The organism is Anabaena sp. FACHB-1237 (genome assembly GCF_014696225.1).
Lineage (GTDB): Bacteria > Cyanobacteriota > Cyanobacteriia > Cyanobacteriales > Nostocaceae > FACHB-1237.
Window position 1 is genome coordinate 1 of record NZ_JACJPV010000015.1, and the last position, 57,671, is coordinate 57,671.

At 35.0% G+C, this 57,671-nt stretch carries 45 protein-coding genes (1 of these 45 running past the window's edge); 18 read left to right on the top strand and 27 right to left on the bottom strand.

The window, feature by feature from the left end:
• Positions 1-335 precede the first annotated feature (335 nt).
• Positions 336-596 (top strand): chlororespiratory reduction protein 7, encoded by a 261-nt coding sequence (locus tag H6F32_RS09750; RefSeq protein ID WP_190369139.1) that lies wholly within the window; start codon positions 336-338, stop codon positions 594-596.
• A 228-nt stretch (positions 597-824) separates the two neighbouring features.
• The gene (lipA, locus tag H6F32_RS09755) at positions 825-1,724 is read left to right on the top strand and encodes a lipoyl synthase (RefSeq protein WP_242031097.1); all 900 of its coding nucleotides are present in this window, start codon (positions 825-827) and stop codon (positions 1,722-1,724) included.
• A 195-nt stretch (positions 1,725-1,919) separates the two neighbouring features.
• Here lipA and truB read toward each other — a convergent pair whose 3' ends face one another.
• The 4 genes from truB to H6F32_RS09775 all read right to left on the bottom strand — a co-directional run bounded on the left by truB (position 1,920) and on the right by H6F32_RS09775 (position 8,282).
• Positions 1,920-2,807: a tRNA pseudouridine(55) synthase TruB gene (gene truB / locus H6F32_RS09760; RefSeq protein ID WP_190369140.1), complete on the bottom strand. Its 888-nt coding sequence runs from the start codon at positions 2,805-2,807 to the stop codon at positions 1,920-1,922.
• A gap of 84 nt (positions 2,808-2,891) precedes the next feature.
• Positions 2,892-6,305 carry a helicase-related protein gene (locus H6F32_RS09765; RefSeq protein ID WP_190369141.1) on the bottom strand — a complete coding sequence of 1,138 codons (3,414 nt, stop codon included), beginning with the start codon at positions 6,303-6,305 and terminating at the stop codon, positions 2,892-2,894.
• A 305-nt stretch (positions 6,306-6,610) separates the two neighbouring features.
• Positions 6,611-7,513: an Rpn family recombination-promoting nuclease/putative transposase gene (locus H6F32_RS09770; RefSeq protein ID WP_190369142.1), complete on the bottom strand. Its 903-nt coding sequence runs from the start codon at positions 7,511-7,513 to the stop codon at positions 6,611-6,613.
• A gap of 274 nt (positions 7,514-7,787) precedes the next feature.
• Entirely contained in the window at positions 7,788-8,282 is a 495-nt protein-coding gene (locus tag H6F32_RS09775; protein WP_190369143.1) for a hypothetical protein, read from the bottom strand.
• 234 nt (positions 8,283-8,516) lie between these two features.
• Between H6F32_RS09775 and H6F32_RS09780 the strand changes: the two genes are divergently transcribed.
• The 3 genes from H6F32_RS09780 to H6F32_RS09790 all read left to right on the top strand — a co-directional run bounded on the left by H6F32_RS09780 (position 8,517) and on the right by H6F32_RS09790 (position 10,130).
• Positions 8,517-9,290, top strand: a complete 774-nt coding sequence (locus tag H6F32_RS09780; protein WP_190369144.1) for a Uma2 family endonuclease — start codon at positions 8,517-8,519, stop codon at positions 9,288-9,290.
• 136 nt (positions 9,291-9,426) lie between these two features.
• Positions 9,427-9,738, top strand: coding sequence for a hypothetical protein (locus H6F32_RS09785; protein WP_190369217.1), 312 nt, complete (start codon positions 9,427-9,429; stop codon positions 9,736-9,738).
• The gene (locus tag H6F32_RS09790; RefSeq protein WP_190369145.1) at positions 9,735-10,130 is read left to right on the top strand and encodes a type II toxin-antitoxin system VapC family toxin; all 396 of its coding nucleotides are present in this window, start codon (positions 9,735-9,737) and stop codon (positions 10,128-10,130) included. The genes H6F32_RS09785 and H6F32_RS09790 overlap by 4 nt, the downstream gene beginning before the upstream one ends.
• A 136-nt stretch (positions 10,131-10,266) precedes the next feature.
• On the opposite strand, the gene H6F32_RS09800 is transcribed toward H6F32_RS09790, so the two are convergent.
• From H6F32_RS09800 to H6F32_RS09815, 4 genes are all read right to left on the bottom strand, one after another.
• On the bottom strand, positions 10,267-10,494 hold the full coding sequence (locus tag H6F32_RS09800) for an AbrB/MazE/SpoVT family DNA-binding domain-containing protein (protein ID WP_190369146.1): 228 nt from the start codon (positions 10,492-10,494) through the stop codon (positions 10,267-10,269).
• A gap of 69 nt (positions 10,495-10,563) precedes the next feature.
• On the bottom strand, positions 10,564-14,031 hold the full coding sequence (locus H6F32_RS09805; protein WP_190369147.1) for an Eco57I restriction-modification methylase domain-containing protein: 3,468 nt from the start codon (positions 14,029-14,031) through the stop codon (positions 10,564-10,566).
• A gap of 82 nt (positions 14,032-14,113) precedes the next feature.
• Positions 14,114-14,584, bottom strand: coding sequence for a DUF29 domain-containing protein (locus H6F32_RS09810; protein WP_190369148.1), 471 nt, complete (start codon positions 14,582-14,584; stop codon positions 14,114-14,116).
• Positions 14,585-14,880: 296 nt separating this feature from the next.
• The gene (locus tag H6F32_RS09815) at positions 14,881-16,047 is read right to left on the bottom strand and encodes an acyl-CoA dehydrogenase family protein (protein WP_190369149.1); all 1,167 of its coding nucleotides are present in this window, start codon (positions 16,045-16,047) and stop codon (positions 14,881-14,883) included.
• A 60-nt stretch (positions 16,048-16,107) separates the two neighbouring features.
• Here H6F32_RS09815 and msrB point away from each other — a divergent pair, with 60 nt between their 5' ends.
• Together msrB and H6F32_RS09825 are read left to right on the top strand one after the other, a co-directional pair.
• A complete protein-coding gene (gene msrB, locus H6F32_RS09820) occupies positions 16,108-16,602 on the top strand; it encodes a peptide-methionine (R)-S-oxide reductase MsrB (protein WP_190369150.1) in 495 nt (164 codons plus the stop codon).
• Positions 16,603-17,059: 457 nt separating this feature from the next.
• A complete protein-coding gene (locus tag H6F32_RS09825) occupies positions 17,060-17,710 on the top strand; it encodes a Uma2 family endonuclease (RefSeq protein ID WP_190369151.1) in 651 nt (216 codons plus the stop codon).
• Positions 17,711-17,772: 62 nt separating this feature from the next.
• Here the strand turns inward: H6F32_RS09825 and H6F32_RS09830 are convergent, their stop codons facing one another.
• Positions 17,773-19,482 (bottom strand): diflavin flavoprotein, encoded by a 1,710-nt coding sequence (locus tag H6F32_RS09830; protein ID WP_190369152.1) that lies wholly within the window; start codon positions 19,480-19,482, stop codon positions 17,773-17,775.
• 341 nt (positions 19,483-19,823) lie between these two features.
• Complete coding sequence (locus H6F32_RS09835) at positions 19,824-21,548, bottom strand: diflavin flavoprotein (RefSeq protein WP_190369153.1); 1,725 nt, start codon at positions 21,546-21,548, stop codon at positions 19,824-19,826.
• A 117-nt stretch (positions 21,549-21,665) separates the two neighbouring features.
• On the opposite strand from H6F32_RS09835, the gene H6F32_RS09840 reads away from it, so the two are divergent.
• Complete coding sequence (locus tag H6F32_RS09840; protein WP_190369154.1) at positions 21,666-22,490, top strand: pantothenate kinase; 825 nt, start codon at positions 21,666-21,668, stop codon at positions 22,488-22,490.
• An 88-nt stretch (positions 22,491-22,578) separates the two neighbouring features.
• Entirely contained in the window at positions 22,579-23,265 is a 687-nt protein-coding gene (gene bchM / locus H6F32_RS09845; protein WP_190369155.1) for a magnesium protoporphyrin IX methyltransferase, read from the top strand.
• Positions 23,266-23,446: 181 nt separating this feature from the next.
• Here bchM and H6F32_RS09850 read toward each other — a convergent pair whose 3' ends face one another.
• The 3 genes from H6F32_RS09850 to H6F32_RS09860 all read right to left on the bottom strand — a co-directional run bounded on the left by H6F32_RS09850 (position 23,447) and on the right by H6F32_RS09860 (position 26,651).
• The gene (locus tag H6F32_RS09850) at positions 23,447-24,346 is read right to left on the bottom strand and encodes an ABC transporter permease (protein WP_190369156.1); all 900 of its coding nucleotides are present in this window, start codon (positions 24,344-24,346) and stop codon (positions 23,447-23,449) included.
• A 63-nt stretch (positions 24,347-24,409) separates the two neighbouring features.
• Complete coding sequence (locus H6F32_RS09855; protein WP_190369157.1) at positions 24,410-25,492, bottom strand: PotD/PotF family extracellular solute-binding protein; 1,083 nt, start codon at positions 25,490-25,492, stop codon at positions 24,410-24,412.
• A 40-nt stretch (positions 25,493-25,532) separates the two neighbouring features.
• Positions 25,533-26,651, bottom strand: a complete 1,119-nt coding sequence (locus H6F32_RS09860) for an ABC transporter ATP-binding protein (protein WP_190369158.1) — start codon at positions 26,649-26,651, stop codon at positions 25,533-25,535.
• Between the two features lie 533 nt (positions 26,652-27,184).
• On the opposite strand from H6F32_RS09860, the gene mrdA reads away from it, so the two are divergent.
• Entirely contained in the window at positions 27,185-28,978 is a 1,794-nt protein-coding gene (mrdA, locus tag H6F32_RS09865) for a penicillin-binding protein 2 (protein ID WP_190369159.1), read from the top strand.
• Between the two features lie 29 nt (positions 28,979-29,007).
• Here mrdA and cysS read toward each other — a convergent pair whose 3' ends face one another.
• From cysS to gyrB, 3 genes are all read right to left on the bottom strand, one after another.
• Positions 29,008-30,462: a cysteine--tRNA ligase gene (cysS, locus tag H6F32_RS09870; RefSeq protein ID WP_190369160.1), complete on the bottom strand. Its 1,455-nt coding sequence runs from the start codon at positions 30,460-30,462 to the stop codon at positions 29,008-29,010.
• Between the two features lie 427 nt (positions 30,463-30,889).
• The gene (gene rpoD, locus H6F32_RS09875) at positions 30,890-32,056 is read right to left on the bottom strand and encodes an RNA polymerase sigma factor RpoD (RefSeq protein ID WP_190369161.1); all 1,167 of its coding nucleotides are present in this window, start codon (positions 32,054-32,056) and stop codon (positions 30,890-30,892) included.
• 952 nt (positions 32,057-33,008) lie between these two features.
• Positions 33,009-36,251, bottom strand: a complete 3,243-nt coding sequence (gene gyrB, locus H6F32_RS09880; protein WP_190369162.1) for a DNA topoisomerase (ATP-hydrolyzing) subunit B — start codon at positions 36,249-36,251, stop codon at positions 33,009-33,011.
• A gap of 322 nt (positions 36,252-36,573) precedes the next feature.
• Here gyrB and miaA point away from each other — a divergent pair, with 322 nt between their 5' ends.
• Positions 36,574-37,479 (top strand): tRNA (adenosine(37)-N6)-dimethylallyltransferase MiaA, encoded by a 906-nt coding sequence (miaA, locus tag H6F32_RS09885; protein WP_190369163.1) that lies wholly within the window; start codon positions 36,574-36,576, stop codon positions 37,477-37,479.
• A gap of 212 nt (positions 37,480-37,691) precedes the next feature.
• On the opposite strand, the gene H6F32_RS09890 is transcribed toward miaA, so the two are convergent.
• From H6F32_RS09890 to ald, 3 genes are all read right to left on the bottom strand, one after another.
• Entirely contained in the window at positions 37,692-39,191 is a 1,500-nt protein-coding gene (locus H6F32_RS09890; protein ID WP_190369164.1) for an ABC transporter permease subunit, read from the bottom strand.
• A gap of 206 nt (positions 39,192-39,397) precedes the next feature.
• Complete coding sequence (gene lipB / locus H6F32_RS09895; RefSeq protein ID WP_190369165.1) at positions 39,398-40,063, bottom strand: lipoyl(octanoyl) transferase LipB; 666 nt, start codon at positions 40,061-40,063, stop codon at positions 39,398-39,400.
• 315 nt (positions 40,064-40,378) lie between these two features.
• The gene (gene ald / locus H6F32_RS09900; protein ID WP_190369166.1) at positions 40,379-41,467 is read right to left on the bottom strand and encodes an alanine dehydrogenase; all 1,089 of its coding nucleotides are present in this window, start codon (positions 41,465-41,467) and stop codon (positions 40,379-40,381) included.
• A 285-nt stretch (positions 41,468-41,752) separates the two neighbouring features.
• Between ald and H6F32_RS09905 the strand changes: the two genes are divergently transcribed.
• From H6F32_RS09905 to H6F32_RS09915, 4 genes are all read left to right on the top strand, one after another.
• Positions 41,753-41,923 carry a chlorophyll a/b-binding protein gene (locus H6F32_RS09905; protein WP_190369167.1) on the top strand — a complete coding sequence of 57 codons (171 nt, stop codon included), beginning with the start codon at positions 41,753-41,755 and terminating at the stop codon, positions 41,921-41,923.
• A 464-nt stretch (positions 41,924-42,387) separates the two neighbouring features.
• Positions 42,388-42,681, top strand: coding sequence for a hypothetical protein (locus tag H6F32_RS09910; protein ID WP_190369168.1), 294 nt, complete (start codon positions 42,388-42,390; stop codon positions 42,679-42,681).
• Positions 42,682-42,962: 281 nt separating this feature from the next.
• On the top strand, positions 42,963-43,040 hold the full coding sequence (locus tag H6F32_RS21180) for a hypothetical protein (RefSeq protein WP_395939592.1): 78 nt from the start codon (positions 42,963-42,965) through the stop codon (positions 43,038-43,040).
• A 53-nt stretch (positions 43,041-43,093) separates the two neighbouring features.
• Positions 43,094-47,017 carry an Eco57I restriction-modification methylase domain-containing protein gene (locus H6F32_RS09915; protein ID WP_190369169.1) on the top strand — a complete coding sequence of 1,308 codons (3,924 nt, stop codon included), beginning with the start codon at positions 43,094-43,096 and terminating at the stop codon, positions 47,015-47,017.
• A gap of 104 nt (positions 47,018-47,121) precedes the next feature.
• Here H6F32_RS09915 and H6F32_RS09920 read toward each other — a convergent pair whose 3' ends face one another.
• The 3 genes from H6F32_RS09920 to H6F32_RS09930 form a co-directional block, all read right to left on the bottom strand.
• Positions 47,122-47,739, bottom strand: coding sequence for a heme-copper oxidase subunit III (locus H6F32_RS09920; RefSeq protein ID WP_190369170.1), 618 nt, complete (start codon positions 47,737-47,739; stop codon positions 47,122-47,124).
• Between the two features lie 181 nt (positions 47,740-47,920).
• A complete protein-coding gene (ctaD, locus tag H6F32_RS09925) occupies positions 47,921-49,579 on the bottom strand; it encodes a cytochrome c oxidase subunit I (protein ID WP_190369171.1) in 1,659 nt (552 codons plus the stop codon).
• A 10-nt stretch (positions 49,580-49,589) separates the two neighbouring features.
• A complete protein-coding gene (locus tag H6F32_RS09930; RefSeq protein WP_190369172.1) occupies positions 49,590-50,576 on the bottom strand; it encodes a cytochrome c oxidase subunit II in 987 nt (328 codons plus the stop codon).
• A gap of 874 nt (positions 50,577-51,450) precedes the next feature.
• Here H6F32_RS09930 and H6F32_RS09935 point away from each other — a divergent pair.
• Together H6F32_RS09935 and H6F32_RS09940 are read left to right on the top strand one after the other, a co-directional pair.
• Positions 51,451-52,416, top strand: coding sequence for a heme A synthase (locus tag H6F32_RS09935; RefSeq protein ID WP_190369173.1), 966 nt, complete (start codon positions 51,451-51,453; stop codon positions 52,414-52,416).
• Between the two features lie 152 nt (positions 52,417-52,568).
• Positions 52,569-53,525 (top strand): heme o synthase, encoded by a 957-nt coding sequence (locus H6F32_RS09940; protein WP_190369174.1) that lies wholly within the window; start codon positions 52,569-52,571, stop codon positions 53,523-53,525.
• A gap of 436 nt (positions 53,526-53,961) precedes the next feature.
• Here the strand turns inward: H6F32_RS09940 and H6F32_RS09945 are convergent, their stop codons facing one another.
• The 5 genes from H6F32_RS09945 to petB all read right to left on the bottom strand — a co-directional run bounded on the left by H6F32_RS09945 (position 53,962) and on the right by petB (position 56,591).
• Positions 53,962-54,333 (bottom strand): DUF2614 family zinc ribbon-containing protein, encoded by a 372-nt coding sequence (locus tag H6F32_RS09945; RefSeq protein ID WP_190369175.1) that lies wholly within the window; start codon positions 54,331-54,333, stop codon positions 53,962-53,964.
• A gap of 147 nt (positions 54,334-54,480) precedes the next feature.
• The gene (locus tag H6F32_RS09950) at positions 54,481-54,666 is read right to left on the bottom strand and encodes a hypothetical protein (protein ID WP_190369176.1); all 186 of its coding nucleotides are present in this window, start codon (positions 54,664-54,666) and stop codon (positions 54,481-54,483) included.
• Between the two features lie 52 nt (positions 54,667-54,718).
• On the bottom strand, positions 54,719-55,156 hold the full coding sequence (locus H6F32_RS09955; RefSeq protein ID WP_190369177.1) for an anti-sigma regulatory factor: 438 nt from the start codon (positions 55,154-55,156) through the stop codon (positions 54,719-54,721).
• Between the two features lie 113 nt (positions 55,157-55,269).
• Entirely contained in the window at positions 55,270-55,752 is a 483-nt protein-coding gene (gene petD, locus H6F32_RS09960) for a cytochrome b6-f complex subunit IV (RefSeq protein ID WP_190369178.1), read from the bottom strand.
• Between the two features lie 191 nt (positions 55,753-55,943).
• Positions 55,944-56,591, bottom strand: a complete 648-nt coding sequence (gene petB, locus H6F32_RS09965) for a cytochrome b6 (RefSeq protein ID WP_190369179.1) — start codon at positions 56,589-56,591, stop codon at positions 55,944-55,946.
• A gap of 297 nt (positions 56,592-56,888) precedes the next feature.
• Between petB and ctpA the strand changes: the two genes are divergently transcribed.
• On the top strand, positions 56,889-57,671 hold the 5' portion of the coding sequence (ctpA, locus tag H6F32_RS09970) for a carboxyl-terminal processing protease CtpA (RefSeq protein WP_190369180.1). The gene runs 495 nt beyond the window's last position; only the first 783 of its 1,278 coding nucleotides appear in the window; its start codon is at positions 56,889-56,891; its stop codon lies off the right edge, out of view.

The window sequence follows — 57,671 nt, forward strand, 5'->3', positions numbered from 1 at the left end:
TAAGAGCTTTGTTTGCCCTAATTGCGGTTATGACATACCGCGAGATTTTAATGGAGCTTTGGGGATTTTCCTCAAGGCAATGTGGGATACCACCTTTATCAACTCAGTTGGTAATGTTGTACTGGACCTTCACGATATCTCAGATGTCACGGAATGTCTCGGTTAAAAGTATCAGATATTTCCTAGCTAAAAATTTTATAGGCAAAACTATACACGCATAGATAAATCTTTGCAAGATATTTAGCGGTAAATTTGTTACATCAACCACCGTTTCCTTCCGCATTTATTATAATATTATAATATTATAATTTTAATTTAATCACCAATTGCCAAGAATGCCAAATTCATTAATGTACGCAGAAGATCACTTTGTTGTTTTGGAAACGAACCAACCAGAACAAATTTTAACAGCAGCAGAATTATTAGCAAAATTAGCTAATATTTTAGCTGAAACACCTAATTCTGATCTACCATTTGATGTGCAAAAAATTGATTCTATTCCTAAACAAGCACGATATTTACTAGATACCAGTTGTGAATTAGATGTTGGTTTAGGCAAATATTTACAATGGTATGCAGTGCGGTTAGAAAAATAGTCTAAATTGATACAAAATTGATACAAAATTGATACAAAATTAATACAGCAGTTTAAATGATTATGAGGTACAGATGTTAATGATAAAACCCTTGTAACACAGGCATCTTGCTGTGTTCATAGTGTACCTCATGTAGATGGAATAGACAGTATAGGCTTTTAATAGGCTTTTACAAGATTTAAAAGGATTGGTTGATTTACGCCGTTTTGTACTACACCAGTAAATACTATGATTAGAGATAGGATGATTAAAGATATGATGACAGAAGTTACAACTATGCCTAGTTGGTTACGCCGTCCTATCGGTAAGGCCAGTGAAATCTCCACTGTTGAGCGTATCATTAAACAGCGTAAAATTCACACTATTTGTGAGGAAGGTCGTTGTCCTAATCGCGCTGAATGCTATTCTCAGAAAACTGCTACTTTTTTGTTGATGGGTCCTACTTGTACTCGTTCCTGCGGTTTTTGTCAGGTTGATAAGGGTCATGCACCAATGCCTATAGATGCGGATGAACCTCGGAAAGTGGCAGAGTCTGTACAACTTTTGGGGTTAAAATATGTGGTTTTAACTTCTGTGGCACGTGATGATTTAACAGATGGTGGTGCTGGTCATTTTGTGCAAACTATGGAGTATATTCGCAAATTTAATCCCGCTACAGAAATTGAGGTGCTAACTCCAGATTTTTGGGGTAGTGGTGGTGATATCAGTCAAAGAAAAAGTATTACTATGATGGTGGAGGCTAAACCTGCTTGTTTTAATCATAATATAGAAACTGTGCGCCGTTTAACTGGTCCTGTACGTCGTGGTGCAAAGTACGATCGCTCTTTGAATGTATTAGCTATGGTAAAGGAGTTAAATCCATCTATTCCTACTAAATCTGGTCTAATGGTAGGTCATGGCGAGACTAGGGAGGAATTAATAGAAGCTATGACAGATTTAAGAAGTATAAATTGCGATCGCTTAACCATTGGTCAATATATGCGTCCTTCTTTGGATCATCTCCCGGTACGTAAATATTGGACTCCAGAGGAGTTTGTGGAGTTAGGACAGATAGCAGAGAGTATGGGTTTTAGTCATGTACGTTCTGGTCCGTTGGTTCGCAGTTCTTATCATGCTGGAGAGGATTAATATTTAATATTTAATAAGCTGTTGTTCCTTTAACTTGAATAATTAATACAAGCAAGATGCTTGTGCTACTAAAAAATATGTTGTAGGGTGCGTCACATATCAAAAAGTTAGTAATTTACATGATTTATACAGTATGACGCACCTTACCAATATGCTAGTTGCGTAAGTCCTGATTTATTTGGTGATTGGTGATTGCTATAAGTTGCGAAATACCATTTGGGGAATTAATACATTATCTCCTATGTTACCAATACCTAAAAACAGATTTTCCTCGTCATAAACTCTTAAAAAATCTGTAATATTCCCATCTACATTGACATCAACAAATACTTTTTGTCCCTGACACCATTTTGTGGCATTTAATGATGGTAAATTGATTTTTTCCAGATGTTTTAATGGTGCATCTGGAGGAATAAATGTAAATTCATTTGTATTAACTTGGGTTTCTAAATCTGATAATGTCACACTACCATCAATGGGAAAACCACTGCTGACAGTGCGTTGTAAACCAGCAAGGGTAGCAGGAATATTTAACATTATACCAAGATCACGAGCGATCGCTCTAATATAAGTTCCAGTACCACAAGCAATCATAATATCTAACTCAGGAAAATCACCTTCACGCCATGCTAACACATTAATTTCAAAAACTTCTACTGTTCTCTTATGTGCTTGAATCATTTCCCCTTTTCTAGCTAAGTCATATAGTCTTTTCCCGTCTATTTGAATAGCACTATAACTAGGAGGAATTTGGGAAATTTTACCGATAAATTGCGGTAGTATAGGCGTAATTTTATCTAAACTGATATCAGGATGAGATTGAGAAGCTATTATTTCTCCTTCTAAATCATCTGTAGCAGTAGAAATACCAAATCTAACTGTAGCAATATACGCCTTATCATTTGCTAAATATTGTAATAATCTTGTAGTTTTACCACAAGCGATGGGTAATACTCCTGTAGCGGCAGGATCTAAAGTTCCTGCATGGCCTACCTTTTTCATTTTTAAAAGTTTTCTGACTCGTGCTACACAGTCATGGGATGTCCATGAGTAAGGTTTGTGTAAATTGATAAAACCGTCCATAAATTATTTTCCTTGGGATGGTGATATTATAACATGACAAGATACCGGACTTCTTAAACAAGTCCGGTATCTTAATCTTATGTTTTATAATTCTGAAAATAACCCCAATGAACAAATAATTTGCGCTTCCTGTGCTGTATCTTCTGGATGAATAATACACAAAGCATTATTATCACGTAAAGATATAATCATTGTCGCTAATTGTTCATCATTAATTCCACTTTTTAACTGCCGGTTAATTTTAACTACTGTGGTTTCTTTTAAGGGATAATTATATATTTCTTCCACTGCTTTTTTCAAAGTTTGCCAATCTTCTCCTAATGTCAATAAAGGGGTATTTTCTTCCGTTCTTTTGATATAATTATCTAATCGGTAATAAGTTCTATATCTCGCGCCTTTAGAACTTCCTAATTGTCCTCCAGTTCTTTTGTGTTGTTCTAATATTAAATCAGCACCTTGTGAGACGATTTCATGATGTTGGGGATGTCTTTTTAAAGAGGGTGTATCTATGTTACATTTAGCAATTCTTAATATTCTCATTTGTGATTGTGTGACGCTTTTTCCTTGCTTATTTATCCATGCTAAAGCATCTGTACCATCAGCAGTTCTTAAATACATTAATACCCCTTGAGGGTCGGTTTTTGTTTCTTGATGTTCGCGGGTAGAATAAATTACATTGGGCAAATTTTTGATAGTTTTTTCTAAGTCAGGATCTGCATCTATGGCATTTTTCCAAATTTGAAACGCCTCGGAAGTCAAGTCAACTTCTCCATCATCTGCTTCATCTAAAATACCCGATTTTTCATGGTAAAGATCGAGTATTTCTTGATAGGAAAGACTATCTTCAAAAAATGCTTCATCTGTTCCCACTACGTTAGCATTTTGTTGTAATCTTTCTGTGAGTCTACCTCTTAAATTAATTAATTCTTCCACTCCCTCCGCAGGTAAAAACGAATAACATAGTATTTCTGAGGCGGTTTGGCCTATTCTATCAACCCTTCCTGTTCTTTGAATTAACCGAATAATTGCCCAAGGTAAATCATAATTAATAATTATCCGACAATCTTGTAAATTTTGACCTTCACTTAATACATCAGTAGCAATTAAAATTCTAATTTGTTGTTCTTGTGAGATATCCTGTTTATTACTTTGGGGACTAAAACGATATACCAAGGATGTAGGATCATTTACTTTTCCTGTGACTAATGCAGTTTGGGTAATATGCACTTTGGAAAAAGATTCTTGTAAATAACGCGCTGTATCTGCAAATTGGGTAAATATCAATATTTTATCCTGTGGATGTTTTTCGGTGACTAATTTTTGCAAAGTTTGAAATTTTTGATCTTGTTGATAATTCCATTCTCCACAGTTATTTAATAATTTCAACAATGATATAGCATCTTCCCGGAGATGTTTTTTCAATTCTGCATTAAATAACCGATAATTCAACCATTTAAAACGTTTTTGATATTTGGTTTGATACAGTTCATAAATAGCTTGTGCTTGACGTTTATATTCTGCTTCTTTACTTGTTAAACTGGCAAAATTCACCTCATCATTATGATCATCATTTTCTTCATTGTCATCATCAGCTATTTCAAAATCTAAATTTGTAGAATTAATATTATCAGCATCTTCATCATTATTGGTAGTCTCTAAAAACTCTGCATCCTGTGTACCAATGGGAATATCTAATTTATTTTCTAAACCATAGAGATATACATAATTCCGTAAAATATGACGTTCTAAAGATTCTAAAAAAGCATTGCCACTACTTTCTAATCTTTTAAATAAATTGGTGCGACAAAAACCCATTAACCGTCTTCCAGCGCGAGATAAACCGTTTAATATTTGTTGTTCTGTTGCTGTGGGAGGTTGTTTATATTTGTTTAAGGTGTAATTTCCTAAACCGTAACGGGGTAATGATAAGGAATTAATAATTTCTACCACTTCACCAGAGTATAATTTACCATATTTATCATCGTTGTTAATAGTAAATTTGGCAGTTTTGGGGATGCGAGTAGGAAAGTAAGAACGAGTACCATTAGGAAATTGTAAATATTTGCGGCCATCTATTTCATCAGTTACAGCATAATTATTTTTAATGAAACTGCGTGTTCTTCTAATCATGTAACGATTCATTAATAATTGCCAATCTTCAAAATATTCGCTTTTTTCAAATGCTGCTAAAGTCCTAACTTCAATTTGGGGATGTTTACGTTTAAACTCATTTTCATTATTACCTAATTCTCTGATCAAATTTTCTGGTTTAATACCTAAATCTTTTGCTTCGGGAATAAATAACCGTAACTGTGATGATAAGTCAAAATAGCTTTTATTATAGGGAGTTGCTGTTAATAAAATACAACGACTTCCGCTTTGTTCTATATATTCTTTAATTGCTGCGTAACGTTGTCCTTCTCTATTTCTTAAATTATGACTTTCATCTATTAAAACTAACCGAAAAAGTGCGGCAATTGTGGGTAATATTTTACCAACTTGACTAATAGAAATTACCTTAGCTGATAACCGATATTCATCTTTATAATTTTCCCACATGGAAACGAGATTTTTCGGACAAATAATGAGGGTACTAATACCAAGTTCCTCTTCAATAATTTTCGCTATAGCAGTTCCGACTAAGGTTTTTCCTAATCCTACCACATCACCCACCAAAACACCACCACGACGGTTAACATAATGGGCTGCAATTTTTACTGCTGCTGCTTGAAAGGGGAATAGTTGAAAATCATAAGGTATAGTATATTGACTTAAACCATCTCGCGCTTCTTGGGAGAGATGATAGGCCATTTTCAGATAAACATAATAGGGAGAAATTAACTTTTCCCTTGCCCAACTTTCATCTATAATATTTATTAATTCTTGAGAAATATCTATACAAAATCTGTCTTCCCAACGTTCATTAAACCAGGTTTGTAATTTATTGGTTGCATCATTATCTAGGATGTCAACATTTAATTCTCCCTGGGTTGATAAACCAGAAAAAGTTAAATTACTACTTCCTAAAAAAGCGATCGCTTTTAAATTATGATGACTTTGAGGCATTAAATAAAGTTTAGCATGAAGAGGACGACGTAAATATAATTTAACTATGACTTTTTTAGTTTGTAATTGATATTTGAGTTTTTTTAAACCCAATTCATCATCATTACTAGGTTTACCTAAAGTTAATTGTTGACTAAATTCTTGTACTAGGCGTTTTTTGAGGTTAACTATGTCATTTTGGGATATGGGTTTACGAGATGTTCCTAAACCTAAAAGTTGGTTAAGTTCATCTTTAGGTAATTTTTGCATTCCAATTAATAAGCGACAACAGTTATTTTCTCCTCCGGTAAATTGTTCTATTTCTGCTTGGATTAATTTCCATCCTCGTAAATTGAAATAACCCACACAAAAATCTGCCTTATGGGCATCTTTTAGGCTTTCTTTGAGTTGGGGTAGTAGTTGTTCGTTGATATTATCAAAAATGTGTGGCATAGTTTTTTACTTATTATATATTTTATTGATTGTCTGAATCAGGATATCCAGGGTGAATATTGTAGCACATTATTTAGAATTGCTATATTATAATTTATAATGCAATTTCTGAACACAGAGATCCCCGACTTCTTCAAGAAGTCGGGGATCTGAAACCCTCACGGTTTACAAATCAAATATGATTGCTATATTGTCTGCTACTGTAACTTGAGGTTTTTTAATTATACAGTGAGTGCTGCACATTAGCTTATCATTAATTTATCATCTATTAACACAATTAAAACAGAAGTCGGGAATATTAAATCTTAATCTTCAACCTTTTCTAACCAAATTTGTAAATCATTCACAGTTTTAAAATCTAATAAATCTTCACTTAAATCTTCTAAAACAGGTAAAGATAAATTAGAAATAGAACCGCGTATTTTTGATGATATTTTACCAAATCGTTTACTCAATTGTCGCATAACTAAATTAAAAGTTGCTTCTTTTCTTCCTGCTTTTAATCCTTGTTCTAATCCTTGTTCTAATCCTTGTTCTAATCCTTGTTCTCTTCCTTCTTCTTTAATTTCTTGATAAACTCTTGTTTGTTTGAGTGTGATTCCTAACATAGATTCTACCTCGTGACGTTTAAGATTTTCAAATTTGTACATCATAATTGTGGTGATCATTTCTATTATGACGCGATTTGATGATGATGGTATTTCTGACTGAGTTTTTGCTAATAAATACCTCGCTGCTTCTGGCGCTTGATTTTCTTCTAATGTGGTTAATATCATCATTCCTACCGATGTGGGTAATTGATGAATATCCCCCAATTCATCTAAGTATATCCGATGTACTTGATCACTGTTCAAAAATGCTCGCAATGGATAAGTATTACTTTGTTCAATGTTACGAGATGGATAAATTATAACCGCTTGCCAATCACTAAATCTAGTCCGATTACGATAAAAATACAAGGAAGATTCAGCTACTATTCTTTCATACAATATTTCATCTTTCTGAAACTGCACTTCACAAAAATATACAACTCCTGGATTTTCATTCTCTGGTGGTAAAAATACGCCATCAATTTCAAATTTTGGTTCTTTAATTGCTACAGAATCAAATTTATAACTATCGGCATTTTCTGGAGGATTTTCCAACAATTCAAACAATAAAGATGGATATTGTTGGAATAGTTTGTAAAAGATTGTGTCTCGACGCATAACATAAATATTTTCTATTTTTCTATTGATTAATTGTTTGATTATTATATCAGATCCCCTACTTCACACATCAATTTATGATTCATTCACAAGATTAAAAATAATTTGCATATCTTTGTCTTTATTTATACAGTATTTTCCATTATAATGAGGTACAGATGTTAATGATCAAACCCTTGTAACACAGGCATCTTGCCTGTTGATACTGTACCTCATTTACCTCAAATCTGCTATAAATTGTGGGGGTAATTCATGAATTACCCCTACATTGACGTTATTTAACCATTTCCCGATAAGCATTTAAAGCCGCATTTTTCACTTTTTCTGCTACTATGGGAAAGGTACTCAATATATGACTAAATTCTGTTTCTGTTAATCCATATAAATGGGCAATTATTCCATCTAATTCCGCGCGGAGTTTTCCTCTTTCTCTCTCGTCTGTAATTCCATTTTTATGATTTTCTAAACCTACTTCTTTAGCTAATTCATCATATTCTGCTGTGGTACAGATTAGTTTTGCTGCACGTTCTACTCTTTCTTGAAAATATGGGTCTTTTTCTGTTAATCTGGGTACTGGTGTTTGATAGACAATAAAAAATGTTAAATTAGTGGTTACTCTTTGTCTTAAAGAATAATCAGCAACAAAACTATTGAAAATTGTTAGTAAAAATAATTCTGATTTATAATCTAGTGAATTGTCGGATTTAATAATAGCTGTTGGTAGTTTATGATTACAAAAAATGTTAGTATGTAACATTGTTGCAATCATTGTTCTAATATCTGTATTTCTTGCAATATCCCTAAACCCTAATCTATAACACTGATAATATAATTTTTGTCCGTTATCAATTTCACCTCTTTTTAAGAGTGAAGTACAAAATCATCTGCGTTCATCTGCGTTTTATGATCACTGCTTGTACCTCGCTTGAGTAGTAATTGCTATAATTATGATATCATAATTAATATAAGATATTGTCTCTCTTACTCCCAGGAGTATTTTCTCATGACTCAATCTTTAACCCCAGAAATTACCAATCGTAAACCCAGTCCTGATGATTTTGAAAAACCTGCTATTCCTGATTTAACAAATGTGATTATTGATGATGGAGAACCAGTGGATAATTTAATTTCTGAAAAACAACGACGTTTATTAGTTTCCTCTCTTTATAGTTCTTTTAATGTTAGTGAACCATTTTTAGCTACTGCTAATGTAGGTTTATTTTATGCAGCAAATAAACCTCCCCTTGTTCCTGATGTGATGTTAAGTTTAGAAGTTACTTTACCAGAAGATTGGTCAGAGAAAAAAGATCAATCTTATTTTACTTGGAATTTTGGTAAATCTCCAGAAATAGTCATTGAAATAGTTTCTAATAAGGTGGGAAATGAATTAGGAACTAAATTAAAAGATTATTCTCAAGCAAGAGTAGGTTATTATGTGGTTTTTGATCCCTGCCATTATTTAGGAAAAGCAAATCTTTATATCTATCAATTAATAGGTGTTAATTATCAATTATTATCCACAAATTGGTTAGAAGGAGTAGGTTTAGGTTTAACTGTTTGGGAAGGAGAATTTGAAGGAAAAAATTATCAATGGTTAAGATGGTGTGATCAAAAAGGACAACTTTTATTAATAGGAGATGAAAAGGTAGCAATTGAAAAACAACGTGCTGACCAAGAAAAACAACGTGCTGATCAAGAAAAACAACGTGCTGATCAAGAAAGAAAAAGAGTAGAATATTTAGAGGAAATTTTGCGATCGCAAGGAATAAACTTTTAATATCATGTTAAATTATATCCCTGTCTTCTATGATTAATTTATCATTGATTAACACAATTAAAACAGAAGTCGGGGATCTTGGTCAATGTTTACTATAATATAGTAAAATAGTTGTAGTAATTACAGGTGAGTAAATATGATAGCGCAAGAAATAATGGCAAGGATTGATCAAAATGGTAACATTTCTTTAGATCATCCTTTGATAGTTAATAAACCAAGTCGAGTTAAATTAATCGTTTTGTTTATTGAAGATGAATTAGATGAAGATGATGAATCAAAAGCAGTTGTTTTAGAAAGTTTGAAAACCTCATTACAACAAGCTAAAGCAGGTAAAGTTCATCCAATTTCAGAACTTCATGATGATCTTTATCCTTTACGTGGTAAAGTGATCCATTATGATGATCCTACCGAACCTGTAGCTTTAGAAGATTGGGAATGTTTACAATGATCTTACTTGATACACATATTTGGGTGTGGTGGGTTGATGGTAATGAAAGACTTACTCAAGAATATGAAACATGGATAGTAAAACATCAAGCAGAAGGTATAGGAATTAGTATTGTTTCCTGTTGGGAAGTAGCTAAATTGGTAGAAAAAAATAGACTAAATTTTTCCTGTTCGGTTACTGAATGGTTGGAATTAGCGTTAGCTTATCCAGGAGTACAATTATTAAATTTAAACTTACCTATCATCATTGATTCAACTCAATTAAATGGTTTTCATAGCGATCCTTTTGATCAAATGATTGTCGCAACTGCTAGATATTATAATTGCTATTTATTAACTGCTGATAGCAAAATTATTAATTATTCCCAAGTTAAAACATTAACCTCCGGTTGATAGGAAAAGCGATGACGAGGACGGGTTAAACTAGCTTCTAATAAGGGGTAATCTCTCACACCAGATAAACCCACCATATTGAGAAATCAAACCCTCATGGATAGCAAGCACTATCTGTTCTGTGAGACAATTTGGTTCATTCACTTAGCCAATTCCTTGCATGACGAAATTTTTGGCTACCTTCGCGGTAAATTGTCATTGCTTTCTCAAATTCTGGGTTATAAGCACTGAGTTGAAGTCCATGTTCGGTTTCTGTTACAAATACGGTATCTCCTTCGGAAAGATTGAGTTTTCCTAACAATTCTTTAGAAAATGTTACCCCTACTGAATTACCAATTTTGCGTAGTTTTAAAGTTTGTATCATGATTATTTTTAGGATGTAGTTACGAGTGTAGTTACTATTTTATTTTAACAGGATCTACGCAGTTTGACGTTATTTAACCATTTCCCGATAAGCATTTAAAGCCGCATTTTTCACTTCTTCTGCCACTATGGGAAAGGTACTCAATATATGACTAAATTCTGTTTCTGTTAATCCATATAAATGGGCAATTATTCCATCTAATTCTGCGCGGAGTTTCCCCCTTTCTCTCTCGTCTGTAATTCCGTTTTCATGACTTCCTAAACCTACTTCTTTAGCTAATTCATCATATTCTGCTGTGGTACAAATTAGTTTGGCTGCACGTTCTACTATTTCTTGAAAATATGGGTCTTTTTCTGTTAATCTGGGTACGGGTAATTGATAAATATAGAACATATTAATATTAGCAGAAACTGTTTGACGCAAAGCAAAATCAACAACAAAACTATTGAAAATACCTTGTAAATAAATAACTTGAAAATTATGCATCTTTTCTGTTGTTGATAAAACTAAGATAGAATTACCACAAAAAACATTTTTAGGAATATTACCAACAATCAAAGTCCTAATATCTGTGTTTCTACCAATTGATCTAAACCCTAATCTATAACACTGATAATCTAAAATTTGCCCATTATCAACACCATTTTTACCTAAAACTGCTTTTCTTCCTTCCTCCTCCTCTACCCAGTACCGAGGTTCAGCAAACCTATGGGTAAATTGATGAATCATTTTCCCCTCATATAAAGGTAATCTTCCCTTACCTGGTTCAGTTTTAAACAAATGACTATCATTAGTCATATCAAATTCACGAGTTAACTTTAAATTCCACTTATTCTGAATTTCCTCCCCCAACAACGGAAACTGACTCATTTTTTCAGCTATGAAAATATCTAAATCAGATTTAAACTCCATAACCGAAATAGAATCAGGAGATAAGCGTTTAATTAAATCCACAGAAATATGAATACAATCATCATCAGGAAAACTATTTAACTCTCCCACATCATGACGCATAAACCTAGCCGGAAATGATATTGTACCCTGTAATGCTAGGGGGGAACCGCCATTCGCTCCTACAAGGTTTTGAAAAGTCAGAACCACAAACTTAAAACTTTTATGTACCCCTTCAAAAATAGCCTTTTTATTTTCAAAACAGAATAAACCAGTGATCTTAGTTTGCGAAAACAACATTTCCCGTAATTGCTTAGTACCCAAATCAGTATAAATACCGCTAGGAATAACCAAACCACATTCACCATTTTCAGAAAGTAAATTAACACATTGTTCCACAAACAACTTATATAAATTAATATCAGTTCCCTGTTTTTTCCCATTAACCACAGAAATCTGATTAAGATATTGTTCCGCACTTCTAAAATATAAACTGACATGAGGATATTGACTTTGATACCTTAACCAAGCAGTAGCAATTTCAGGATTTGCTAATAACTGCTTTTGTTCCTTCTCAAAAGTCTTAATATCCATCTTATTCTTAGTCACTAAATCACTATATTCCGCAAAAAACTCCTTAGCTTGTGGTTTAAAAATCTCCCAAGGAGGATTACCCAAAATAATATCAAAACCACCCTTAGCAATAATCTGATCAAAATGATAACCCCAATGAAAAGGTTTTAATGCTTCCATATCAGCAATATTTAAAAGTCGTTTAACAGGTTTACCCTTTAACTGCACTTCTTCATACTTAATCTTTAAATTGCCAAATTCATCTAACAACAATTGATTTAACTTAACCAAAGATTCCCGGTTCACATGATTAATGTTATCTCTTAAAAACTGTAACCGATCTTCCTGTGCTGTTCCTTCCACATCTGCAATAATAAAAGCGTGTTCCTTATACTTCCTAATACTTTCATTTTTCTCACTTAAAATTGCTTGATAACTTTGAGAATTTAATTGTTGTAAAATATTACCTTGTTTAGCACCTCCCACAGTATCAAAACGACTTTCATCAACGCGAATTAAACCAATTAAAGAATTACCAGCCATAATGTTAAAATCAACATTAGGTAAAGGTTCTAAATCATCCACAGTTTTTGCAGAAGCAACCAAACTTAAAAACAAGCGTAATTTGGCAATTTCTACCGCTTCCTCCATAATATCCACACCATAGAGATTATCAGTAATTACCCGTTTTTTGATATAATAATCCAAAGAAGGATGATCTTGTTTAATCTTCGTTAATCTGGCTTTATTTGCTTCATTTCCAGAAACTTGAATAAAGTCAAAAATAGCAGTATAAATTTTAATCAAATGTTGTAAAGCAGCGACTAAAAACGCACCACTTCCACAAGCAGGATCTAAAATTGATAAGTTAGGCAAAATCTCATCTAGTAATTGCTGACATAATTGATTATTGAGATGATCAAATATTTGAATATTACCAGTTTTCCCACTAATAAATTTATCGCTAATAACGCTAATAAATTTATCGCTAATAAATTTATTAATAGTACGTTCACAAAGATAATTAGTAATTTCCGGTTTAGTATAATAAGCACCAAATTCTTTTTGGTTAATATACTTTTCAAAAATATACCCCAAAACATCAGGATTAATTTCATCATCTTTACCGCTAGGGGTATCATCTAAATGCCAAGTATAACCAGCAAATAGCTTGAAAATATCCTCAAAAGCAGCATCACAAATGGTAATTTTACCGTGATATTTCTCTTCAATAACATGGGGTAAAAACAAACCACCATTAATATATTTAATTTTACCAATTAAAGCAGTAGTTTCATCTTTACGAAACTTTTCTGGTGTACCAAAACCATCAAAAAACAAAGTTTGTAAAAACTCTTGATAATATAAGTCCTTACCTTTAGTTTGACTAGTTTTTAACTTATCTTGTAAATAATTAGTATTACCATGATCTAAAAAACCTTTTTTCTGAAGAAAATAAACAAACATCAAGCGATTCAAAATAACCGAAGTGTACCAACTAGCATCTTTTGGATTTTCGATACCTTTGATAAAAGCAACAAATTGCAAATGTCTTTTTTGGAACTTTTCAAAAAAATCCTTAGTTACTTTTTCAATATCAAAAGCCTTTTGAGTGCGTTGAGTAACATCTGTTAAAGTTAGATTTTCTTCTTCAGCAAAGTCAATAAATAAAGCTTCTAACTTTTGACTTAATAATTCTCCCGACTGAGTAATGTTAAAAGTAGTTTCTTTAGCTTTAGCTTTAGTTGCAGAGTCTCTTTTTACCCATTGCCAAACTTGTTTTGACTGATTTTTATCAGTATAAATAATTAAATGTTCTTGACTATAGCTAGTAACTTGTATATCAATCTTTTTTCTAGTTTTAGCATCAGGTAAAATGCCATTATCAGCCACACAATGATAAACCATTAAACCGCGTTTTTGGCTAATAGCTTCTAAGGTATAATTTTCTTCATCTACAGATAAATAAATGGGGGAAATATCAGCATAGTCCCAACCCAACTCTTCAATAAATAAAGATGTAAAATCAGATGATTGGAGATACTTTTTAACTTGACTGCGATTGAATTTCATAAAACACACTCCTGGTATATCTAAAATAGTCCTGAAAGATACCCGACTTCTTTAAAAAGTCGGGTATCTGAATATTAACATATTACTTAAAATAATCCACATCTAACAACTGTTCTAAAGTATAAGGACATTGTAGAGGAAAATCAATTTGAGACTTAGTTTTTACCTGGACATATTTTAAAGCCCGACTATAAATATTATCCATCTCATTAGCTAGATAATTACGTAAATTAGTTGTTAACCTATCCTCAAGTTGATAACGGAAACCTAAAATTTCTGATTGCCAATGATGACTATTATTTTCTGTTTCTTCCGTCAAAAATTGCAGTAATAAAAGATGTCTTATAATTTGTTCCAGTAAACTTTTAACTTTATGTTGATCTCTTTTTGCCAATGATTCTAACTCCTCAATTAAGTTTTCTAAATCTAAATCATCAAAACGCTTTTGTTTTAATAATTCAATAGTTTCTAATAACCATAAATGTTCATCAGTTTCATAGAGTTGTTGTAAATTAGTAGTAAAATTAGTAGTAAAATTACTAGTAACGATCATAAATTTACCCCCTATTTATTAACGTAAGTTGTAAGGTATCAGGACACTGTTAAGAAAAATTAATTTAAGACTTAGTTTTTAGCTGGACTTAACTAATTAGCAATTTACTCTTGCGGTATCACTAGACTAAGTTTTTGTGCCTTTAACTTGAATAATTAATACAAGCAAGATGCTTGTGCTACTGTAACTTCAGGTTTTTTAATTATACATTTTAATTATACAGTGAGTGCTGCACATTAGCCTAACATATTTTCAATTATTTTGCAATTTTGCAGGCAGGATGCCTGCACTACTTGTTAATAGGCACGAGTATGGGGAAATTGATCATTTAAAGCCCATTTACCTACTTCTTTAATTCTGTAATCTATAGGATCATGGAGTGTAAAGGTTCTCATATTTCTCCAATAACGATCAAACCCATATTTGTTATTAGTAGAACTTGCTCCCATCACTTCAAAAATACGATTAGTAATATCTAAACCAACCCTTTGCGCCATAATTTTGGCATTGTTTACAGCTAACATACATTCTCCCCTTTTTTCTAATGTCAAATTATGTTCTTGTTGCCAACTTTCTTGTAATAAATTAGCTGCTTTTTCAATCAATAAATTAGCAGCTTGTAAATCTACATACATATTGCCATAATGCTGCAAAATATAAGGATCTTCTGCTACACTAACATTAGCATCCCAAGGTTTTTTATAATGTTGAGTGTAATTTTTAGCGGCTAAAAATGCACCTTCGGCAATTCCTAAATAAATGTTAGCTAGGTTGAGTTGGGTAATACAAGAACGAATGTTTATAAAATTTGATTTCTGATTATATCTCGCGCCAATTATTTCATGAGGATAGACAATAACATGATCAAAATCTATGGTTCCACTATCTGTTTGTCGTTGTCCCATGTTATCCCAATCAGAATTAATTGTTACCCCTTTTCTCTGACTAGGAATAATTAAAACTATGACTTCTTTGGTAGTTTCATTAATGGCAGATAAAGGTAAAATATCTGAGTCTACAGAACCAGAACAAAAACTTTTTTTACCATTAATGAAAAAACAGTCTTTCTTTTGTGTTAAAATAGTTGTTGTGTCTCTAGGATTAAGAGCATTACACCAAAACCAATTATTTTCTACGGTTTTTGTGTAATAATATTCCTGTTGTGATTGTGTGCCAAAAATATGGGGAATAACTACACCAATATGATGATAGGAAAAAACATGAGCTAAGGAACTATCAACTTTAGCTAATTCGCGGGTAACTCGTAACATAGCGATCCAATTTTCGCCAATTCCACCATATTTTTCAGGAATTATTAATTTTAATAAGCCACTTTCACGTAAGCGATCGCGCTCTTTTTTTGGTGTTCCTCCTTGAGAATCTCTGATAATTGCAGTTTCCGCAAATTCTAAGGCTAAAGAAGTGGCTAATGTGATATGTTCTGATGATGTTTTGAATGTCATTTTTTTTGATGCTCAAAATTCGATGTAAAATTTGATTTTTTCGCTGATTTGCTGTAAATTATGAACAAACGCCATTTTTTACAAATTAGTACCATCTTACTAGGTACAGCCTTTTTTTCACAATATATCAATTGGAGTTCAGACGCTATGGCCACACAAAATGAGAGTTTTGAAGTAGTAAAAACAGAAGCAGAATGGAAAAGTATTCTCACACCAGAACAGTTTCATGTATTGCGGAAACATGGAACAGAAAGAGCGTTTAGTAGTTCCCTAGATAAACATTATGAACCAGGTACTTATCTATGTTCTGGTTGTGGTCAACCCCTATTTACATCAGATACTAAATTTAATAGTGGTACAGGTTGGCCTAGCTTTTTTCAACCCATAGAAGGAGCGATCGCTACTACCGTTGATCGTTCTTTTTTCATGACAAGAATTGAAGTCCATTGTAGTCGTTGCGGTGGACATTTAGGCCACGTTTTTGATGATGGTCCTAAACCCACTGGACAACGTTATTGTATGAATGGTGTTTCTTTGAAATTTGTTCCTGCATAAGATAAAATTAGATCCCAGATCCCGGACTTCTTTAATAGATCCCAGATCCCGGACTTCTTTAATAGATCCCAGATCCCGGACTTCTTTAAGAAGTCCGGGATCTAATTTCTTAATTTCTAATATTGAGAATTACTCCCTAGATCCTAGATCCCAGATCCCTAGATCCCAGATCCCGGACTTCTTTAATAGATCCCAGATCCCGGACTTCTTTAATAGATCCCAGATCCCGGACTTCTTTAATAGATCCCAGATCCCGGACTTCTTTAAGAAGTCCGGGATCTAATTTCGGACTTCTTTAAGAAGTCCGGGATCTAATTTCTGTAAAATGGTCATTTCTGTTCTAACTAGTAATCTAGTATATTTTCGGTTGTCATTTGGATAATGAATGCAAGATGCTTGCTTATATATATGTATGATATAATATTAGATGTGCTAAATATGATTAGGAGTGAAAATAATGTTGTTAGAATTAAAACGCATTCATGTACCTCCAGGACAAAGAGTAATATTAAAAAATGTAACTTGGGTAGAATTAGAAACCATTCTGGAAGAATTAGGAGAACATCGTGCTGCGCGAATTGCGTATGATCAAGGAATATTAGAAATTATGACTCCGTTACCTGAACATGAATACAATAAAGAAATTATTGGTGATTTATTCAAAGCACTATTAGAAGAATTAGATATTGAATTTGTCAGTCTTGGTTCTACCACCTTTAAAAATCAATTTATGGCGCAAGGTATTGAACCAGATCAATGTTTTTATATCAAAAATGAGGCTTTAATTCGGGGGAAAAAACGGTTAGACTTAACAATTGATCCACCACCAGACTTAGCATTAGAAATTGATATCACTTCTCGGACTCATTTGAATATATATCAAGGGTTAGAAGTTCCTGAAGTTTGGCGGTTTGAAAAGGATAAATTGAAGATTAATATATTAGAAAATGGTCATTATATCGAATCTCAGTCAAGTTTAAATTTTCCTAATTTACCTTTAATAAAAGTCATTCCCGAATATTTAGAAAAAAGTAAGACCGCAGGTAGAAATAAAACAATTAAAGAGTTTAGGAATTGGGTAAAAAGTAAGTTAGGTTGTTTAAATTAGTGTTGCTAAGGAATGAAACTGTAATTTGTAGGGATTTAGCAATACTAAACCCCTATCATCTCCTAATAATAACTTGCGGACTTGCGATGATGAATAGCAGTAACACCATCTTGGTTTAATACCTTACCATCATCAACAGTAGCGTAAACCAACCAATGATCACCAACCTCCATCCGATTCTGTACAGTACATTCCAAATACGCTAAAGCACCATTGAGAATAATACCTCCATTATTAGCTTCCGTTGTTTCAATACCAGCAAACCGATCCTGTCCTGGAGAGTAAACCTTCATAAAATGCTTTCTTAGTTCCCTACCTTCCGTCAAAATATTGACTACAAAGTTATTTCCACTATGAGTCATATTTTCCATAGCACGATCTTTAGCGATCGCAATAGTCAAACCAGGTGGATTAAAACTAGCTTGAGTGATCCAAGATGCTAACATAGCGCTTTTAACATCGCCTTGTTGTGCAGTAACTACAGATAAGGATCCAACTATGCGACCTACAGCTTGTTCCACATTACTAGCAGGTTGTTTAGCAACCACAGATTTTTTAGCAGCGCGTTTTAATGCTTGGGCAAAATCTGTACCTGCTTCCTCACAGGTTTGTAATGTTACATCATTAGGTTTAAACTTAACGCGAATGGTATCAAACCCAAAGCGATATCCAGCATCTTTTAACTTACTTTCAATGAGATCAACAGCTTCCCCACTCCAACCAAAAGAACCGAATACACCAGCCAACTTATTATTAGTAGCAGTGGATAGAACTATACCCAAAGCAGTTTGGACAGGTGTAGGCGCGTGTCCTCCCAAAGTTGGGGAACCAATAATAAACCCAGAGCATTTTTCAATAGCTTTTTTAACATCCTCAGGATCAGCAAATTCGCAATTGATAGACTCCACATTAATACCAGTTTTAGTTAAACCGTGAGCGATCGCTTGAGCTAAAGTAGCAGTGTTACCATAAGCGGACGCATAAATTAAAGCCACAGTAACATCTGACTCTGCTTGATCTTGTATCCATTGACGATAGCCTTGAGTAATTTGAATTAAACCATAACGTACAAGTGGACCATGACCAGTAGCATACATTCTTACAGGTAAATCAGCCAACTTATCTAAAGCAGTGTCAACTTGTTTAGCATGGGGAGCGATGATACAGTCAAAATAATAACGTCTATCTTCCTGGAAGACTTCCCAACCTTCATCAAATACCTGATCTCCACAAATATGCGTTCCAAATAACTTATCAGAAAATAAAATTTCCGTTTGGGGATCATAAGTACAAAGTTGATCAGGATAACGAGGGTTAGGAGTAGGAATAAATTGTAAATGATGACCTTTTCCTAAGTCTAAAGTATCATCTCCTCGCATTACCAAAATAGGTAAATGTTGGTTTTCTAAAGCTGCGCGTAAATTAATTGCTCCGGGGTTAGAACAGACAAAAGTTAATTGAGGAGCAATGTTTAATAAAGCCTTCAAAGTTGCGGCACGGTTGGGGTTTACATGACCAAGAATGACATAATTGAGTTTACTAATATCCAGACGTTGTTGTAACCTTTGCAAATAAATTTCGGTAAAAGTTTCTCCAGGAGGATCAACAATGGCAATTTTATCACCTTGAATTAAGAAACTATTTGCGGTTGTGCCCTTAGCTAAAGCATATTCAATTTCAAATCTTAACCTTGTCCAACTGCGCGATCGCAAAACTAGAGTATCTGTAGCAATAGGTAATATTTGAACGTCACGAGGTTTGTTATTTTCCATAGTTTTAAAAAAGGAGATCAAGGAGTCAGGAAAGTGCGGAGTTTCAAGAGTTAAAAGTTAAGTTGATGTGCAGCTAAACTGTATAAGTAAAAAACCTAAAATTACTGTAGTGCAAGGATCTTCCTTGCATCTATTATCCACATTAAAAGCACAACAGCTTAACTATAAACCGACTGGGAATGAATTCCTGTATCTCATAGTAAAAGTCATCTAAAGATGACTAAATACTTCCAAGGGTCTTGAGTTTACTTTAGTAAACTTTGGTTATTAGCCATGGAATTCATTTTTTCATTTTATGGTGGGTTTGGACGCTAAAGGGATAAATCCGAACCCTATCCAATTTAATAGTGATTACCCACTTTTCTATGATGTACTGCTGTAAGTGCTTCTGGTCTAGATACACGACCAGCATAAACCGTACTATACAAAGCCCAGTGATCACCACAGTCCATCCGACTAACTACCTCACATTCCATATAGGCCAGAGCGTCAGTCAAAATAGGAGCGCCATTAGATGCTGGTTGAGTTTTCACACCTTCAAAACGATCTGCACCAGGAGCAAATCTTTTTAAGAAGTGTTTCATCAAAGGTTGATAGTTACCCTCTTCCAACACATTAAGTACAAAGCGATCGCCCACCTGCATTAAAGACTCAATAGCGCGATCCTTAGCCACAGCAATAGAAAAACCCAAAGGTTTAAAACTAGCTTGACTTACCCAAGAAGCCAACATCGCACTAGAGACATCACCCTTTTTAGCTGTGATAATATATAACCCACCGCTAATTCTTCCTAACGCCTTATCCAAATCTGCGGCTAAAGACTTCATTACCTTAATACTGCGATCGCGTGTCAAAAACTGACCTAAATCTGTTCCTGCTTCCTCACACTTCTTATAAATGTTTTCCGTCGGTGTTTCCCGAATTTCAATCACAGGAAAAGCTACACTTAAACCCGCAGATCGGAACTGATTCAACAGAGGATAGGTAGGTTCATCATCTCCTCCTCCAGTTTCAAAAATTCCAATACATTGCTTTTCCTTAGCTGAACCTAACACCGTACTCAAAGCTGCTTGTACCATAGAATTAGCTGATAATGGAGTCATTCCCAGCACCAAACCAGCACAAGATCCTACTAATTCGCGCAACTCCTGCAAATCAGTAATACTACTCAAATCTATCAAAGAAGTAGCTACACCAGTTTTACTGATACCATTAGCTATAGATTGGGCTAAATGATCACTATAACCATATTCAGAGACATAGAATATACCTACTGTAGTTTCCGCCTTAGTTTGGTTTTGACTCCAAACGCGATAACGTTCTGTTAATTCTTGAACATGATGATAAAGTAAAGGTCCATGACCAGTAGCAATCATTTTAATTTCCTTTAATTCCGCCATACGTTTAATTGCGGAAAGTACAGAACGGGAGTTAGGTCCCATTAAGCAATCATAGTAATATTGAAAATCTGCTTCAAGAATTGATAAATCTTCATCAAAAGTCACTTCGGAACAATAGTGCATTCCGAAAGCATCACAGGTATAAAGAATTTTAGTTAAATGGTCAAAACTAAAGATAGTATCAGGCCAGTGTAAATTAGGAGCGATCACAAATTCAAATTCATGATCCTTGCCTAAATTTAAGCGATCGCCATTTTTAACAATAAGACGTTTAAAAGGACGATGAACCAAGTCCTGCAAAAATTGAATAGCGACTTTAGAACCAACGACAGTAATATCAGGAGCAAACTGTAACAAATCTTTAACCAAACCGCTATGGTCAGGTTCAGTATGACTAATAATCAAATAATCAATATCTTGAAGATTGATTAACCCTCTCAAAGTGTCAAAATAAACATCACGGAACTTTTCATGGGAAGTATCAACTAATGCTACCTTCTCACCACGAACTAAAAAAGAATTATAGGTTGTGCCATTTTGTAAACCAAATTCTATATCAAACCGATCTCGGTCCCAATCCAAAGAGCGAATAGCTGTAGTATCCTGAGCAATATCCACAGTATTGATAGTCAGGCGTTTAGCTGTTTTTTCGGTAAGCAGTACCATAACTCCCCTCCTGAACAAATCAGTATTATTGTTTTTCCTATTGTGACACGGCTTTAATCTTAAGATTTAATTAGACCTGATGGAAAAACCTATCAATGACTTCAGAAAATTAAAACAGTGGAAAACCATAAAAATTATCAATATCAATCATATCCCTGGCTAGGGTTAATCATTGGTAATTCTCGACTACATTGGGGATTATTCATGAATCATACTTTATCTGCAACCGTTGATACACCACATCTACCCCTATCCATAATTACCAACTTAACCACATCTCCCACATTAGATAACTTTCTTCAGATTTTATCTCTTGATATTCCTGATCATTCAGGATCAATATCTTCACCTCTACCCATCATTATCGCCTCTGTAGTTCCTACACAAACCGCCCTTTGGCAAAAATACCCCCATCATTGCATTCTTACCTTACAACAAATACCCATTGGGGGAATGTATCCAACTTTCGGTATAGATCGCGCTTTAGCAATATATAGTGCAGGAGAAATTTATGAATATCCAACATTAGTTATTGATGCGGGAACAGCTTTAACATTTACAGGAGTAGATGCTCAAAAAACCTTAGTTGGTGGAGCAATATTACCAGGAGTAAAATTACAGTTTAACAGTTTAGCACAAAATACAGGACAATTATCATTACCTCAAAATAGTTTAAATGAATATTTGCCATTACGGTTTGCATTAAATACACCAGAAGCAATTAAAAGTGGCATAATTTATACCTTATTAAGTAGTATTAAAGATTTTATTCTTGCTTGGTGGGAATTATTCCCAGAAACAACTGTAGTTATTACTGGAGGAGATAGTAATTTATTATACAGTTATTTAGAAAAACAATTTCCAGAAATAGCCGTAAAAATCATAGTACATAGTAACTTACTATTTAGTGGTATCGCCAAAATTATTAGTTTTGCCTATTAAATTGTCAACTAGGAAATATGTCTAAAAACATGATTAACGGTAGAATAAAGGTTACAGAAAATGTTTAGTTTTGTCACAAATAGAGTTTATGAACGCAGCCGACGATAAAACAATAGTACGCGAATACTTCAATTCTACAGGATTTGACCGTTGGAGGCGCATTTATGGAGATGGAGAAGTAAATAAAGTCCAGTTAGATATTCGTACTGGACATCAGCAAACTGTAGATACAGTCATCGGCTGGTTGAAAGAAGATGGTAATTTATCACAATTATCCATCTGTGATGCTGGTTGTGGAGTGGGTAGTTTGAGTATTCCTTTAGCGGCAGAAGGTGCTAAAGTTTACGCTAGTGATATTTCAGCGAAAATGGTATCAGAAGGACAGGATCGCAGTGTCCAGATTTTTTCTAATACAGTTAATCCTGTTTTTACAGTACAAGATTTAGAATCTTTAACAGGAAATTATCACACTGTAATTTGTTTAGATGTGTTAATTCATTATCCCCAAGATAAAGCGGATGAGATGATCTCCCATTTATGTTCTTTAGCAGATCAGAGAATGATTCTGAGTTTCGCACCAAAAACCTGTTTTTTGTCTATTCTCAAGAAAATTGGCAGTTTTTTCCCAGGTCCTTCTAAAGCGACTCGCGCTTATTTACATCGGGAAGCGGATGTTATTAAGATATTGGCAAAGAATGGTTTTACTGTGGAAAGAAAAGCTATGACTAGGACTCGTTTTTACTTTTCTCGGTTAATAGAAGCGGTAAAAGAATAGTTTTTAGGAGTTAGGAGAGCTTTAGCAGCTATAAGCTACAGATGGCTTCTTTGTTTAGCTTCCACAGTTGCCTGGAACTCAAGTTCCAGGCTAATAGCTGGCATTTTACTAAAGTAAACTAAACTTTTGTGATGGGGCACGGTAATTTATTCCCACACAGGCTTATAAGCAATGTTAAAACTCACTGTTTTGGCTTGACTTCACCAAATTTAATCACTAAGGCGATCGCCAAACTAACTAATAATATCAATGTCATACTCAAAGCTGAACCAAAACCCCAATTTTGAGTAGCGCCTAAAAACTGATTATAAACTAATCTGGAAGCGGTCATACTTGACGCACCCCCTAATAATTCAGGATCAATAAAATCTCCTAATCCTGTAATAAATACTAACAAAGATCCGGCTGCAATTCCTGGTAAAACTTGAGGTACTGTTACCTTCCAAAAAGTTTGCATAGGGTTAGCGCCTAAGTCAGCCGCAGCTTCTAATAAGCGTTGATCTAACTTTTCCAAGGAAGCATATAATATTAATACCATATAAGGTAATAAACCATAACTCATACCAATTAATACCGCCGGAGTTTGATTGAGAATATCTAAAGCTGGTAAGCCAATAGCTGTTAGAATACTATTTAATAATCCTGTAGGACGTAAAATAGTAATCCAAGCATAGGATCGTAATAAAGAGGAAGTCCACAGAGGTAGAACAAAAGCCAATAATATTAAATTTTGCCATCTTTTGGGGACAATTTGAGCAATCCAATAAGCCACAGGAAAACCTAAAATTAAAGTAATGACAGTAGTACCAAATGCTAAAAATATGGAATTAATAATTACTTTTAAATAAATAGGTTCTAAAATTATCAAATAGTTATTTAACCCACTAGGGATAACTAAATCTCCAGGACGAATATCTGGTACTAAACTTAATTCTAAAATGATTAAAGTAGGTAAAACTAACAATAATAATAACCACGAACCGGCGGGAGTTAATAATACCAAAGGTGGTAAAATTTCTCTCAACTTAGTCCATTTATTAGCTGTTTTTCCACTTTTATTAATATTTGTAGAAGATGCCATTTTTTTGTTATTTTATAATTGGTATTTTTGACTTTTAACCTAATTAATTTAATTTTACTCCATTTAACTTAATAGTTGCGTCCAATAACGATCATAAACTTGTTCAAATTCATCCACAGGAGTTAAACGTTCACATTTATTAATAATGCTATCAGGAGGAAATAAATTAGTATCCTCTTGCAGTTTTTTTGGTAACAAATCAAAAGCTGCACGATTTGGGGTAGAAATATGTAATCTTTCCACTATTTCTGCTGCTATTTCTGGTTGTAGAAGTAAATTTATCCAAGCATAAGCACCTACAGAATTTGGTGCTGATATGGGAATAACAATGGTATCAGTCCACAAAGAAGAACCACTGCGGGGAATGACATATTTAAACTTGGGATTTTCCTGGGAAATTTTCATAGCATCAGCAGAATAACACATTGCTATTAATAAATCTCCAGCTAATATCTTATTTTGCCATGCATCGGTATCAAAAGCAGCGATCGCTGGTTTTAAAGATTGTAATTTTTGATACGCTTGTTTAATTTCCTTTTCATTTTGAGAATTATAGGAATATCCTAACATTCTTAGAGTAGCGCCCATAACCTCCCGCACATCATTAAGTAAAGTCATGCGTTTATTTAAAATATCTTTATTTTGCCATAAATATTCCCAATCTTGAGGAGGTTTAGCTAATTTTTCCGAGTTATATAATAATCCTGTAGTTCCCCAATTAAAAGGAATACTATAGATATTATTTGGATCGTAAGTGGGATTATGAAACTGAGGAAATAAATTATCTAAACCCAATAAACGACTATGATTTATGGGGGATAATAATTTTTTTGCTACCATCTTCTGTACCATATAATCAGAAGGGTAAATCACACTATAACTAGCACCTCCTCCCGCTTGTAATTTTGCCAACATTACATCACTAGAATCATAAACATCAGCAATGACTTTCATACCTGTTTGTGTGGTAAAAGTAGTCAATAACTGCTGATCTGTATATTGTGTCCAACTGTAAACATACAATTGATCACGAGGATGAGAACTAATAGAATTAGAACTAACATTAGCTAATCTCCAACCGCAACTACTTAAAGATAAGGTAGAAAATATGGCTAATTGTTGCAATAATTTACGTCTGCTTGTCATTGGTTAAATCTCAGCTATCATAAAATTACAATGTTATTCATTATGGGTTTTGACTAATAGCCAAACAATCACTTTTATCCCACCAAACATAAATAGGAGTATTTCTATCTGGGAGACTAGTAAAAGAATTAGGTTGTAAAACATTGAGACTCATGCCATCAACTAATTGTACTAGATAATTCACATGAGTTCCTAAATACATCACATTAATTAGTCTACATTCAAAGCAATTAATAGAAATACTCGGAGGATAAAGAGAAAGTTGGATTTTTTCAGGACGAATAGTCACAACTACGGATGCTGATGTTTGTTTTGCTGTATTTTTGTCACAATCAACAATTATCCTTAATCCTGTTTTTGTGGTAAATTCTAAATATTCTTGATTTACTTTAGTAATTTCACCATGTAATAAATTAGTATCACCAATAAAACTAGCTACAAAAGCTGTTTGTGGACGTTCATAAACTTGACTAGGAGTACCAATTTGCTCTATTTTACCCTGATTCATCACAGCGATGCGATCAGACAAAGATAACGCTTCTTGCTGATCATGTGTCACCATAATAAAAGTTAAGCCTAAATCTTGATGCAGATTGGATAATTCTACCTGCATTTCCTTTCTTAATTTCAAATCTAACGCGCCCAAAGGTTCATCTAACAATACTACAGCAGGACGATTTACTAAAGCCCTAGCTAACGCAACTCGTTGTTGTTGACCACCTGATAATTGATGTGGATAACGCGATCGCAAACCATCCATTCTGACTAAACTTAATGCTTCTGTGACACGGTGAGCAATCTCTGACTTAGAGAAATTTTTTAAACGCAGTCCAAAAGCAATATTTTCTGAGACATTGAGATGGTTAAATAAAGCATAACTTTGAAATACAGTATTTACAGGTCGACGATAAGCAGGAATATCAGTCATCACCTGACCTTGAATCAAAAGTTTACCAGCATCCACTCTTTCAAAACCAGCAATTAAACGAAGAGTAGTTGTTTTTCCACAACCGGATGGACCTAAAATACTAAAAAACTCTCCCTGTTTAATATCCAAGTCCACTCCATGTACCGCAGGTTCTTGGTTAAAGAACTTAAAGACGTTAATTAGTTCCACATCAAGGGAGTGTGAACCATTTAAAATTGTTTGGTTTTGCATTACAGTTTAAGCCATAGTCTTGTAGTACAAGAACCTAATCTATCATAATAGCTGAGTATAACAGGTGATAAGTAATAAAAATAGGACTTACGTAAGTGCCACACTAAAAAATCTGTTGTAGGGTGCGTCAGATATCAACAATTTGGTTATTTACATAATTTATACCCTTTGACATGGTTGGTGATCTTGTCGAACCACACCCTATCAATGTGCCAGTGGCGATCAAGGTAAACGAATTTGCTACTTCTGAATTCTATTCTCAACTAGTAAGTTATGATAATTTCACAATTCTTAAGCTAATGTGTAGCACTCACTGTATAATTAAAAAACCTAAAGTTACGGTAGCACAAGCATCTTGCTTGTATTAAGTATTCTAAAGTTACAGTAGCACAAGCATCTTGCTTGTATTAAGTATTCTAAAGTTACAGTAGCACAAGCATCTTGCTTGTATTAAGTATTCTAAAGTTACAGTAGCACAAGCATCTTGCTTGTATTAAGTATTCAAGTTAAAAGCACAACAGCTTATTCATTCTATGAATTTTCTACCATCATTATTTAGCATTCAAAAAAATACCCGCACAGTGGGACGCGGTTCACAGTCAGTATTTTTGATCATATTTGCGTTATTGATGTTAATGGGAATTGGCGGAAGATTAATATATTTGCAAATTATTCAAGGCGCGAAACATCGTAAGCTGGCTGAATCTAATAGAATTAGAATTATATCCAAACAACCAGAACGCGGCAATATATTTGATCGTCATGGTAAATTGTTAGCAAGTACCCGTTATCCCCGTTCAGTTTATTTATGGCCAAAATCACATATTAAACCATCCTGGTCAGTAGTTGGTCCTCGGTTAGCACGAATTTTAGATATCCCCCAAAAAGAAATTGAAGAAAAATTAGAACAACAAGTAGACAGTGTTTATTCCTTAATTCGCATTGCGCGAAACCTAAATGAAGCACAAATTACCGCTTTAAAAGAATATGAACAGGAATTACCAGGGGTAGAAATTAATACAGAGGCATTGCGTTATTACCCTCATGGTAGTCCTTTGGCTCATCTTCTAGGTTATACCAGAGAATTAACAGCGACACAGTTAGAAAAGAGAAAATCTCAAGGTTATCGTTTAGGGGATGTAATTGGACAGATGGGAGTAGAAAAGGCTTATGAAGATTTATTGCGAGGTGAATGGGGAGGACAACAAGTAGAAGTAGATGGTGCAGGAAGACCATTACGAGTATTAGGAACAAAACAAGCTAAGGCTGGTAATGATTTACATTTAACCATAGACTTAGATATACAACTAGCAGCAGAGAAAGCATTGGGTAAGCGTAATGGTTCAATAGTAGCCTTAAACCCCAAAAATGGCGAAATTTTAGCTATGGTATCCCATCCTAGTTTTGATCCTAATATCTTGTCTAAAGAAAAACTTTCACAAAAAGACTGGGAAAGCGTACAAGGTTCTGGACATCCCTTAGTAAACCGTGCTATTAGTGCTTTTCCACCTGCAAGTACCTTTAAAATTGTCACCACTACAGCAGCTTTAGAATCGCGTAAATTTGCTTCTAACACTATATTACCAACCTATGGCTCATTAAATATTGGCGGCACAAGATTTGGAGAATGGAATCGGACAGGATTTGGTCCTTTAGGTTTTGTAGGGGCGATGCAATGGAGTAGTGATACATTTTTCTATCAGGTTGGCAAAAGAGTAGGAGGACCGACATTAATTAAATGGACTCGTAAATATGGTTTTGGAAAAAAAACCGGGTTTGAATTTAGTTCTGAAGAAGCAAAAGGTTTAGTACCTGATAATGAATGGAAAAGAAAAGTTTTAAAAAAACCTTGGTCTGTTGGTGATACAGTTAATATGTCTATTGGTCAAGGTGCATTACAAGCAACTCCTTTACAAGTAGCTGTAATGTTTGCTGTTCCTGCTAATGGGGGATATCGTGTCACACCACATTTATTAAAAGATAACCAAGACGCTAAAAAATGGCGAGAGTCGTTAAATTTACAACCAACAACCATTAAAATTTTACGGGAGGGACTACGTAAAGTTGTGGTTGAAGGTACGGGAAAAGCCTTGAATTTACCTAATTTACCTCCTGTGGCGGGTAAAAGTGGCACAGCAGAAGCATGGAATAAAGGAGTTAAGGAAAATCACGCTTGGTTTGGTGCTTATGCACCTGCGAATAACCCTGAAATAGTAATAGTAGCTTTTGCGGAACATTCTGGAGGTGGAGGTGGTAGTGTCGCAGCACCAATGATAGCAGAGATTATGGAAAAGTATTTTAATTGTAAACAATCAGCTAAGAAGTAATTAAAAATTAAAAATTAAAAATTAAAAATTTAATTTCTGTGCCAACGAGTACCTTCACGACTATCTATGAGAGTAACACCTTTTACTAGAAGTTGATCACGAATTTGATCAGACTCAGCAAAGTTCTTAGCTTTTCTTGCTGCTTGTCTTTTATTAATTAACTCCTCAATTTCTGCATCACTAATACTATTTTCACTAATAGTTTCTACTTCCGGTTTTGCCGCTAATCCTAACACATCAGCTAAAGTTATTAAAGTTTGCCATTTCTGCCATAATTCATCTGTGGAAGTATCTGTTTTTCCTTGATGAACAATAATATTTCCCTCTTTTCTCAGTTCTTTGGCTAATTCAAAAATAACCGCTAAACCTCCTGGAAAATTAAAGTCATCATCCACTGCTGCGGTAAATTTTTCAACTTCAACTTTGTTAATTTCAGATGTTATTAATTCGAGATTTTCCCAACCTAATTTTTTACCATGTTCATAACCAAATAACAAACCTTCCTTTAATGTATGCCAGCCATTAGTAGCTGCTAAAATTGCTTCATCTGTAAAGTCTATGGGTTTACGATATTGTGCCATTAACACAAATAATCTTAGTGCCATCGGGTCCACATTTCTATCTAATAAATCTCTAATTGTGGTAAAATTTCCCAGGGATTTTGACATTTTTTCCCCATCAACTTTAACCATACCGTTGTGTAACCAAAAATTGGCTAAAGGCTTACCTGTAACTGCTTCTGACTGGGCAATTTCGTTTTCATGGTGGGGAAAAATTAAGTCTGCACCACCAGCATGAATATCTATTGTATCACCCAAGCGATCGCGGACCATCGCCGAGCATTCTATATGCCATCCAGGGCGACCTTTTCCCCAAGGAGACTCCCATGCGGGTTCATCGGGTTTTGCCGCCTTCCAGAGGGCAAAATCAAAGGGGTAATGCTTCTTTTGATATTCGGGATCTTGCACATTGACCCGTTCACTTGCACCAGCTTGTAAATCCTCTAATTTCCGTCCTGATAGTTTGCCATATTCATTAAAGTTTCTCACTGCATAGTAAACATCACCGTCAGCAGAATAGGCAAATCCTTTATGTTCTAAATCGTGGATTAATCTTTGAATACCATTCATAGTGTGAGTAGCACGAGGATATTCATCTGCTTCCTTAATTCCCAAACGTGACATATCCTCAAAATAGGCTTTAATGAAGCGTTCTGCTACTTTTTCCATGGAGGAATTTTCTAATCTAGCGCGGTTAAGAATTTTATCGTCAATATCAGTGAAGTTTTGAATATAGCGAACTTGATAGCCAATAAATTGTAAGTATCGGCGTACCACATCCCAAATAATACAAGCCCTAGCATGACCCAAATGGCAATAGTCGTAAACTGTCACACCGCAATAGTACATTTTCACTTTACCAGGTTCAACGGTAGTAAACGGTTCTTGACGACGAGTAAGGGTATTGTAAATTGATAGGGTCATAATAGGAAAATGGGACAGTGTAACGATCAGTTATGATAGCGTAACTTGTGAGTAACTGAATAGCTGTATGAAAAATCGAAAATTTATTGATGTTTACTAATTCTCTAGTTTAATGTACCATACTAAGTAACAGTATGTATTACAATTATTACAGGTTGGCAAGTTATGATTCAAACTTTACCGAAAACAAAACCCATCACTTTTACAGAGATAAATATGAAATATGAATGACATCATGGAGATTACTAGCTTTTCTGCTGAGAGAATCATGGCTGAATATTTACGTTTAAATCCAGACAAATCAAAGTTTGAGGCTGATAACCACAGAAAATGGGTGCAAACCCTAATTGTTAACAATCTAAAAAGAGGTGAAAACTAGATAGTTGAGTTTCCCCTCTCTTTCAAATGATTGTAATAGGTGATGATTCTAGCGAATATACTCTTTCAATACACTATTCCGGTTAGGATGGCGTAATTTACGGAGTGCTTTTGCTTCAATTTGGCGGATACGTTCCCTGGTAACGTTAAAAATTTGGCCAATTTCTTCCAAAGTTTTCATCCGGCCATCGTCTAAACCATAGCGTAATCTGAGTACGTCTCTTTCACGAGGACTGAGACTATCCAAAACTTTTTCCAGATCCTCCCGTAGTAAATTTTTAGACACTTGATCTTCCGGTGTTTCTCCATCAGATTCAATAAAGTCTCCTAAACGAGAATCTTCTTCCTTGCCAATAGGTGTTTCCAAAGAAATTGGTAACTGGGCTGACTTAGCAATAAACCGTAGTTTCTCGATAGTCATTTCCATACGAGTAGCAATTTCTTCCTCCGTGGGTTTCCGTCCCATTTCTTGAGAGAGAAGTTTAGTGGTTTTCTTAATACGCGAGATGGTTTCGTACAAATGAACCGGTAAACGAATGGTACGAGATTGATCAGCGATCGCTCTTGTAATTGCCTGACGTATCCACCATGTAGCGTAGGTAGAAAACTTGTAACCTTTTTCGTGATCGAATTTTTCCGCCGCGCGAATTAAACCTAAACTTCCTTCTTGGATCAAGTCTTGGAAGGATAAGCCCCGATTCATATATTTTTTAGCAATGGACACCACTAACCGGAGATTAGATTGTACCATTTTTTCCTTAGCTCTTCTACCTAGATGGAGACGAGCACGGAAAGTCGGTAATGGTAATTGTACCGCCGCCGCCCATTCTTTCAGGTCTGGTTCACGTTCGAGCTGATCATACAGGTCTTCATAAACCCGTTCCATCTGAAGTAAATCAGCTATTTTTCGGGCTAATTCAATTTCTTCATCCGCTCTTAAAAGACGTATCCGGCCGATTTCTTGCAAGTATAAACGAATGGAATCTTCGGTATATTGCTTTTTTTTAGTTTGAGTCCGACGACGCGACTTAGCGGCTTTTCCAGACTTAGCGTCGTCCTCATCAGGCTGAGGCTCTAAAAAATCATCAATATCCCCATCATCTACCAGCAATAATTCCTCTTCGATTAAGAGTGCTTCTAATTCGATCTCCGGCGGATTTATCATTTCTAGGTCAGGCTGATAAATATTCTCGAGTACGTTGTTAGCCTGGTTCATGCCGCGTTCCTCATGCTCCTTGCAGAATCAATTACTGTAAACATTTTAATTACTCTTGTCATCAAGTAATTTGGCAACCGAATTGAGATATTGGTGATCTTTATGACTCACTCCACCCTTCGCTATCGGTTATAAGGCCAATTTATTGGTTAAGGTGAAAATGATTACTTTTTTGTAATTTGTTCACCTGAGTCGGAATCACTTCCTTTGTTGCTGTAGATAACTTGTAATTGAATAATCTATATTGAGATAGATTTTTTATGGCTTAGGACATCCTTTATCATTACAAGTTGACCTCTGACTACTAACGGAAATGACTGTTGGTAGATTTAACTGTAATTACTGTTTTAATTGTAGCTTGTTTCACAGAAATTGTACTTTTTTTCCTGTATTATTCATCAACTTATTTACCAAGTTACAGCCACTTTTATGAAAAACACATAAAAAACGGTGCTTACACCTTTATATCTTATCCAAAACTTGATGGTTTGCCAGTGGCATTCTGATAAATTAGGAGGTAGGCACTTGTTGATTAACCCGGTTATCTTGCAAAAATGTTTGATCAAGCTACAATTTCCCCGAAAACTGAGTTTGTGAGATTATCCATCCATGTTTAAATTTCCTTCATCAAAAAGTCTTCTCCGCATAAAAAGAGGGTTTATTTCCTTTATAGCACGTACTAGGTGACAGTTAACTCCTGACAGAATCAAGTTGTGGGACTCTGTATGAGTTGGATTATACCTAAACTATGCTGTAATTACTGGTCAATAACTGCTGGGGCAATTGTATTTATTGTATGCTAACAATATTAATAATATTTTAACCTTATGATCACTAAATTGTCACTATCAATACTAAAAATTTATTTTTCAGGAGTTCGAGGAGTTAGAATAAAGAATTTGCACTCTGTACTTGACTCCCGACTCCCGACTTCGCACTCGGTACTGTGAATTTAGATATCTAAATCTGTTAAATTGAGCTTAGAACCATAGGTTTCGATAAATTCCCTTCTGGGAGCGACGCGATCGCCCATTAAGATGGTAAATATTCGATCTGCTTCGGCCGCATCTTCTATTTCTACCTGTTTCATAGCGCGGGTTTCTGGGTTCATGGTAGTTGTCCATAGTTGTTCGGGCATCATTTCCCCTAAACCTTTAAATCGCTGAATGGTATAATTAGCATTATCGGGTAATTTAGCGATCGCTTCGTGTAATTCCCGATCGCTGTAACAATATTGATGATTTTTCCCTCTTTCTAACTTATACAATGGTGGACAAGCGATATACACAAATCCTTGTTCAATTAGTGCTTTTTGATAACGATAGAAGAAAGTTAACAATAGTGTACGGATGTGTGCGCCATCTACATCAGCATCAGTCATTATTACTACACGATGATAACGTAATTGTTCCGGGTTAAATTCTTCACCCTTAACGCCTAAACCCAGTGCTGTAATTAGAGATTGAACTTCATTGTTCTTATAGATTTTTGCATCATCAGTTTTTTCAATATTAAGGATTTTACCACGGAGAGGGAGGATAGCTTGAGTACGGCGATCGCGGCCTTGTTTAGCGCTATTATGGACGAATATACCAGCAGCGAGAGCGAAATTGTGAGTATTAGGGACTTCCACATCATAGACATCAAAACGTTCATCTAAGGGTTCCACACTGACTACACGATGATTGTAATTGCGAACAGCCTCACGAGCCAGAGAAGGACGACCCTGAAAATAGCGATCGCAGAAAGTCATCCAAGAGAGAAGGGACTTATCCTTAGTGCGTTTACGATAAGAATCATAGACATCAATATCTATAAAACCGCTTTGGATTTCCACCTGTTTTAAGACAGCAATAGTCTTATTGTAATAAGTTTGGTGTAGAGACTGCCTGCGTTGATCACGAAATTCAGGAGTCCATTGTTCCTTAGTTTTCTGACTACGCCAAGCCAATAACTCCTGATCTTCCCATTGCTTCTTAGCCAATTGAGATAATAGCGCACGAGCTTGAGGATTAGCAGCATAATAATTGCGAACCCGTTGAGATTGTGCAGCACGGTTAGCCTCATCAGCCCAGTATTCCTGCTGTGCCTGATGTAACATATCATTATTTGCCTGACGATAGTTTTCATTATTGTCATAAAACTCGCGCCATTTAGTAGACATAAACTCCTTATAAGCCTCATCTTCCCATTGAGCCTTAGCTTGTGCAGAGAGGACTTGACGAGTGTGTTCCTGGCGCATTCTTGCGCTCATAAAAGAGCGAAACTCAGGACTTTGATGGGCTTGACGACTTTTTTCAATAACATCAGGACGATGTAAAGTTTTTTCCAGATGTTGACGATGTAGTTCAAGATGAGCATCAGGAGTCATGCGTTTAATATTAGTAGGGTCATTATTGAGTTTATTAAAATCAATATGATGACGATGACTACCATCAGAACTAGGATAAACAGAATGTTCAAGATTATGAAAATCAGATAAGAGGTGAGTATAAATCCACTTATTATTAAGAGGATTCCAGACCATTTCATAGCCATTTAAGCCAGTACCGCGTTCATTTTTTTGAGACAGCTTGCGATACAGAGGCATTAAAGAATCATTAGGAGTAAGTAAAGAAGCAGGTTTATAAGTACCATCACGTAACATAAAGAGATGGTCAGGAGTACAGATAAGAACCTGGCCATTATCGAGAGTAAGTTTTACGACCTGAGAATTAGACCTAGTGATACGGGCATTAATAAGTTTTTCGATACCGATATTGCCGCTATCGCGTACAGTGTAGCAGAAATGTTGCTTACCCAAACTTTGTTCAGCCACCAGTTCTTCAAAAGTAATATCACGTCCATCAGTAAGTGAAATTACTGTGTGTCCAAACCAACAGCCGCCTGCACTATCGCCTTCTACGATGAATATCTCCGATTCAGCGGGGTCACGAGAGCTACAGTCAGCCAATTTACCAGGAAGAGGGGAGGATTCGAGTACAGACTTGCGGCGTACGAGTTCACGTGCGTGGCGAGCGGCTTCTGCGGCTTTAAAAGCCTGAATAGCCTTATCGAGTATAGAGTCAGCGATAGTGGGGTGAAATTCGAGGTATTCAGAGAGGACTTCACTAACGAGAGAGTCGACGATACCGCGGACTTCAGTATTACCGAGTTTAGTTTTAGTTTGGCCTTCAAATTCGGGGTCAGGGACCTTAACAGAGATAACTGCGGTTAAGCCTTCGCGGACGTGTTCACCACTGAGATTAGACTCATTTTCCTTAATTTTGTTACGTTTGCGAGCGATCGCATTTAAAGTCCTAGTTAAAACAGTTTTTAGACCTTCTAAATGAGTACCACCGTCAATAGTCCGAATATTATTAGCAAAGCCAAGGACATTATCAGTATAAGCATCAGTGCACCATTGTAGGGATACTTCTACTTGAACATTATTGCGTTCACCTTGGACAAAGATAATTTCATCATGAAGAGGTTGTTTTTCGCGGTTCATGTAGGCGACATATTCCTTAATACCGCCCTTGTATTCATAAGTTTCAACTTTAGGAGTATCAGTTTTTAATACATCGAGACGATGATCAGTAAAATTGATTTTCACACCTGCATTAAGATAAGCCAACTCCCGCAAGCGACCCGATAAAGTGATGTAATCGAATTCAATACCATTAGTAAAAATTTGTACATCAGGTTTAAAAGTAACAGAAGTGCCTTTTTTTCCTTCCTTATCTGGACTAGATTGTAAATCAGTAACAGGGAAACCGCGCTCATATCGTTGTATATAGACCTTTTGATCACGCCAAACAGTCACTTCCACAAACTCAGATAAAGCGTTAACAACGGAAATACCAACACCGTGTAAACCTCCAGAGACCTTATATCCACCGCCACCAAACTTACCACCAGCGTGGAGAACAGTTAGCACCGTTTCCAAAGCCGACTTACCAGTTTTGGGGTGAATATCCACAGGGATACCTCGACCATCATCAGTGACAGTAACAGAACCATCTGCATTAATGTCTACTTCAACATGAGTACAATGACCAGCCAAAGCCTCATCAACAGAATTGTCCACAACCTCGTATACCAGATGATGAAGTCCTCGCGGACCTGTAGTACCAATGTACATACCTGGTCGTTTGCGGACGGCTTCCAGACCTTCCAGAACTTGAATCTGATCGGCGCTGTAATTGCTCGTCATAAAAATTCTCCTACTATATGGGGTTTTAAATTGCCTAGAGGCTTAAAAAGTTAAATCACCCCAAGATTATAACATAAAAGCCTTAATGACGTATTTAGGGGGATTTAGTGAAAAGTTTATATTAGGGTATGATGTAAGGATATTAAGATTATTAAGATATTAAGTAATTATTTTGTCAAATAGCGTAGTATAGCCTAAGCCATATTAGTAGGAAGTATAGCATTTATGGTATTTACAGGATTTTGATCTAATTCAAAAACAATAAAAGTGTTATTATAATTTATTTTTTAATAGCTTTCCTTTCGGCGATAATCTTTGAGTAATGACTAAATTAATTGTAATTTGTGGTGCAACTGCAACGGGTAAATCTGGATTAGGATTGAGTTTAGCACAAAAGTTAAACTCTGTGATTCTTAGTGCTGATTCACGTCAAGTATATAGAGAACTTAATATTGGTACAGCAAAACCGACATTAGGAGAACAAAAATTAATACCACATTATTTAATAGATATTTGTGAACCCAATCAAACCATGACAGTAGCAGATTATCAGGAATTAGCACAGGGTTTAATTGCTAACCTTGATAATTTGGGAGTTTCGCCATTGTTGTTAGTAGGGGGTACAGGCTTATATATTCGTGCTATTGTCCAGGGGATGATAATACCTAGAGTAGCGCCGAATTTAGAATTGCGATCGCAGTTAGAATTATTAGGACAACATCAACTTTATCAGATATTACAACAAGTAGATCCGGCATCTACAAAAAAAATTCATAGTCATGATGTAGTGAGAACATTAAGAGCATTAGAAGTTTATTATGTCACAGGTGTACCCATTTCTGAATTACAGGGAGAAAACCCTCCCAAATATCCTATTTTACAAATTGGTTTAGATAGTGATGCAGAAAACTTAACAGCGCGAATTTATCAACGTACTCAGAAAATGATAGGAGATGGTTTAGTAGAAGAGGTAGAATATTTGATCAATAAATATGGTGGAGATTTACCATTATTAAATACTTTAGGATATGCAGAAATTAAACAATATTTATTAGGAGAAATAAGTTTAGAAACAGCAATAGAATTAACAGGTTTACATACTAAGCAATTTGCAAAACGTCAACGAAATTGGTTTAGAGGAAATTCACAAATTGAGTGGTTTAATTTTGGCGATGTTAATTTATTGGAAAAGGTTGAGGAGAGAATAAATAAGTTTTTAGAAAATTGAGGATTTTTAGAGATGTTTATAAGATGTTTATATTATCTGAATTATCCTCTGATTGTATATCTAATTCTATAAATTAAGTAAGTAGGTAGGCGTGAGACAAGAAAACTGTTTTTTACTTAAAAACCCTAATCAATTCAATATCATTGCTTTCATTTATATAAAATTATATAAATTCAATCCACAATAGCTTATCATTATCCTCATTATCAATCTTAAACGGGATTCATCCATTTTTCCAATTTACTAAAAAGCTGAGAAAATATAATAGTTAAAAATAAATAAATCACCGCTATACTTGCATAAATTTCAAAAGCGCGATAATTATCAGCCACTATTAATTGTCCTTTTCTAAATAACTCCTCATAACCAATAACTGCTACTAAACTAGTATCTTTTAATAAACTAATAAATTCATTTCCTAATGGTGGAATCATTCTTCTCAATGCTTGGGGAAAAATAATATACTGCATAATTTGTATAGGATGTAAACCTAATGATTTCGCTGCTTCTGTTTGTCCTTTATCAATTGATTGTATCCCAGCGCGAACAATTTCCCCTATATATGCAGCACTATTTAATGTTAATGCAATAATTCCTGCCAATAGAGGATTAAAACTCAAAGTAAAATTTAATTGTTGACAAATTGCGGGAATACCAAAATAGATCATAAATAATTGTACTAATAATGGTGTTCCTCTAAAAAAGTCTATATAAATTCTAGCTAATAAACCCACAGGTTTGATTGCAGAAAGTCGAAAAATACCAATTAAAGAACCAGTAATTAAACCGAAGAAAATTGATATTAATGCTAGTTTTAATGTTACTAATACACCTTGAAATAATGATGGTAAAGATGACAAGATGACAATTACTGCTGAAGTATTTGGAGTTTTTTCTTGAATAAATGGTAATGTCTCTGGTAATGTGGGGGATATATCTTTAAACCATTTATCATATATTTGCTGATATTTACCGTTTTCTAATATTTTGCTAATACCTTGATTAATTAAGTCTAAATAAGGTGATTTTTTCGGTGTCGCAATACCATAAAATTCTTCTGTAATCAGGGTTTTAATAATTTTGATATTTTGTAAATTTCCTGTATTAATAGCATATAATGTCACTGGTGCATCATTAATCACTGCATCAACATTGCCATTTTTTAATTCTTGTAAAGCTAATGGTGTAGAATCAAAACTGCGGACTTTTGCACCTGGTATTTTCTTCGCTAGTTGTGCGCCAGTTGTACCAATTTGCACCGCAATATTTTTATTTTCTAATGTTTTTATATCTTGGATATCCTGGTTATTTTTAGCAACAGCTATAGCTAAACCTGCTTTAAAATATGGACGGGAAAAATCAACGGTTTTCGCTCTTTCTGGAGTAATTGTAATGGAACTAATAGCAGCATCTATACTTTTTGCTTGTAATGCGGGAATAATGCCATCAAAAGGTAAGGTTTGCCATTGTAATTTGAGATTTATGTTATCATTAATAGCTTCGCTTGCCATAAGCACCGCCTGCATTAAGTCAATAGAAAAACCCTGTAATTGACTACCATTTCCCTGAAATTCAAAAGGTGGAAATGTGGAATCAGTAGCAATTTTTAACACTCTTTCTTGACTAGAAAATGCTTTTCCTCCTACCAACAAAGAAACCACTAAACATATAATTACACTAATTGTCATCCACCAACGTTTTTGATGATTCATAAATTACTCACTGGCTATTTTCCCTTTTGGAGTATACCAGGAAATATCTCAATATATAAAGCCAAAAGCTAATTACTGACTACTGTTTGTTTTTAGCAGTGATGTCAATGATGTCAATGATGATGATAGAATATGATACATTTTGATAAATTTGATAAAATCTACTAGTTTCCCAGAATGAAATATTACTATTTAACCAAGGGTTTTTACTCAGTATATATTAGTTCATGATATTGTCGCTTAACTAATTTTACACCAAACACATCAGTAAAGCAACTGAGAAGCACAGGAGATATTTCTTCACAGGTAATACTGGGTATCCAATGAGTAAGAGAATTTACAGGTTTATCACTAATACCACAGGGAACAATATTCACAAATCCTGTCATGTCTGGACACACATTTAAGGAAAATCCGTGCATGGTAATCCATTTACTAACTTTTATACCTATTGCTGCTACTTTATAACCCTCTAACCAAACTCCCGTAAGTCCAGCAATACGTTCTGCTTTTAAGTGATAATGTGCTAAAGTCTGAATTAGTACTTCCTCAAGTTGACGTAAGTACCAATGTAGGTCTTGACAGTAGCGACGTAAATTTAAAATAGGATAAGCGACAAGTTGTCCAGGACAATGATAGGTAACTTCGCCTCCTCTTTCTATGTGATGCACATCATGAGTACTTTTGTCAATATCAAATTTAATAAATTTAGGGTCTGCACCTTGGCCTAAAGTGTAAACGGGAGGATGTTGTAGTAAAATCAGCACATCTTCTAGTTCTGGATCATGAATACGTTGGGAAACGAGCGATCGCTGCCATTGATGTGCGATATGATAAGGTATTAATCCAGGAGAATAAAGTAAACAGTTCATGCGCTATTGAATTGTTAATTTTGATCAGCAATGCAAGCAAGATGCTTGCACTACTATAATTTTTTTTGTCATACAATACACCTCTGATAAAAATTATTGTAGAGACGTTATATATAACGTCTCTACAGAAGTTTTCCACTAGGTACATTCAATTGCCGCAAGATGTCTAATTTTGCTGTACATTAACTGACAAAAAATGTCTACACTTTGTACAATGGAAATTAATAAGCTGTTGTGCTTTTAATTCCGATAATCAATGCAAGCAAGATGCTTGCGCTACATTTTGTGCAATGGAAATTAATAACTAAATAATAACTAAACTAAATCAGGAAAAACTTCCTGTACAGCAGGATGCACTAAACGATGATTTTCCACATTTAAACCCTTTGCTAAAGCAGCATTATTTTCTAAGGCCTTAATTCCCAAATTTGCCAATTGCACTACATAGGGTAAGGTACTATTATTTAATGCTTGAGTTGCAGTCCAAGGTACTGCACCAGGCATATTTGGCACGCCATAATGTACCACTCCTTCATCAACATATACCGGGTTGGTATGGGATGTAGAATGTAATGTTTCCACACAACCACCTTGATCTACTGCTACATCTACTAGCACAGAACCATCCCGCATTTGTTTAACCAAATCACGAGATACTAAGATGGGTGCTTTTTTACCAACAACTAATACAGCACCTATTAATAAATCTGCCTCTTTAACTGCGCTTTCTATGTGAGTAGAATTACTATACAATAACTCCACTCTTGAACCGAAAAGTGTCTCTAAGTAAGATAGACGTTCTACATTTACATCTAAAATCTGCACTGTAGCACCCATACCTACCGCTATTCTCGCCGCTTCTGTACCCACAACACCTCCACCTAAAATGACTACTTTACCCGTTTTAACACCAGGTACACCGCCTAAAAGTACGCCCCTCCCTCCCTGCTGACGTTCTAAAAATCTTGCGCCAAATTGTACGGCTAACCGCCCAGCAATTATACTCATGGGTGTGAGTAATGGTAGTCTGTTAATTCCCGGTTGTTCTACGGTTTCGTAAGCGATCGCATATACACCACTATTAATTAAAGATTCTGTTAATTCCCGATCTGCGGCCAAGTGTAAATAGGTAAATAATAATTGCCCTTTTTGTAAAAATTGGTACTCTGTTTTTAAAGGCTCTTTAACCTTAACCACCATCTCTTGATTCCAAGCTAGATTAGGACTTGAGACTATTTTTGCCCCGGCTGTTTCATATTCATTATCAGTAAATCCCGAACCTTTGCCAGCATTAGTTTCTACTACAACAGTATGACCGCTTTCAGTTAAAACTCGCACACTAGCAGGACTTAAACCAACGCGAAATTCCTGATCTTTAGTTTCTTTAGGAACACCTATTTGCATTTATATATCCTCTAATAATTTTGTTGACATTCTAACTTGACAATAGATTGGCACTATTTCCTGATGATGTCGGTATTAAATAATTCCAAATGAACAAATTCTATATTTTTTATTGGTGAGATCACACCTTGACGAATCCCCAACTATTATTACAATAGATAAAGAATAATTAAAAATTGTAAACTATTGTCGACTGAGACTAACTTTGGGTATGTTCCCAGGAAACTCCGACAAATAGGGGAAAAACCACTGTAGTACACCTTTAACAAGAGAGGAATAATTGACATGACACAAACACAACCCAGCGTTACCCCAAAATTAGAAGAACCCAAATTTGGATTTAACGAATATGCCGAGCGTTTAAATGGTAGAGCAGCAATGATCGGCTTTATTTTGATGGTAGCAATTGAGTATTTTACAAATCAGGGTGTACTTACATGGTTAGGATTAAAATAAATTTAGACTAGCTATCAGTCAGGAGTCAGGGCGAACGGCCGTTCGCCCGTACGAGAGGATAAATAATTTACACTCGTAATCCGTACCAAAATATTATTTTATACTTCGATATTTTAAAAATTAATAAATATACTCTCAAAATTATTTGGCGGAGTGCGAATTACCGTACTTGGGTTTGGTGCAACCAAAATTATAATTATTGCATCTGATGTCATATTATGAATATCGCAATTATTAGAAACAAAACTTTCGCAAGCGTCACACCAAAAATCTAATGTAGGGTGTGTCAGATATCAAGAATCTGTTTACTTACTTGACTTATGCCGTCTGACGTAGTTGGTGAGTTTGCAGAACCGCACCCTACTAATGTAACCCTTGTGTAACTCCTGAAAAATGGAAAATCTTTAAGCTATTAATTGCTATATTTTAGGTACAGATTTAATTTTCAAGGGAAGTAAGCTGTAATGAATGCTATAATGCCTCGCTTTTTAAAGTCATTCTACCGCAGAGAACCAATTGTAAGCACATTAGTTACAATTGGTATTGTTGATGCAATTATTGGTGGATTAGATGATAGTTGGTCATTATTTACCTTTGGTTTAGGCGCAGCAGGAGTGGGTATAGTGCTAAAATTATGGCAAATACAACAAACTCCATTACCACCAGAAGAACCTGGAGTACAACGTTATTTACCTCCACAACCTTCTAGTTCTCCTTTACCTGTGGTGACAACTACTAAGAAAAAACCTCGTTATTAATAGGTGTTATTCTTAGATAATTATTGATTAATTTCAGGTATTAGGGAATAATTGATCATGTGAAAATTATTAGTTAAATTAGGCAAGATTAGTCAAGTTAATCAGATAATTTTGCTGATATTTCTGTTTGTTGGTATAAACATTAATTCGGTTAATTCTGCCTATGCTGCTAATGAATTAATCCCTAATTCTGAAGATACTATTCATAGTAATATTAAGCCTAAAATGTTTTGATTAACCTCTTTTCTACTATAGTTAAGTTTAATAATGTTATTTATAGTTTGAGAATTAGTCCTGATGGTAATATCTTAGTCAGTGGTCATTATGATGAGAGAGTTAATATTTGGAAGTTAGATTAAAAAGTAGTGCGATATCAGTATAATATAATAGATCATGATTCATTCACAGTTATATGTTACCTTTAGAATTTCAACAACATCTTACTAACTTAATCGCCACAGCAGAAGAAATGCTGCTTTCATCTCGCGTGGGAAAACCAGAGGAAAATACAAAAGATCGTCTAATAAAACCTTTTTTAGATGCACTAGGTTATACCCCAGAATATCGCACATTAGAAGGTGCAATTCGTAGTTTAATGGGAACTACTACATGGGTAGATTATTTGCTTAGACCTGACTTGGGAAAACATCCAAAATTGATGTTTGAAGCTAAAAGTTTATGGGATAAAAATATCTGGGAAACAAATACACAACAAGTTTTAGATTACTTGAGAAATTATAGTTTAGATATTGGTACACAAGAACCTGTACTGTGGATTATTTTATCGAATTTTCGGGAATGGCACATTTTAAGATTACAAGATAGAAAACCTTTTTGGTCATTTACACTTGAGGATCTCAAAAATGATCCCGAACTTGTCAATAAAGTATATACCTGTCTGCATCGGGAAAATTTATCTAGCAACCGTTTAGAAGCATTTTATAGTGAAAAAACTAGAGAAGAATTAGGAACAAAATTTTTAGCAGACCTGAAAATTTGGCGAGTTATTATTGCCAATGGTATTAAAAAATCCCAACCTCATTTAAGTTTAGATAAAATTCGTGAAGCAGCACAAATTATTTTAAATCGCTTTTTATTAATTAGACTTTTAGAAACATTTAGCCGAGAAATGCCCTTTAATTATCTTGGTAGAGTTTACCATAACTGGCAACAAACTTTTGCAAATTTGCCTTTTATTGAACAACTAAGACAGGCTTTTAAAAGTACATGGTTAGACTATAATACTGAATTATTTCAACCTTCTTGGATTGATGAATTAACTATTGATGTGGAATATTTAGAATCAATTATCGTCATTAATGCAGTACCACAGCAAAATATACTAGATACAATTACCGGAACATTAGCTAATTATCGTTCAATTTATAACTATGATTTTACAACTTTAACCCAGGATATTTTAGGTACTGCTTATGAACAATTTTTAGCCCATCAATTAATTCTATTTAACGATGTTGTTCAGATATTAGAAAATCAGAAAACTCGCAAAAAAGAAGGTATTTTCTATACTCCTAACTATATAGTGCGTCGCATTGTTTATCAATCTTTGCAACCATTAGTAAAACCTAAAATTGATCAAGCTATTGAGTTATTAGAAAGAGGAGAATTACAACAAGCTAATTTAGTCGCTAAATCAGTTTTAGAAATTACAGTTATTGATCCTGCTTGTGGTTCAGGTTCATTTTTATTAGGTGCATTTGATTATTTATTAACAGAAATTAAACGTTATAATCTAGCTTGTCAAAATGCGAAAATACCTGAAAATTTTGATTTATTTAGTCATGTATCACCTCAACCAATCATTAATCCAGAAGAACAAATTTTAGTCAAAATGTTGCATGGAGTAGATCGAGATCCCCAAGCAGTATTATTAGCAAAATTATCACTATGGACAAGATTATTACGTGGGCGTCCAGGAGAATATGGTAGACGCAATGGTTCTATATATTCTCATTTACCAGCACTGACTTTAAATATTCGTGTGGGAGATAGTTTAATTCATAGTCCCACTAATTTAGCACCTTTTTTTCAACAATTAACAATAGTTGCTGATTTAGCTAAAATTGCTAGAGATACTAATCAAAGTGAAATAGAAAGAAATCAAGCAGTTAGTAATTTAGAAAATACAATTGCAAATATTAATCAACAGGTTAATTCTGTTTTAACTGCTTTTTTTGCTAGTGACGAAAGTATCAATTCAGTAGTTTATGCAATTAAGAATCGAGATGCAGAAATAGCAGAAATAGAAGCAATACGAGAACTAATTACAGCAAAGGTTAATTCTGAACAAACTTTAGAACCAACTTTAAAAAATTGGACATCTACTGAATTAGCGAGAGTTAAATCTGAACTGATGAGTTTAGAAACTGCTAAAAAAGAGGTAATTATTAAACGTCCATTTAATTGGGAAATTGAATTTTCTCATGTTTTTGATCCCAGACTACCAAAATCAGCACAGGGTTTTTCTGTGATAATTGGTAATCCTCCTTATTTTAATATTGATTCGACTTTTGGTAGAGGTGCATTAGAATTAAAATGGTTAAAATTTGCCTATCCTGATATTTACACTGATAAAACTGATATTTTATTTTATTTCTTCCGTCGCGGGTTTGAAATTTTAAAAGCAGATGGTTATTTAAGTTTTATCATTTCTCGTTCTTTTATTCAAGGTGATAAATCCAGGAGTTTACGAGAATTTATTTGTAAAAATACGAAAATCATTAATATTATTGATTTTTTAGGTCATCAAGTTTTTAAAGCGGGAATTGCTACTTGTATTATTCAATTTCAAAGAACAAAACCTCAAATCGAGGATAAATTTACAACTTTCTATGTTTTGGATTTTGATGTTGTCAAAAAAACTTTTATCAGTGATGATTATTCTTTACATTTAAGTCAAGGTGTTACTCAAGTAGATATTACACAATCTCAATTAAATGATCATCGTTGGCAAATTTCACCCTATAATCATATTTTTAATATCATTGATTCTCAAGGTGTGAAATTAAGAGAATTACCTGAATGTGATTTAGTAGAACAGGGCATTCAAACAGGAGAAAATAAGATTTTTGCACCTGAGAATGGTTTTCCATCTAACTTTCCCAAAGAAAAACTATACCAAATAGTCAAAAATTCTGGAATTTTAGCCTATGGATTTGTACCTGATAATTCTCAACTATTGTATATTGAAAGTAGTGAAAATTTTGAAGATCTATCAATAGCAGTTCAAAAGTATTTACTAGCAAATAGAAACAAGCTAGAAAGCAGAGCAGCTTATAAGGAAGGAAGTTGTGAATGGTATGCTCTACACAGATCAAGACGTAAGGATCAACACTCTCATTTTCGACCTAAAATTTTATGTCCATATCGTGCTACTACTAATAGGTTTAGTGTTGATTTAACAGGTAATTTAGCAGGTTTAACAGATACTACAGCTATATTTTTACGAGATATATATTCTGATGATCCAGATAATTTAAAACTTGATAAACTATACGCTTTGGTTGCTTTACTTAATTCTAAAGTTTTGGAATTTCGTTATACTGCATTAGGTGGAATTGGAAAATTAACAGGAAAGGGAATATTTGAATATTTTGAAAATCAAGTTGGTGATCTACCAATTCCTCAGTTTAGTGAAGCAAATAATTCTGATTATCAAGAATTAGCTAAATTAAGTCGAGAATCTCATAATATTTGGCAAGATCGCTATCAAATTATTAAAATTTATGAAGCTAAAGCGGCGAAAATCCCTAGCCAAGAAGTATCATTAAATGAATATCACAAATTATCTAGTGATTATGCTGTAGATATTGAATGGGAAAGTTCTTATGCTAATGAAGAAGGACATTTACTAGAATTGAAAATTGAACCTACTGCAAATGGATATATAATTTGGGGACAAGTAACTGATGATCAAGATTGGAAAGAAGGTGATAGAAAATGGATAGAAATAGCTAATGTGAATATTCGCAACCCCTATTTAAGAAGATATATGTTAGCAAGATTGATTTTTTTAACTGAATTTGATTCATCTTTCCGTCGTAAACAAAAATTATCGCGGGAAATAGGAAACTTAGTGAATATTACTTTTGATATTTTAAAAGTTAATAGATATGATCAAGATAGATTTAGTAATCTTCGCGCTTTAGAAATTATTGAACAGAGAGTTAAACAGGAAGTTGGTAGATCAGATTTAGAAACTGTTTTACTCCGACAATTAGAAATCAAAAATCAAATTGATCAAATTGCCTATCGGTTGTATAAAGTTGAGGAATATGTAGATATTATTGGGCAATCTTTACAAGTTATTTTATAGTAATATCCCCAACTTCTTTAAGAAGTTGGGGATATACAGCAGTACCCATAAAAAATCCCCTACAAATCGAGGGGATAATATTTACTATTCAATTTGAACTGGTATTATCTCAGTAAATAAAGCAATCCAAACAGAATAACCCAAATGACATCCACAAAATGCCAGTAAATTTCCGCCGCTTCAATACCAAAGCGTTTATTACTGCTGTAATGTCCAGGAGTACGCGATCGCCATAAAACCGCCAAAATTGCTAATACACCGATAGTAACGTGCAAACCGTGAAACCCGGTCAACACATAAAACGCACTAGCGAATAAATTGGTAGTTAAACCAAACTCCAGATGCAGATATTCATAAACCTGGCCACATAGGAAAATAGCACCCATGATAGCGGTTAAAGCTAACCAAAAGCGCATCCCCTTTTCATCATTCTTCTTAATTGCTGTATCCGCATTATGCATCACAAAACTACTAGCAATTAGCACAGAAGTATTAATGATGGGTAGTAACAATTCTAACTCAGGAGAGCCTTCTGGTGGCCACACAGGAAGGGTTGAACGGAAGGTTAAATACGCTCCGAACAAACCCATAAAAATCATACCTTCCGCTACCAAGAAGACATATATGCCAAATAACCGATGATCTGGATGTGCTTCATGGTGAGATGCAGTAGTGCTATGACTAACTTGAGTTTTTGCGGTGTCAATAGTTTGACTTTGCATGGATTTTATTAAATGAATTGGTATCTACAAAGTGGTGCAGGCATCTTGCCTGCTTAACCTGAAAAAGTAGCGAAGGCATCTTGCCTGCTTAACTACTAAAAGCTTAAGTTTGAGATGGTGCGTTAAGCTGTCGCTAACGCACCCTACAAACTACTACAAACTGATAGCTGACAGCTAAAAGCTACGAACTTAACACAGCTTCCGGTTCAATTGTTCCTTTATTTTCTCGCTTTAAACCATAGTCATAAGGACCATTTGTTAAAACTGGCAACTCTTCAAAATTCTCAATAGCAGGTGGAGATGTAGTATTCCACTCCAAGGTTAAACCACGCCAAGGATTATTACCCGCTTTTTCTCCATACAACCAACTCCAAAGAGCATTAATTAAAAATGGTATGGTAGAAACCGCTAAAATGTAAGAACCATAGGTACAAATTTCATTCAATAGTGCAAATTTAGGATCATACTGGGCAATACGACGGTTCATACCCATTAATCCTAATTTGTGCATGGGTAAAAATGTCATATTGATACCCACAATGGTTAAAACAAAATGAACCTTTGCCCAAAATTCATTAACTTTCCGCCCCGTAATTTTGGGAAACCAGTGATAAGTAGCGGCAAAAATGCCTAAGACACTACCACCAAACAACACATAATGTAAGTGGGCAACTACAAAGTAGGTATCATGAACATGAATATCAAACGGAACAGAAGCTAACATAATGCCGCTTACTCCTCCCATCACGAAAGTACCTACAAAACCCATAGCGAATAACATGGCACTATTGAGTTGAATTTTGCCACCCCACATCGTTGCTAACCAACTAAAAATTTTGATTCCTGTAGGTACGGCAATGATCATGGTTAAAATCATGAAAAACATCCGTAACCATCCAGGAATACCACTGGTAAACATATGGTGCGCCCAAACAATTAACCCTAAGAAGCTAATAGCTATAGAAGAATAGGCGATCGCTTGATACCCAAAAATCGGTTTACGAGAATGAACGGGAATAATCTCAGAAATTGCCCCAAAAAACGGCAAAATCATAATATAAACTGCTGGATGGGAATAAAACCAAAACATATGTTGGTAAACCACCGGATCTCCACCACCAGTAGGGTTAAAAAACGAAGTTCCTGCTAACAAGTCAAAAGCTAACAGTATTAACCCTGCGGCCAAAACAGGAGTAGAAACCAGCACCAAAGCAGAGGTAGACAACATTGCCCAACAAAACAAAGGCATTTGGTTTAAACCCATACTAGGTACACGCATTTTCAGAATTGTCACAAAGAAATTGAGCGCTCCCAAAATTGAAGAAGTACCCAACAATAACACGCTAATAATCCAAATTGCCTCGCCCACCTGTCCCGTCATTAAACTTAAAGGCGGATAAGAAGTCCAACCAGCATCAGGGGCATCACCCACTACTAAACTAGCAATTAGTAACAAACCTCCCACGGGAATCATCCAAAAAGCCACCGCATTTAAACGCGGAAAAGCCATATCCCGTGCCCCAATCATCAAAGGAATAAGATAGTTGGCAAAACCTGCACCTGCCGGAACAATCCACAGGAAAATCATTATAGTAGCGTGCAGCGTAAATAAACCGTTGTAAACTTCTGGAGTAACAAAATCCGGATCAGGAGTCCGCAATTCTGTCCGCACTAACTCCGCTAAAACACCACCAACTAAATAAAAAACGAACGAAGTGACTAAATACTGAATACCGATCACTTTATGATCAGTATTAAAAGTAAAGTAATCTGTCCAAGGACGAATGGCAGATACTTCTGTATGGTTATGAGAAGATTCTTCTAAATGTATTTGTGTCATATTGAGGATTTTATTGATGCAACTGATGTAGCGATTGAGTATTAATGCCCATATCTTTGATATAAGGGGCAAGAAATTGATCCGCCGTCATGTCGCTAGGATTCATAGCTACAGTTTCATTGAGATGATCTTTATTAGCTACTAGTTGTTCTTGCATCCATTTATCAAAATCTGCTTGTGCTTCTACCACTACAGGAGTTTTCATCACACCGTGATAAGGTCCACATAATTCAGCACAGATGACCTCATAATCACCTGGTTTTCTAGGTGTAAACCGGAATTTACTTTCTCTACCGGGGATCGCATCTTGTTTCATGCGAAACTCTGGTATCCAAAAAGCATGGATTACATCACTAGCAGTCATGCTGATTTCTACAGTTTTGCCAATGGGAAGATGTAACTCACCAGTAGTAATACCGGTATCATTGTAAGTAAATAACCAAGCATACTGCATAGCAGAAACACTGATATTTAAGTCAGCAGTATATTCTGCGGGTTGATCTTCTTCTGATTGAATTAAAGTAGCGCCAGGGCTATGGGAATGGGAGTTATGACTAGTGGACATAGGCATAGCCGCCATAGTATCTGGTTTTAATGAAGATAACTGTGCCATTATTGGTGCATCATGACCACCATGGGGATCAAAACCACCAGAAGCATTATAAACTTCAAAACTGTAGACAGAAATACCGAGAACGATAATTGCAGGGATCGCAGTCCAGAGAATTTCTAAAGGTATATTACCTTCAATATGTGGACCATCTTCATTGTCACCTGGACGACGACGATATTTGAAAGCAGAGTAAATTAAAACACTTTCTACAATCACAAATATGCCGAAGGAGACAGTCACCATACTGTTAAATAGACCATCTACCAACACAGCTTCATCGGAGGCAGCTACGGGCATAAGTCCATTATTTTGTCCATACCACAAACTAGCGAGGGTAAGAACAATACCAATAAGTAAAGTCCAAATAGAACGTGGAATTTTCACGGCAGAGTCCCATGAATTGATTATGTTGTTAATAAGTAGTCAGCCGTCAGGAGTCCCCATAAACGACACTATTAGCTTACGCTATCAGCTACAAATCGCTGATTTGTTTAGTTTATACACCCGCTATGAAATTCATTTCGTGGCTAATAGCTAAAGTTTACTAAAGTAAACTAATAAACAATATTGTGGTTATTTAGTCATCTCTAGATGACTTTTGCTATCGGACTGGGAATAAATTCCCAGTCGGGCTATGGGTTTTACGTTAAGTTCACAGCAATAAGTATTTTACTTACTCCTCGATCTTCTACTTACTAGGCTAGTTTAGCCTAACGAATCTAATTGCCATTGGTGTGAAATCTTTATTAATTTTTTGCATTAACATCCTATTTATAAGCTATTTACTAGTACAACGTAGATCCATATCTCGAATTATCTTGTTAACAAACCATGACCTTTAGTAAAAAAATTTAAGGAAAATTTCAGGATTTTTAGTTAACTAGTGCTGATCAATTACTGATTAATTACTCTCATTTTAAAAAAAAGCACAAATTCTTACAGCTAAAACTAGCTAAATTGATCCAAAGTATAAGAGTCAGTTAATCGTCATTCTGTCTGACAAATAAACTAGGTGCATATTAGCTAGACCATCGAAATAGAGAATTACAGCAGTTTTCAACTATTTAAACCACATATTAATTTCTGTGTTTCTAATGTACCTTATACTTCCTTTTACTAATTTGCATTTGCTAATAAAGTATTTTTTACTTCCCTTAGTTAATGCTTATTCACAGGAAATAAAAACTGTGGTTTATAGACCTGAAAATAGCTGTATTCAACAAATTCAAGCAAAAACTGGTGAACAAAGGTATTGTGAATGAGTGAATTTGTCTTAGAACCACAAAATCAACACAATGAAACGGGTAGAGGTAAACCCCCTGTGGTTGCCCAAACACAAGCCCAAGATTTAATTCGGCGGTTAGTGTGGAAAATATCCATAGCCACCTTAGTTTTAATGGCTATAGGCAGTGCTACCAGGGTAATGAATGCCGGTTTAGCCTGTCCTGACTGGCCTTTATGCTATGGCGAATTAGTTCCAGCTAAACAAATGAATCTCCAGGTATTTCTGGAATGGTTTCATCGTTTGGATGCTGCTTTAATTGGCATAAGTGCGATCGCTTTATCTGGTTTATCTTGGTGGTATCGTCGTTCTTTACCTGGTTGGCTACCTTGGGCTGCTACTTTTGCACTGTTCTTAATTGTCTTTCAAGGCATATTAGGCGGCCTCACGGTGACAGAATTATTACGTTTTGATATTGTCACAGCCCATTTAGGTACAGCTTTATTATTTTTCATGACTTTGTTAGTTATTGGTACAGCTTTAACTCCCTATCAAGGTACGGGAAATGTCGGTAAATTACCTTGGGTGGGTTTAAGTGCAGTAACTTTCGTCTATTTGCAAAGTCTTTTAGGTGCTTTAGTAGGTTCTCGTTGGGCTTTACATCAATGTTTTGCAGGAGATGAACTTTGTGATGTGATGTACAGCCATATTTTCGGCTTAGTACCCCCCACAATAGCAACTTTGGCAGTTGTACTCATTTCTTGGAAAACACCAGCCTTACACCCCGTTTTACGCAGGTTGGCAAATATGGCAGGTAGTTTGTTGATTTTACAGCTACTTTTAGGTATGGCTACATTTCGCTTACATCTACAAGTTGAACCTTTAACTGTTTCTCACCAAGCTATAGGTGCTACTTTATTAGGTACTTTGGTAGTGTTTACGGTTTTGTCTGTGCGTGATTTATTTCATAATGGCAGTCAGAAGTCAGCTATCAGCAGCTAGTTATACCAATTCTTAATCAATGATACAAGTATTCTCTGCACTTTCTAGATTTGTATCAATCTGATAAAAGGAGTTACGAGTAAGTATTTTCACATCCCACACTTCACCATACTAGATAGCTAGTTCATCAACAATAAGGAAAGAGAGTCACTATGGTTGAGAGTAACGTCTCTCGTCGCCACCACGATACATTCTTACAGGTGGTTCAAAGCTATTACCAATTAACTAAGCCTCGCATTATCCCCTTACTATTAATCACCACTGCCGGTAGTATGTGGATAGCGGCTAAAGGTGAAGTTGATCCTTGGCTATTAATTATCACAATGATTGGAGGCACTTTAGCAGCAGCTAGTGCTCAAACTATTAACTGTATCTATGATCGAGATATAGATTATGATATGGAACGGACGCGCCACCGTCCTATGCCTTCTGGCAGAATACAACCCAGGGATGCTTTGATTTTTGCCATTGCTTTAGCTGTTGTCTCTTTTACTACTCTTACAGTATTCGCTAATCTACTTGCAGCCGTTTTAGCTTTTTCTGGTATAGTATTCTATGTTTTGATCTATACTCATTTGTTAAAACGTCATAGCACCCACAACATTGTTATTGGTGGTGCGGCGGGTGCTATACCTGCTTTAGTAGGCTGGGCAGCAGTCACAGATACTTTAAGTTGGACAGCGTGGTTGCTTTTTGCCATCGTCTTCCTATGGACTCCTCCCCATTTTTGGGCTTTAGCTTTAATGATCCGTGATGATTATGCTAAGGTGGGAATACCGATGTTACCTGTGGTAGTTGGAGATCAGGCCACTGTACGTCAAATTTGGTTTTATACCATAATTACTGTTACAGCTACCGTATTACTATTTTATCCGTTACACGCTAGTGGTATTGTATATGTAGTCATTGCTTTAACTTTGGGTGGTGTATTTGTTCACAAGTCTTGGCGGTTATTACAAAACCCTCAAGATAAAACAATTGCTAGAGAGTTGTTTTTATATTCCATTTCTTACATGATGTTATTATGTTTAGGAATGGTGGTAGATAGTCTACCTATTACACATCATTTAGTTAGTACCACTGTTAGTTATTTGCATTTGCTAGTTTAGCAATGTTAGCGATCGCTTTTCTTAGTTGAATAAGCGATCGCTCACTATGTAATTATTTTCACTTTTAACTTAGATGACGTGTACAAACCATAGCTAAACCCAATTAATCATAAATACTTTTGTACTTTTTTAGACTAGCAAATACTATAAGCTGTGTTGTTTTTAATTTGCATAACAGATGCAAGCAAGATGCTTACACTAACATATATTTTATTAGTATATAACATATTAGTAATATAGTAGTATATCAGCATATTGCTTACACTAATATAATTTATTGAGGTATTGAGGTAAAATGATGACCCAAAATATTAATATCTCTTATCTACTAAATATTGGGATTAATAAGGCATACAGAAAATAGCAAAAGAATACAGAAATTAATCTGTATAATGCGTTGTGTAATATATGGATGAAAGCTAACTGCTGACTGCTTTTAGTCTTCCAAAGACTTTGCTTGTACTTCCACCGCTGTAACATCAATAGTACCATCCGGAGCAAATCTTTGAAAATGATTATTTGTCACTGATAAAATTTCTCCACAGTTCATACATTGAAATTGACTATTATTCAACGCAGTTTGTTCATGACCACACATAGGACATTTATCAGTAATTATACTTTTGCTTAACCACCACCGCAAACCAAAAAAAAGCACGATAGGCAAAAATAATATTAAACCAAAAATAAACAATAAAGACTTGACTAGCCAACCTAAACCTAATGATGTTATAATCCAAGCGATTATTAATAAAGTTAACCAAGGACGAACCTGTTCAAAATCTAATTGTAAGTTTTTAAAATTCATATTTTTCACTTTTGCTATTTGTGCTAGTGGATGTAATTTGAGAATAACGAACTTTTGCCAGTAATGAAGTAGTAAGCTAATGTGCGGCTAAACTGTATAATTAAAAAACCTGAAGTTACAGTAGCACAAGCATCTTGCTTGTATTAATTATTCATTCAAGTTAAAGACACAACAGCTTATCTTCCGTAAACCATCTACAAGACGATAATGCAAAACCAAGTCTTCCGTAGGAACAAAACCAGAAAAAATAACGCGATCGCTCATGCCTAAATCTGATGATAACTGTACTAGTACAGCTTGGCGTAAATAAACCAACCATTTTAAGTCATTCAAAAGCCTATACTATCTTCCTTTTGACTTTTGAATATTTAATATCAGGAAATATCTATTTTTGTGCACAATATTTAACAATTAATAAACAGTTTCTATTATGAGAATCACGTTGATAAACAACCTTATCAGCTAAACGACGCAAAAGAAACCAACCATAACCACCTACTTGTAAAGTACCTGGTTCTGGCTCATCAATTACGTTAGGATCAAAAGGTTGTCCATAGTCCCAAATTCTCACTTCTACGCGGTCATTCCACAAACTAACCTGAATATCTATATTTGTATCTGAGGGTAAAGCGTGATGAGCATGACGTACAGCGTTAGTGAAACCTTCTGCTAATGCTAAGTTTAAACGATAAATTTGGCTATCTGTCCAGCCATATTCAGGTAAATTTTTGTGACAAAACTCTTCAAACCATTCTTGGACATAGTTTAAAAGACCGAGTTCGCTTTTTACAGTTTGATGGTCTTGCTTGACCATGTTAAGCATTGACCTTGACTTGATAGAAAATAAATTAAGTTATCTAGGACTTCAAGGAGTCAGGAGTTCAAGGAGTCAGAATTTTTACTCTTATCCTTCCTATTCCCTCCTGACTGCTATATTTAGAACAATCCTAAAGTCAAAGACTTATCTAAAGGTAGTGCAGCACCAATACCTAACCAAACAGTCACCAAAGTACCAAACAAGAATACTGTGGTAGCTACAGGACGACGGAAGGGGTTTTGAAACTTATTCACACTTTCTAGGAAGGGAACGAGAATTAAACCCAAAGGTACAGAAGCCATTGCTAATACACCCAATAGTTTATTAGGTAGCGATCGCAAAATTTGGAATACTGGGAATAAATACCACTCTGGCAAAATTTCCAAAGGAGTAGCAAAGGGGTTAGCCTTTTCGCCTACCATTGCAGGATCTAACACTGCTAAACATACTATACAGGCGAAAGATCCCATAATTACCACTGGGAAGATATAGAGCAAGTCATTAGGCCAAGCTGGTTCACCATAGTAATTGTGACCCATATTTTTCGCCAATTTAGCTCTGAGAACGGGATCAGTTAGATCAGGTTTTTTTTGGATTGACATACTTTTAAGTAAAGTTAAAGTCTTAGTGAAAAATATCAGTTTTGCAGAAGCCTGACCACTTCTAAATTAGGCTTGAGTTTTCAGAATGTTTGTTGGCAACTGAGAACTTATTTATTCTTAGTTTAAAACAAACAATTATTATCTGAAAACTACAACTACCTATCATCTACATGATATACATGATGATGAAATTACAATGGTCCAGAAATACCTTGTTTCCGAATCATTAAGAAGTGGAACAACATAAAGACTGCTAATAACCAAGGTAAAACGAAGGTATGAGCGCTATAGTAACGAGTTAATGTAGCTTGACCAACGCTAGAACCTCCACGCAGTAAGTCAGAGATAAGGACACCAACTACAGGAATAGCTTCAGGTACACCACTTACAATTTTAACCGCCCAGTAACCAACTTGGTCCCAAGGTAAAGAATAACCAGTTACACCAAAGGACACAGTTATTACAGCCATGATCACACCACTTACCCAGGTTAATTCCCGTGGTCTTTTGAAACCACCAGTTAAATATACCCGGAAAACGTGGAGGATCATCATTAGTACCATCATACTCGCTGACCACTTGTGAATGGAGCGAATTAACCAACCGAAGTTAACTTCATTCATGATGTACTGTACTGAAGAAAAAGCCTCGGCTACTGTAGGCTTGTAATAGAATGTCATTGCAAATCCAGTAGCAAACTGGATCAAGAAGCATACTAATGTAATTCCGCCTAAACAGTAAAAGATGTTCACATGAGGTGGAACATATTTACTACTTACATCTTCAGCGATCGCTTCTAAGTCTAACCGTTCTTCAAACCAGTCGTAAACGTTGGCCATACAATCTCAAAGTCCTAAAAAAATAGATTGTCGTTGATAAGTTCTGTTGGTAATCACTTCTTAAATGAGAGACTACCTAACAAAATTCTACCGTTGATTTGCAGTCAGATAAACCTAGATCAACCTAGAAATTTATTTTTACTTCCCAAGGAAGATGAAATGATTCCTGGATAAGCTACCGCCATTAACAACTTTATGAGAAAAATGCAGCTGCTCTATAAAAAAAGTAACATAATCAAGAGATAGATTTCATCCTCTATCAAGTAACTGATAATTTTTAGCAAGTTTGGTTTGACAATGACACGAAAACTCAGTTTTATTAAACAACGGATTATACGGCTAGGATCTTTACTCCTATTGATTTTCTCTCTCATGGCAGGTTTTTCTATCCCTACCGCATCAGCCTTAACATCAGAACAAAAATTAGTTTATGAAGTATGGCGTATTGTTAATCGTTCTTATTTAGATGGTACTTTCAATCATCAAGATTGGGTAAGTATTCGCCAAAAAGCACTCAAAAATTTATCTAATAAAGAAACTGCTTATTTAGCAATTACAGAAATGCTTAAAAGCCTTAATGATCCCTTTACACGCTTTCTTGAACCCGAAAAATACCGCAGTTTACAGGTTAATACTTCTGGAGAGTTGACAGGGATAGGTTTACAAATCTTATTAAATCCTGAAAGTGGTAATTTAGAAGTAATTACACCTATTGCTAATTCTCCTGCCGAAAAAGCAGGTTTACTTCCTCATGATCGAATTTTAGAAATTGAAGGTGTGTCAACTAAAAATTTAACCCTTGATGAAGCAGCATATAAAATGCGTGGACAAATTGGAACTGTAGTAACTTTGTTAATTGCCAGAGATGGTCTGGAAAATCAAGAAATAATTAAAGAAGTAACTTTAGTACGGGATAAAATAGAACTAAATCCAGTTATATCAGAATTACGTTTATCCCCGGAAGGATCACTTCTTGGTTATTTACGTTTAAGCCAGTTTAATGCTAATGCAACTAGCGAAATAGCACACGCTATCAGCAAATTAGAACAACAAGGCGCGACAGAGTATATACTTGACTTA

Excerpts from the sequence above, each read along its gene's own strand:
- gyrB (WP_190369162.1), bottom strand. The coding sequence starts at position 36,251 with ATGACGAGCAATTACAGCGCCGATCAGATTCAAGTTCTGGAAGGTCTG.
- H6F32_RS09805 (WP_190369147.1), bottom strand. The coding sequence starts at position 14,031 with ATGAAATTCAATCGCAGTCAAGTTAAAAAGTATCTCCAATCATCTGAT.
- H6F32_RS09830 (WP_190369152.1), bottom strand. The coding sequence starts at position 19,482 with ATGGAAAATAACAAACCTCGTGACGTTCAAATATTACCTATTGCTACA.
- H6F32_RS09835 (WP_190369153.1), bottom strand. The coding sequence starts at position 21,548 with ATGGTACTGCTTACCGAAAAAACAGCTAAACGCCTGACTATCAATACT.
- H6F32_RS09815 (WP_190369149.1), bottom strand. The coding sequence starts at position 16,047 with ATGACATTCAAAACATCATCAGAACATATCACATTAGCCACTTCTTTA.
- lipB (WP_190369165.1), bottom strand. The coding sequence starts at position 40,063 with ATGAACTGTTTACTTTATTCTCCTGGATTAATACCTTATCATATCGCA.
- petD (WP_190369178.1), bottom strand. The coding sequence starts at position 55,752 with ATGTCAATCCAAAAAAAACCTGATCTAACTGATCCCGTTCTCAGAGCT.
- H6F32_RS09910 (WP_190369168.1), top strand. The coding sequence starts at position 42,388 with ATGAATGCTATAATGCCTCGCTTTTTAAAGTCATTCTACCGCAGAGAA.
- mrdA (WP_190369159.1), top strand. The coding sequence starts at position 27,185 with ATGAATTTTCTACCATCATTATTTAGCATTCAAAAAAATACCCGCACA.
- H6F32_RS09780 (WP_190369144.1), top strand. The coding sequence starts at position 8,517 with ATGACTCAATCTTTAACCCCAGAAATTACCAATCGTAAACCCAGTCCT.
- H6F32_RS09935 (WP_190369173.1), top strand. The coding sequence starts at position 51,451 with ATGAGTGAATTTGTCTTAGAACCACAAAATCAACACAATGAAACGGGT.
- H6F32_RS09915 (WP_190369169.1), top strand. The coding sequence starts at position 43,094 with ATGTTACCTTTAGAATTTCAACAACATCTTACTAACTTAATCGCCACA.
- ctaD (WP_190369171.1), bottom strand. The coding sequence starts at position 49,579 with ATGACACAAATACATTTAGAAGAATCTTCTCATAACCATACAGAAGTA.
- H6F32_RS09770 (WP_190369142.1), bottom strand. The coding sequence starts at position 7,513 with ATGCGTCGAGACACAATCTTTTACAAACTATTCCAACAATATCCATCT.
- bchM (WP_190369155.1), top strand. The coding sequence starts at position 22,579 with ATGAACGCAGCCGACGATAAAACAATAGTACGCGAATACTTCAATTCT.
- truB (WP_190369140.1), bottom strand. The coding sequence starts at position 2,807 with ATGGACGGTTTTATCAATTTACACAAACCTTACTCATGGACATCCCAT.
- miaA (WP_190369163.1), top strand. The coding sequence starts at position 36,574 with ATGACTAAATTAATTGTAATTTGTGGTGCAACTGCAACGGGTAAATCT.
- H6F32_RS09920 (WP_190369170.1), bottom strand. The coding sequence starts at position 47,739 with ATGCAAAGTCAAACTATTGACACCGCAAAAACTCAAGTTAGTCATAGC.
- rpoD (WP_190369161.1), bottom strand. The coding sequence starts at position 32,056 with ATGAACCAGGCTAACAACGTACTCGAGAATATTTATCAGCCTGACCTA.
- petB (WP_190369179.1), bottom strand. The coding sequence starts at position 56,591 with ATGGCCAACGTTTACGACTGGTTTGAAGAACGGTTAGACTTAGAAGCG.
- H6F32_RS09810 (WP_190369148.1), bottom strand. The coding sequence starts at position 14,584 with ATGATCGTTACTAGTAATTTTACTACTAATTTTACTACTAATTTACAA.
- H6F32_RS09775 (WP_190369143.1), bottom strand. The coding sequence starts at position 8,282 with ATGATTGCAACAATGTTACATACTAACATTTTTTGTAATCATAAACTA.
- H6F32_RS09750 (WP_190369139.1), top strand. The coding sequence starts at position 336 with ATGCCAAATTCATTAATGTACGCAGAAGATCACTTTGTTGTTTTGGAA.
- H6F32_RS09790 (WP_190369145.1), top strand. The coding sequence starts at position 9,735 with ATGATCTTACTTGATACACATATTTGGGTGTGGTGGGTTGATGGTAAT.
- lipA (WP_242031097.1), top strand. The coding sequence starts at position 825 with ATGATTAGAGATAGGATGATTAAAGATATGATGACAGAAGTTACAACT.
- H6F32_RS09940 (WP_190369174.1), top strand. The coding sequence starts at position 52,569 with ATGGTTGAGAGTAACGTCTCTCGTCGCCACCACGATACATTCTTACAG.
- H6F32_RS09955 (WP_190369177.1), bottom strand. The coding sequence starts at position 55,156 with ATGCTTAACATGGTCAAGCAAGACCATCAAACTGTAAAAAGCGAACTC.
- H6F32_RS09890 (WP_190369164.1), bottom strand. The coding sequence starts at position 39,191 with ATGAATCATCAAAAACGTTGGTGGATGACAATTAGTGTAATTATATGT.
- H6F32_RS09860 (WP_190369158.1), bottom strand. The coding sequence starts at position 26,651 with ATGCAAAACCAAACAATTTTAAATGGTTCACACTCCCTTGATGTGGAA.
- H6F32_RS09850 (WP_190369156.1), bottom strand. The coding sequence starts at position 24,346 with ATGGCATCTTCTACAAATATTAATAAAAGTGGAAAAACAGCTAATAAA.
- H6F32_RS09945 (WP_190369175.1), bottom strand. The coding sequence starts at position 54,333 with ATGAATTTTAAAAACTTACAATTAGATTTTGAACAGGTTCGTCCTTGG.
- H6F32_RS09765 (WP_190369141.1), bottom strand. The coding sequence starts at position 6,305 with ATGCCACACATTTTTGATAATATCAACGAACAACTACTACCCCAACTC.
- ald (WP_190369166.1), bottom strand. The coding sequence starts at position 41,467 with ATGCAAATAGGTGTTCCTAAAGAAACTAAAGATCAGGAATTTCGCGTT.
- H6F32_RS09785 (WP_190369217.1), top strand. The coding sequence starts at position 9,427 with ATGATAGCGCAAGAAATAATGGCAAGGATTGATCAAAATGGTAACATT.
- H6F32_RS09855 (WP_190369157.1), bottom strand. The coding sequence starts at position 25,492 with ATGACAAGCAGACGTAAATTATTGCAACAATTAGCCATATTTTCTACC.
- H6F32_RS09825 (WP_190369151.1), top strand. The coding sequence starts at position 17,060 with ATGTTGTTAGAATTAAAACGCATTCATGTACCTCCAGGACAAAGAGTA.
- H6F32_RS09800 (WP_190369146.1), bottom strand. The coding sequence starts at position 10,494 with ATGATACAAACTTTAAAACTACGCAAAATTGGTAATTCAGTAGGGGTA.
- H6F32_RS09905 (WP_190369167.1), top strand. The coding sequence starts at position 41,753 with ATGACACAAACACAACCCAGCGTTACCCCAAAATTAGAAGAACCCAAA.
- cysS (WP_190369160.1), bottom strand. The coding sequence starts at position 30,462 with ATGACCCTATCAATTTACAATACCCTTACTCGTCGTCAAGAACCGTTT.
- msrB (WP_190369150.1), top strand. The coding sequence starts at position 16,108 with ATGAACAAACGCCATTTTTTACAAATTAGTACCATCTTACTAGGTACA.